General features: G+C 62.6%; 41 protein-coding genes and 2 pseudogenes (1 of these 43 running past the window's edge). 20 read left to right on the plus strand and 23 right to left on the minus strand.

The features are described 5' to 3' along the window. Positions 1-245, plus strand: a pseudogene (locus tag AC1DZQ_RS19255) (hypothetical protein); the annotation flags it as partial. 131 nt (positions 246-376) lie between these two features. Then, complete coding sequence (locus AC1DZQ_RS19260; RefSeq protein ID WP_476965005.1) at positions 377-1,183, plus strand: alpha/beta fold hydrolase; 807 nt, start codon at positions 377-379, stop codon at positions 1,181-1,183. 294 nt (positions 1,184-1,477) lie between these two features. Here AC1DZQ_RS19260 and AC1DZQ_RS19265 read toward each other — a convergent pair whose 3' ends face one another. Further along, the gene (locus AC1DZQ_RS19265; protein ID WP_476965006.1) at positions 1,478-3,277 is read right to left on the minus strand and encodes a glycoside hydrolase family 13 protein; all 1,800 of its coding nucleotides are present in this window, start codon (positions 3,275-3,277) and stop codon (positions 1,478-1,480) included. A gap of 150 nt (positions 3,278-3,427) precedes the next feature. Next, positions 3,428-4,699, minus strand: coding sequence for a mechanosensitive ion channel family protein (locus tag AC1DZQ_RS19270; RefSeq protein ID WP_476965007.1), 1,272 nt, complete (start codon positions 4,697-4,699; stop codon positions 3,428-3,430). Between the two features lie 221 nt (positions 4,700-4,920). Between AC1DZQ_RS19270 and AC1DZQ_RS19275 the strand changes: the two genes are divergently transcribed. Together AC1DZQ_RS19275 and AC1DZQ_RS19280 are read left to right on the plus strand one after the other, a co-directional pair. After that, complete coding sequence (locus AC1DZQ_RS19275; RefSeq protein ID WP_476965008.1) at positions 4,921-5,676, plus strand: hypothetical protein; 756 nt, start codon at positions 4,921-4,923, stop codon at positions 5,674-5,676. Between the two features lie 37 nt (positions 5,677-5,713). After that, positions 5,714-6,604, plus strand: a complete 891-nt coding sequence (locus AC1DZQ_RS19280; RefSeq protein ID WP_476965009.1) for a hypothetical protein — start codon at positions 5,714-5,716, stop codon at positions 6,602-6,604. Between the two features lie 5 nt (positions 6,605-6,609). Here the strand turns inward: AC1DZQ_RS19280 and AC1DZQ_RS19285 are convergent, their stop codons facing one another. Continuing rightward, entirely contained in the window at positions 6,610-6,879 is a 270-nt protein-coding gene (locus AC1DZQ_RS19285; RefSeq protein ID WP_476965010.1) for a YegP family protein, read from the minus strand. Between the two features lie 229 nt (positions 6,880-7,108). Between AC1DZQ_RS19285 and AC1DZQ_RS19290 the strand changes: the two genes are divergently transcribed. The 4 genes from AC1DZQ_RS19290 (at position 7,109) to AC1DZQ_RS19305 (ending at position 10,821) form a co-directional block, all read left to right on the plus strand. Then, positions 7,109-7,426 (plus strand): acylphosphatase, encoded by a 318-nt coding sequence (locus AC1DZQ_RS19290; RefSeq protein ID WP_476965011.1) that lies wholly within the window; start codon positions 7,109-7,111, stop codon positions 7,424-7,426. A gap of 97 nt (positions 7,427-7,523) precedes the next feature. Then, on the plus strand, positions 7,524-7,859 hold the full coding sequence (locus tag AC1DZQ_RS19295) for a cupin domain-containing protein (protein ID WP_377988253.1): 336 nt from the start codon (positions 7,524-7,526) through the stop codon (positions 7,857-7,859). A gap of 173 nt (positions 7,860-8,032) precedes the next feature. Next, a complete protein-coding gene (locus AC1DZQ_RS19300) occupies positions 8,033-9,391 on the plus strand; it encodes a diacylglycerol/lipid kinase family protein (protein ID WP_476965012.1) in 1,359 nt (452 codons plus the stop codon). A 50-nt stretch (positions 9,392-9,441) separates the two neighbouring features. Beyond that, the gene (locus AC1DZQ_RS19305; protein WP_476965013.1) at positions 9,442-10,821 is read left to right on the plus strand and encodes a right-handed parallel beta-helix repeat-containing protein; all 1,380 of its coding nucleotides are present in this window, start codon (positions 9,442-9,444) and stop codon (positions 10,819-10,821) included. Here AC1DZQ_RS19305 and AC1DZQ_RS19310 read toward each other — a convergent pair. The 4 genes from AC1DZQ_RS19310 to AC1DZQ_RS19325 form a co-directional block, all read right to left on the minus strand. After that, positions 10,743-12,212 (minus strand): glycosyltransferase family 2 protein, encoded by a 1,470-nt coding sequence (locus AC1DZQ_RS19310; protein ID WP_476965014.1) that lies wholly within the window; start codon positions 12,210-12,212, stop codon positions 10,743-10,745. The two genes, AC1DZQ_RS19305 and AC1DZQ_RS19310, sit on opposite strands and share 79 nt — an antisense overlap. Further along, positions 12,212-13,327, minus strand: a complete 1,116-nt coding sequence (locus tag AC1DZQ_RS19315; protein WP_476965015.1) for an NAD-dependent epimerase/dehydratase family protein — start codon at positions 13,325-13,327, stop codon at positions 12,212-12,214. The genes AC1DZQ_RS19310 and AC1DZQ_RS19315 overlap by 1 nt, the downstream gene beginning before the upstream one ends. Before the next feature lie 54 nt (positions 13,328-13,381). After that, a complete protein-coding gene (locus AC1DZQ_RS19320) occupies positions 13,382-14,701 on the minus strand; it encodes a UDP-glucose dehydrogenase family protein (RefSeq protein WP_476965016.1) in 1,320 nt (439 codons plus the stop codon). Positions 14,702-14,767: 66 nt separating this feature from the next. Next, a complete protein-coding gene (locus tag AC1DZQ_RS19325; RefSeq protein WP_476965017.1) occupies positions 14,768-15,796 on the minus strand; it encodes a UDP-glucuronic acid decarboxylase family protein in 1,029 nt (342 codons plus the stop codon). A gap of 491 nt (positions 15,797-16,287) precedes the next feature. Here AC1DZQ_RS19325 and AC1DZQ_RS19330 point away from each other — a divergent pair, with 491 nt between their 5' ends. Further along, the gene (locus AC1DZQ_RS19330; RefSeq protein WP_476965018.1) at positions 16,288-17,649 is read left to right on the plus strand and encodes an MFS transporter; all 1,362 of its coding nucleotides are present in this window, start codon (positions 16,288-16,290) and stop codon (positions 17,647-17,649) included. Here AC1DZQ_RS19330 and AC1DZQ_RS19335 read toward each other — a convergent pair. Further along, entirely contained in the window at positions 17,552-18,748 is a 1,197-nt protein-coding gene (locus tag AC1DZQ_RS19335; protein ID WP_476965019.1) for a sigma-70 family RNA polymerase sigma factor, read from the minus strand. The genes AC1DZQ_RS19330 and AC1DZQ_RS19335 overlap by 98 nt on opposite strands. Before the next feature lie 298 nt (positions 18,749-19,046). Between AC1DZQ_RS19335 and AC1DZQ_RS19340 the strand changes: the two genes are divergently transcribed. Both AC1DZQ_RS19340 and AC1DZQ_RS19345 read left to right on the plus strand, forming a co-directional pair. After that, complete coding sequence (locus tag AC1DZQ_RS19340) at positions 19,047-19,460, plus strand: ester cyclase (protein ID WP_476965020.1); 414 nt, start codon at positions 19,047-19,049, stop codon at positions 19,458-19,460. 300 nt (positions 19,461-19,760) lie between these two features. Further along, positions 19,761-20,180: an ester cyclase gene (locus tag AC1DZQ_RS19345; protein ID WP_476965021.1), complete on the plus strand. Its 420-nt coding sequence runs from the start codon at positions 19,761-19,763 to the stop codon at positions 20,178-20,180. Between the two features lie 138 nt (positions 20,181-20,318). Here the strand turns inward: AC1DZQ_RS19345 and AC1DZQ_RS19350 are convergent, their stop codons facing one another. After that, positions 20,319-20,816, minus strand: coding sequence for an SRPBCC family protein (locus AC1DZQ_RS19350; protein WP_476965022.1), 498 nt, complete (start codon positions 20,814-20,816; stop codon positions 20,319-20,321). A 374-nt stretch (positions 20,817-21,190) separates the two neighbouring features. Between AC1DZQ_RS19350 and AC1DZQ_RS19355 the strand changes: the two genes are divergently transcribed. Beyond that, positions 21,191-21,571: a VOC family protein gene (locus AC1DZQ_RS19355; RefSeq protein ID WP_476965023.1), complete on the plus strand. Its 381-nt coding sequence runs from the start codon at positions 21,191-21,193 to the stop codon at positions 21,569-21,571. A gap of 142 nt (positions 21,572-21,713) precedes the next feature. On the opposite strand, the gene AC1DZQ_RS19360 is transcribed toward AC1DZQ_RS19355, so the two are convergent. Continuing rightward, positions 21,714-22,796, minus strand: a complete 1,083-nt coding sequence (locus AC1DZQ_RS19360; protein ID WP_476965024.1) for a glycerophosphodiester phosphodiesterase family protein — start codon at positions 22,794-22,796, stop codon at positions 21,714-21,716. 133 nt (positions 22,797-22,929) lie between these two features. Between AC1DZQ_RS19360 and AC1DZQ_RS19365 the strand changes: the two are divergent. Continuing rightward, positions 22,930-23,067 (plus strand): annotated as a pseudogene (locus AC1DZQ_RS19365) (helix-turn-helix domain-containing protein); the annotation flags it as partial. 90 nt (positions 23,068-23,157) lie between these two features. On the opposite strand, the gene AC1DZQ_RS19370 reads toward AC1DZQ_RS19365, so the two are convergent. Both AC1DZQ_RS19370 and AC1DZQ_RS19375 read right to left on the minus strand, forming a co-directional pair. Next, positions 23,158-24,303 carry a flavin-containing monooxygenase gene (locus tag AC1DZQ_RS19370; protein ID WP_476965025.1) on the minus strand — a complete coding sequence of 382 codons (1,146 nt, stop codon included), beginning with the start codon at positions 24,301-24,303 and terminating at the stop codon, positions 23,158-23,160. A gap of 253 nt (positions 24,304-24,556) precedes the next feature. Next, complete coding sequence (locus AC1DZQ_RS19375; RefSeq protein WP_476965026.1) at positions 24,557-26,227, minus strand: helix-turn-helix transcriptional regulator; 1,671 nt, start codon at positions 26,225-26,227, stop codon at positions 24,557-24,559. A 462-nt stretch (positions 26,228-26,689) separates the two neighbouring features. On the opposite strand from AC1DZQ_RS19375, the gene AC1DZQ_RS19380 reads away from it, so the two are divergent. Further along, positions 26,690-27,340, plus strand: coding sequence for a DUF4352 domain-containing protein (locus AC1DZQ_RS19380; protein WP_476965027.1), 651 nt, complete (start codon positions 26,690-26,692; stop codon positions 27,338-27,340). A gap of 97 nt (positions 27,341-27,437) precedes the next feature. On the opposite strand, the gene AC1DZQ_RS19385 is transcribed toward AC1DZQ_RS19380, so the two are convergent. From AC1DZQ_RS19385 to AC1DZQ_RS19405, 5 genes are all read right to left on the minus strand, one after another. Continuing rightward, positions 27,438-29,060, minus strand: a complete 1,623-nt coding sequence (locus AC1DZQ_RS19385) for an alpha-amylase family glycosyl hydrolase (RefSeq protein WP_476965028.1) — start codon at positions 29,058-29,060, stop codon at positions 27,438-27,440. Next, positions 29,057-30,010 carry a carbohydrate ABC transporter permease gene (locus tag AC1DZQ_RS19390; RefSeq protein ID WP_476965029.1) on the minus strand — a complete coding sequence of 318 codons (954 nt, stop codon included), beginning with the start codon at positions 30,008-30,010 and terminating at the stop codon, positions 29,057-29,059. The genes AC1DZQ_RS19385 and AC1DZQ_RS19390 overlap by 4 nt, the downstream gene beginning before the upstream one ends. Continuing rightward, positions 30,007-31,080: a carbohydrate ABC transporter permease gene (locus AC1DZQ_RS19395; protein WP_476965030.1), complete on the minus strand. Its 1,074-nt coding sequence runs from the start codon at positions 31,078-31,080 to the stop codon at positions 30,007-30,009. Before AC1DZQ_RS19395 ends, AC1DZQ_RS19390 begins: the two co-directional genes overlap by 4 nt. Before the next feature lie 80 nt (positions 31,081-31,160). After that, complete coding sequence (locus AC1DZQ_RS19400) at positions 31,161-32,483, minus strand: ABC transporter substrate-binding protein (protein ID WP_476965031.1); 1,323 nt, start codon at positions 32,481-32,483, stop codon at positions 31,161-31,163. A gap of 139 nt (positions 32,484-32,622) precedes the next feature. Continuing rightward, positions 32,623-33,672: a LacI family DNA-binding transcriptional regulator gene (locus tag AC1DZQ_RS19405; RefSeq protein ID WP_476965032.1), complete on the minus strand. Its 1,050-nt coding sequence runs from the start codon at positions 33,670-33,672 to the stop codon at positions 32,623-32,625. Positions 33,673-34,058: 386 nt separating this feature from the next. Between AC1DZQ_RS19405 and AC1DZQ_RS19410 the strand changes: the two genes are divergently transcribed. Then, positions 34,059-35,153: a DUF262 domain-containing protein gene (locus AC1DZQ_RS19410; RefSeq protein ID WP_476965033.1), complete on the plus strand. Its 1,095-nt coding sequence runs from the start codon at positions 34,059-34,061 to the stop codon at positions 35,151-35,153. Between the two features lie 846 nt (positions 35,154-35,999). On the opposite strand, the gene AC1DZQ_RS19415 is transcribed toward AC1DZQ_RS19410, so the two are convergent. The 3 genes from AC1DZQ_RS19415 to AC1DZQ_RS19425 all read right to left on the minus strand — a co-directional run bounded on the left by AC1DZQ_RS19415 (position 36,000) and on the right by AC1DZQ_RS19425 (position 39,709). Then, positions 36,000-36,554, minus strand: coding sequence for a hypothetical protein (locus tag AC1DZQ_RS19415; protein WP_476965034.1), 555 nt, complete (start codon positions 36,552-36,554; stop codon positions 36,000-36,002). 145 nt (positions 36,555-36,699) lie between these two features. Further along, positions 36,700-37,971, minus strand: a complete 1,272-nt coding sequence (locus AC1DZQ_RS19420) for an MBL fold metallo-hydrolase (RefSeq protein WP_476965035.1) — start codon at positions 37,969-37,971, stop codon at positions 36,700-36,702. A gap of 1 nt (position 37,972) precedes the next feature. Further along, on the minus strand, positions 37,973-39,709 hold the full coding sequence (locus tag AC1DZQ_RS19425) for a hypothetical protein (protein ID WP_476965036.1): 1,737 nt from the start codon (positions 39,707-39,709) through the stop codon (positions 37,973-37,975). A gap of 327 nt (positions 39,710-40,036) precedes the next feature. Here AC1DZQ_RS19425 and AC1DZQ_RS19430 point away from each other — a divergent pair, with 327 nt between their 5' ends. Further along, on the plus strand, positions 40,037-43,192 hold the full coding sequence (locus AC1DZQ_RS19430) for a DEAD/DEAH box helicase (RefSeq protein ID WP_476965037.1): 3,156 nt from the start codon (positions 40,037-40,039) through the stop codon (positions 43,190-43,192). Between the two features lie 22 nt (positions 43,193-43,214). Here the strand turns inward: AC1DZQ_RS19430 and AC1DZQ_RS19435 are convergent, their stop codons facing one another. The 3 genes from AC1DZQ_RS19435 to AC1DZQ_RS19445 form a co-directional block, all read right to left on the minus strand. Beyond that, the gene (locus tag AC1DZQ_RS19435) at positions 43,215-45,110 is read right to left on the minus strand and encodes a helicase domain-containing protein (protein WP_476965038.1); all 1,896 of its coding nucleotides are present in this window, start codon (positions 45,108-45,110) and stop codon (positions 43,215-43,217) included. Between the two features lie 4 nt (positions 45,111-45,114). Further along, entirely contained in the window at positions 45,115-48,252 is a 3,138-nt protein-coding gene (locus tag AC1DZQ_RS19440; protein ID WP_476965039.1) for a helicase-related protein, read from the minus strand. A gap of 408 nt (positions 48,253-48,660) precedes the next feature. Beyond that, positions 48,661-49,206 carry a DUF6361 family protein gene (locus AC1DZQ_RS19445; protein WP_476965040.1) on the minus strand — a complete coding sequence of 182 codons (546 nt, stop codon included), beginning with the start codon at positions 49,204-49,206 and terminating at the stop codon, positions 48,661-48,663. Positions 49,207-50,022: 816 nt separating this feature from the next. Between AC1DZQ_RS19445 and AC1DZQ_RS19450 the strand changes: the two genes are divergently transcribed. The 4 genes in view from AC1DZQ_RS19450 to pglX are tightly spaced (at most 17 nt apart) and all read left to right on the plus strand, a layout consistent with a single transcriptional unit that may run on beyond the window. Beyond that, the gene (locus AC1DZQ_RS19450; RefSeq protein WP_476965041.1) at positions 50,023-50,661 is read left to right on the plus strand and encodes a DUF1819 family protein; all 639 of its coding nucleotides are present in this window, start codon (positions 50,023-50,025) and stop codon (positions 50,659-50,661) included. After that, positions 50,658-51,266, plus strand: a complete 609-nt coding sequence (locus AC1DZQ_RS19455) for a DUF1788 domain-containing protein (RefSeq protein ID WP_476965042.1) — start codon at positions 50,658-50,660, stop codon at positions 51,264-51,266. The genes AC1DZQ_RS19450 and AC1DZQ_RS19455 overlap by 4 nt, the downstream gene beginning before the upstream one ends. Continuing rightward, complete coding sequence (brxC, locus tag AC1DZQ_RS19460) at positions 51,263-54,790, plus strand: BREX system P-loop protein BrxC (protein ID WP_476965043.1); 3,528 nt, start codon at positions 51,263-51,265, stop codon at positions 54,788-54,790. The genes AC1DZQ_RS19455 and brxC overlap by 4 nt, the downstream gene beginning before the upstream one ends. A gap of 17 nt (positions 54,791-54,807) precedes the next feature. Continuing rightward, on the plus strand, positions 54,808-57,671 hold the 5' portion of the coding sequence (pglX, locus tag AC1DZQ_RS19465) for a BREX-1 system adenine-specific DNA-methyltransferase PglX (RefSeq protein ID WP_476965044.1). It continues 691 nt past the right edge of the window; only the first 2,864 of its 3,555 coding nucleotides appear in the window; it begins with the start codon at positions 54,808-54,810; its stop codon lies beyond the right edge, outside the window.

Below are 57,671 nucleotides of genomic sequence, written 5' to 3' on the forward strand. Positions count from 1 at the left end.
CTACAACACCCTACAACACCGAGCACCGCCATTCCGGGATCGGTTACTACACCCCGGAATCCGTTCACGAGGGCACCTGGCCCGAGTGCCGGGAACGACGCCAGAGGGCCCTGGACACCGCATGGGCAGCGAACCCCCACAGGCACCACCAGCGCCCCCGGGCACCCACCGTCCACACCGAAAGCTGGATCAACGACCCCAGGAAACGAACCCGCGAACTAGCGAATCCGTCTCAAAGAGGTTGACAGGTTCCGAATACGGGTGTCGCAGGGTCATTTGCGCGTCGCGGGCGGCTCTGCGCATCCTGAGCCTGCCAATCCTGAGACTGCCAATCATGAGCCTGCCCGGGGACCCCGGACCGACCTAGCATTGCCTCATGGAGACCGTCGAGGTTGCGGGCCTGCGAATCCGGTACCAGCGTGCGGGCCAGGGTCCGCCGCTGGTCCTGCTCCACGGCGCCTACGAAGACAGCCGCATCTGGCGGCGACAGTTCGAGGACCTGTCGGATGAATTCACCGTTTTCGCCTGGGATGCACCGGGGTGCGGCGGCTCGGACGATCCGCCACTGGACTTCACCGGAAAGGACTTGGGCGACGCCCTGGCAGGATTCCTGCGGAATGCGGTGCCAGGTGCACCGCACATCCTCGGGATGTCCATGGGCTCCGGCATTGCGCTTGAGTTCTACCGGGCGCACCCGTCAGTTCCCGCGTCGCTGCTGCTGGTTTCGGCGTATGCCGGCTGGGCGGGATCCCTGCCGCCTGAGGAAGTGGAGCGCCGCTACGCCCAGGTACTCGCCGAACTCGAGCAGCCGGCGGAGCAATTCATCCCCGTGTGGATGCCCACCCTGTTCACGGAACACGCTGATCCAGCGGCTGTGCAAGAAACCAGCGACATCATGGCCGACTTCCATCCGGGCGGCATGCGGGCACTCCTGAACGCCAACGCCCATGCCGACTATCGCGACGTCCTGCCCACCATCGTGGTGCCCACCCTGCTGCTGTACGGCACGGAGGACGTCCGCGCGCCGCGGAGCGTGGCCCACGAGATGAACCTGCGGATCCCGAGCTCGACGCTGGTGATGATTCCCGACGTCGGGCACATGGCGGCCGTCGAAGCGCCTGCTGCCTTCAACGCCGAGGTACGCCGGTTCCTGCACGGCCTGCCGCGGGGTGACGCCCGCTAGAATCGGGTCGGGTCCGGCCGCGGCGGCACCGGGCCAGGATCCGGTATCGGGAGGGGATTGGGCGGCGTCGGGAACGGCCCCGGTTCCGGTGACGGCGTGGGCGCGGGGCCGGGTACCGGCTCAGGTCCGGGAACCGGCGGTGGCGTGACCGGACCGGGCTCCGGCGGGAACGGGTCCCCGGGCTCGGGCGGCGGCGTAGTGGGGCCCGGATCCGGCGGAAACGGATCGGGTTCGGGGGTCGGCGGAATAGTCATGCCTGGCTTCCTTTCTCAGCTGGCGTTCCGGATACGGCAATCAGGCGCCGCTGCGCCGGCGCAAGACCCGCAGTTCCCAGGGCCGCAGGCGTATGGCGCCCGCGGCAAGGCCGGCCGGCGTCGCACCGGCGCCCGCGACAGCGCCGCCGTCGGACGGGTAGTTGCCCAAGACCAGCTCCGTGTCGCCCCAGGTCTCATCCCCGAGCTCCGCGTCGCGCTCCTCGCCGGAGAAGTTGCCGAGCACCAGCAGGGCTGAGCGCGGAACCGCCCGGGTGAAGGCGTAGACGTGCGGGTCATCGGGCAGCAGCATGGTGAAGTTCCCGTGTGAGACCACCGGCTCCGCGTGCCGCAGCGCTATCACCTTGCGGTAGAAGCTGTAGACCGAGTCCGGGTCATCGATCTGGGAGGCGGCGTTGATGTGATTGGCGTTCGGGTTCACCGCGATCCAGGGTGCCCCGGTGGTGAAACCGGCGTGCCGGGAGGCGTCCCACTGGACTGGGGTCCGGGCGTTGTCCCGGTTCAGCGGCGCGAGGGCGGCCAGGACCTCGGCGTCCGTGTGGCCGAGGTGCGTGGTGGCCTCGCGGTGGTGGTTGAGGACTTCGATGTCGCGGTAATCGCTGATCGCGCCGAACGTCATGTTGGTCATGCCGAGCTCTTCACCCTGGTAGACGTAGGGCGTGCCGCGGTGCAGGTGCAGGATGCCGGCGAGCATTTTGGCCGACAGCTCGCGGTATCGGGGGCTGTCATCGCCGAAGCGGGACACGGCGCGGGCCTGGTCGTGGTTGCCCCAGTACAGGCTGTTCCAGCCGGTCTCGGCCAAACCGTCCTGCCAGCGGCCCAGGGTCTGCTTCAGCTCGGTGAGCAGGAGTTTCTTGGGCCGCCATTTGTTGCCGTCCTCCTGGTCCAGGGCGACGTGTTCGAACTGGAACACCATGTCCACCTCGGCCCGCGCGGGGTCGGTGTACAGGATGGCGTCCTCCACCGTGACGCCGGGCATCTCGCCGACGGTGAGCAGTTCGCCGGTGCGGTTCGCGAAGACTTCCCGGTGCATCTCCTGCAGGAACTCGTGCATGCGGGGGCCGTCGATGTAGAACGGGGAGCCGTCGCCAAAGAGCTTGCCGTCCGCAACGGGCCCGTCCGGGAGCGAGGTGTCCTTGGAGATGAAATTGATGACATCCATCCGGAAGCCGTCCACGCCCCGGTCCAGCCACCAGTTCATCATCTCGTAGACCGCCGCACGGACCTCGGGGTTCTCCCAGTTCAGGTCCGGCTGCTTCTTCGAAAAGATGTGGAGGTAGTACTCCCCGGTGGCCTGATCGAACTCCCACGCGGGCCCGGAGAACGCCGAGCCCCAGTTGTTCGGCTCCGCGGCCGTGCGCCGCGGGGGGGCCCCGGCGTCGACGTCCCGCGGCTGCCGCCACCAGTACCAGTCGCGCTTCGGGTTGTCCTTCGAGGACCGGGACTCCACGAACCAGGGGTGCTCGTCCGAGGTGTGGTTGACCACCAGGTCCATCACCAGCTTCATGCCGCGGGCGTGCAGCCCGTCGGTCAGTTCCCGGAGCTCCTCGAGGGTGCCGAAAAGCGGATCCACGTTCCGGTAGTCGCTGATGTCATAGCCATTGTCGTCCTGCGGCGAGGTGTAGATCGGGGAGAGCCAGACGACGTCGACCCCCAGCCGCTGGAGGTAGTCCAGCCTGCTGATGATGCCGCCGAGGTCGCCGATGCCATCGCCGTTGGAGTCGGCAAAGCTGCGCGGATAGATCTGATAGACGACGGCGCGCTGGAACCAGTCGCCGGCAGTCGCCGTAGGTGTTTCCGCGGGGGCTTCTTCGACCGTCATGGGGGACTCCTCAGCTGGTCCTGCAGACAATGGGGCAGCGCGGCTGCTGTCCCGCCAACGTCTGATTATTGAACAGTTGGGCAGGGCTGGGAAGACCTGCCCGGTCCTGCTGTGCTGTCGAGCTGTTCAGGCGAAGCCGCTCGGCCTTGGCTAGTTTTGCGAGGCGATGGCGTTGTCGCGGTCCTCGAAGACGTCCTCGCCGGGACCGGAGAAGGCCTTGGAGCGCTGGATCGCCTCGATGGACCCGGTGAACAGCTGGGAGTCGTGGGGATCCGCGTGCCGGTGGTGCTCGGCCGTGGCCGCAGCCTTGCCCGGACGCCGCGAGCCCGTGCCGGCGTCGGACGCGGTGTTGGAAGAGGAAGCGGTGCCGGAAGTGGACGCCGCCAGCGCGGACGGCAGCGATTCCAGGCGCACGTGGGGGAGCGCCGTCGGGTGGAACTGCTGCAAGAACAGCACCAGTTCCTCGCGGATCAGGCAACGGAGGTCGAACAGTGAGGCGCTGTCCGCGGCGCTGACCAGGATGCGCACCCGGACAAAGCCGGCGGTGGCGTCCGTGATCTGCAGGATCCCCACGCGCTTGTCCCACAGCGGGGTCTCGGCCAGGACCTTCTTCAGTTCGCCGCGCATCTCCTCGACAGGCGCGCGCCAGTCGAGGTCGAACTCCACGGTTCCCATGACCTCGGACTGCCGCCGGGTCCAGTTCTCGAACGGGGTGGTGGTGAAGTAGGTGGAGGGCAGGATCAGCCGGCGGTCGTCCCAGATGTGGACCACCACGTAGGTCAGGGTGATCTCCTCGATCCGGCCCCATTCCTTCTGGACCACCACCACGTCGTCCACCCGGATCGCGTCCGTGAAGGCGAGCTGGATGCCGGCGAAGACATTGACCAGCGAGGTCTGCGCGGCGAGGCCGGCGACAATCGAGATCACGCCCGCGGAAGCAAGAAGCCCTGCGCCGAGCGCCTGGATCGCGGGGAACGTCAGCATCATGCTGCCCAGGGCCACCACCACGATCAGTGCGACGCCGATCCGCCGGGCCAGGATCACCTGGGTGCGCAGCCGCCGGGCGCGCCGGTTGTCCGCGACATCCACCCGGTACCGGGTCAGCACCATCGCCTCGATGATGAGCAGCATGGCGATGGCCAGCCAGGCCAGGGAGCCGATGAGCGCAATCAGCAGCAAATGGTCCAGGCCGTGGCGCCATTCGAGATCCCCGCCGCTCGTGGCCAGCGCGACCCGGACGGCGACCAGGCACAGCGACAGGCGCAACGGCAGCCGGGCCACGCGGGACGTCTCGCGCAGTTCGGGCTTGCTGCGGTTGAGCCGGAGCACAATCTTGCGCACCAGCCAGGACAGGACGAGTCCGGCAACCACGGCGAGGGCCATGGCCAGGAACGGCATTGCTTGGGTCAGGAACTCTTGCATTAGTTAAGCTCTAGCAAGCTTCCACGGGCAATTGAAATCGTCGGGATGTCAACGTGGGTCTCCTCACGCCGCAGCAGGAGGCGGCGGGCACGGAAGGTTCCGGCAGGATTCCGGCGCCGGCCGGCGCCGGGCCGGCAGCCACTTCGGGACTTTTGCCTCTTGCTTTTGCGGCCGGACGTTCGAGAATGGTCGAACCACTTGAATCCCAGGGGGAGGGTGACATGCGTCGACTCTCGGCGTTCGGCACGGCAGCAGCAGCCGGTTTCTTGGTTGCTGCACTGCTCGGCGCCTGCGGCGCGCCCGCGGGCCCGGGACCGTCGTCGCCGACGATGCCCTCCGTGCCCCCGCTGACGTCCGCGCCCGCCAGCAGCGGCGCCGGCGGTGTTCCGCCGACCGAGGCGCCATCGCTGCCGGGCACGCCTCCGCCGACGGCAGCGGACTGGCAGACCCTCAAGACGCCGGACGGACAGTTGGAGTTCGATCATCCTGCCGAGTGGACCGTCAAGGACCGGGGCGCCGAGGCCGCGCCCGGCGGTGTGTTCCTCGAGGTCCTCAACGCGGGCGGCAAGTCGCTGGCCACGTTGAAGACCAACGTGGCCACCGGGGCGGAATGCACGCAACGGATCCCCTACCAGGTGCTCGATCTGGTGCCCGTTCCGGCTTTGGTCCAGCAGGGCGTCACGCCGCACTTCATCTTTGAGCTGCGGCTGTACCCGGCAGAGAAGGACCCCACGAAGGCCAACGTCATGGCATACGGCATCAGTTCGGCACCCAAGCCGTCCGGGCCCGATGCCTGCCCGATCTTCCAGTTCTTCACCTGGCCGCCCAGCGGAGCGTCGTTCGGGGGCGTCTACAACCCCTTCGACACAACCCCGGGCAATGAGCCAAATGTCGATACCCCGGAGGCCTACCTGCAGACCTCCGAGTACCAGGACATCAAGAAGATGATCACCTCGCTGCGTCCGGCGGGGCAGTAGGGCGCCCGGGCTCATGGCGAGACGACGGCGGCTCACAGTGGGTACGTTTCCGGCTCCGTTTGTTTCGGCGCTGGTGCTCGCAGCCCTGCTGCTGGCCGGTTGCGGGTCCCCGGCGGCGCCCCCTGCGACATCCGGCACTGCGCCGGATGCAACGTCCGGAGGCCCGTCCGCGGGAGACGCCCAGCCGGGAAACACCCAGTCGGGAGACTCGTCGCAGGGAACGCAGGGAACAGCGCCGTCGGGGTCAGCGACGGAATCGGCACCGGGATCGGCTCCGGGGACCACCGCGGCGGCAACGTCACCGACGTCGGCGGCCCCGCCGTCGTCGTCCGGCTGGAAGACGTTCACGACGTCGGACGGGACGCTGAGTTTCGACTACCCCTCGGACTGGAGCATCAGTGACCCGGCGGGGGAGGCGCCGCTGGGCGGTGAGTTCGTTGACGTGGTGAACGCCGCCGGGAAGCAGATGGCCGCGCTGCGCACCAACATAGTCACGGGTGCCGAATGCGGCGATCAGCAGCCCTATATGCTCATCGATTCGGAGCCGATGCAGGCCCTCGTGGAACCCGGGGCGGCGGACCAGGCCGGGCCGCGCTACGTCTTCGAGGGCCGCGGGGACGTGACTGCGGCGGAGGCTTCGCCGCCCACGTACGCGTCGTATGGCATCACCATGATGCCGGAGGAGACCGGGACCACGTCGTGTCCGATGTTCCAGCTCTTCCTCTGGCCGCCCAGTGGCGCGCTGTTCGGCCAAGCATATGACCCGGCGAAAAACACGACGCCGGGGGAGCCGGGGCTGCCGTATCTGGAGAAGGCGAAGCTCTATGCCACCACGGCGGAGTACCAGGACGTTCGGAAGATGATCACGTCGCTTCGTCCGGCAGGAACGGGCGGGGGCACGGGCGCGGTGTCGGAACCTGCGAAGTAGCCGCGTCAGACAGCGGGCAGGTGCCGGTGGCGGTGGCGGTGGTTTGCCGGCGTCGGCGAGGCGTTCCTGCTGCCGCGCTGCCCGGTCCACGGGTTGCTGCGGACCTCCCGGATCAGCCCGGTGCCGGCGCACTCGCGGACGGCCATGATGCCGTTCGCCGCCTGGCGCGTGTTGTCGAAGGCTTTGGAAATTGCCAGCACGGTCCCGTCCGCGTCGAGCAGCCGGAACCGGACGTTGGATTCCGCGTCGGTGAAGATTTCGAATTGTCCAGCCATTGTCTTGTCCTTGTCTGGCAGTGGTGACCGCCGGTGGAGGGTAAGAGCACGTCGGTGTGCTGTTGCCGGGTTTCGACAAGCTGATCCAGTGCCGCAGACCAGCCTTTCGCGGACGTTGGCCGCTCGAAAGAGGCAAAGGTCCCTTGGTGTCTGGGCGGTGAGACTAGGCCGGGAAGACCAAACCCTGCATGACCAAACCCGGGGCGCTGGTGGGCGCTACATTGGGAGCATGACGGACAAACACCCTGGGCGATTTCCGGCGGATTCCGGCGAGCCCGTGCGGTTGAACGCGCGGGTGTCCGGTGTGGTCCAGGCCGTCGGCTTCAGGTACTGGACGGTCCGGAAGGCCGAGGAGCTCGGGCTCAGCGGCACGGTCCGGAACAACACTGACGGGTCCGTGGGCATTGTGGCCGAGGGGCCGCAGTTCGTGGTGCTGGAGCTGCGTCGCTGGCTGCGTTCGCCGGAGGCGCCCGGCCGGGTGGAGGACGTCGAAGAATCCGTCTCGGCCGCGACGGGGGAGTTCCGCGGATTCGACGTGGCGTACTAGGGATCCAGCCGTCGTGTGGCCATTCCGTGGCCCGTCGTGTGGCGGTCCGGGGCGAAGGACCCTCGGCAGCGCGGCCTGAGGCGAGTACGGTGTGGCCATGCAGAAAATATCGATCGATGCCCTGGCCAGGCAGCAGATCGCGGCTGCCCTCGCGGCAGGGAGCGGACGGGCCGCTGACACGGTGTTCGGCGGGCACGAGAAAGTCCTGCGCCAGACCGTCATGGCGTTCAGGGCAGGGACGCAGCTGAGCGAGCACCAGAACCCCGGCGAGGCCACCGTATTTGTGCTCCGCGGCTGTGTGCGCCTGCGGGCCGGCAACGAATCCTGGCAGGGCAAGACCGGCGATCTGCTGATCGTGCCCGCGGGGCTGCACAGTCTGGAGGCCGAGGAAGACTCGGCGATCCTGATGACGGTGGCCAAGATCAGGACCTGAACCGCCGGCCCGACTCTGTGTTGGCCACAGCCATTCGAGGCGAAGGAGAGGCCGAAAGTGAATTCCAGTGATGGCAGAGAGCCCAGGCCCCCGCGCTTCTTGCGTGCAGGGGAGCGGCGGGCGGGGGCCGGGATGATGGCCACCGTCGGGATAGCGCAGATCGGTGGCACGACATGACTGTCATGTCGTCCATCGAGGAGGTCCCGGCAACCCGGCGGTGGTGGGCGAGGGCGGCTTACGTCGCGGTCGTCTTGGCGGCGGCTGTCCCTTTGGTGTCTGCGGGTTTGGCAGGCACCATTGCGCTGGTCATGATCGATGTCGGCGCCGTGTTAGTGACTGTGGCTGCGATCTATTGGTTCCTCATCAGCCGCGGTTTCCTGCGCTGGTGTGCGCTGGCGCTCGCGGTGCTGGCCCCGCTGGTGCTACTGGTCCTACACATCCAGGCGGGCCTGCTGGGGGAGATGGTGCTCTCGCTTGGACTGCTGTTAGTTGCGGTGGTCTGTGCCCGCGCCGCCCTCCGGGAAAGGGGGGAGGGCAAGGCCATGGCCGAGTACCCGGCCCCCACCTGGCGGCATGCCTTCCTGGTGATGAATCCGCGCTCCGGCGGGGGCAAGGTGGTGAAGTTCGATCTCCAGCGGAAGGCGGAGGAACTCGGCGCCGAGGTGGCACTTCTTGAGGGTCCGGGACCGGTGGACGTTGACGCGTTGGCCCGGCAGGCGGTGGAGCGCGGGGCCGATCTGCTCGGCGTCGCCGGCGGTGATGGAACGCAGGCGCTGGTGGCCGGCATTGCGGCCGAGCACAACCTTCCTTTCCTAGTGATCAGCGCCGGCACCCGCAACCATTTCGCCCTGGATCTCGGATTGGACCGGGAGGACCCGACGGGCTGCCTGGACGCCCTCCGGGACGGGGTGGAGCTTCACGTCGACCTCGGCAAAATCAACGGCCGCACCTTCGTCAACAACGCATCCTTCGGGGTGTACGCCGAGGTGGTGCAGAGCCCGGCGTACCGGGACGACAAGGCCGGTACCGTGCTGGAGATGCTCCCGGACCTGATCAGGGGAGATAAGGGTGCACGGCTTCGAGCCCAGGCGGGCGACGTGACGGTGGACGGCCCGCAGGCGGTGCTGGTGAGTAATGGTCCGTACGGCAGCAACGACCTCGCAGGCTTGGGCCGCCGGACCCGGCTGGACCGCGGCGTTCTCGGCGCAGTGGCGATCTCGGCCGCCAGTACCCGTGAAGCGGTTGGACTGCTGCGGCGTGCCACGAAGCACGGCCTGATCCAACGCGCGGCCGCGGAGGTGGTGGTCGACGCCGACGTGCCCGAGATCCCCGTCGGTGTGGACGGCGAGGCCCTGCTGATGAGCACACCGGTGCGGTGCACTATCCAACCCCGGGCACTGCGGGTACTGGTTCCAAAGAACCGTCCAGGCGTTCCGCCGGCCCAGCCCTCCCTGGACCTGGTCCGGCTCCGTGAGTTGGCATGGGGGCGGCACCCGACTGCGCCTTCTGCGCCGGCGTCCGCCGGGGAGTAACAGCCCCGCGTCTGACGTGAGCCGAGAGCTATACTTCGAAGAATCCGAAGTTGGCGCTGTCGTTGCCGGTGAATTCCTGGAAGTGGGGCGAGCATGACGAGCGACCCAGCACGCAAGGGCTCCATCCCATCCGCCCTGCCGGCTGCATGGTGACGCGACGGACGTTCTTTTCCGTAGCAGGCGGGGCCATCGCGGCTACCGTCGGAGGGATCGTGGTGAAGAACCAGATGGATGGGCTGTCGCGGCAATCGCTTCTGCACTCGTTGGCCGGAACAGTCGGCGCCGCGCACGGACCTGGGATGGCCACCGAGGAGAAATTCCTCGAGCTGGTCCGCTGCGGCAGCCGTGTTCTCCATGTGTCGGGGCAGGGATCTGACAGTAACCCCGGAACGGAGCGGGCCCCGTTCCGGCAGATCAACACCGCCGTGCATCATGCCATCCCTGGTGACCTGATCCTGGTGGGGTCCGGCGTCTATGGCTATACGGAAGTGTCGGGGTTCCATGGCTCGCCAGAGGCATGGCTCGGGATCATGGCCCGCGATGATCAGGCCCGCGCTGTCATCTCCGTCCCTCCGCCTACGGACAACTTCCTCAACATCACCAACTCTTCCTACATTGGGCTTTATGGCTTCGAGGTCGCTGGTGACCAGAACAATTCGAATACCAACTGCTCTGGGATTTCCGTTCACGGAGGAAGCCACCACGTTGTCCTGTGGAATAACCACGTTCACGACTTTCCCGGGGGCGGAATCAACTGCTTCGACGCTGGCGGCTCCCACGATCTGATCGATATCAGCTACAACAAGATTCACGGAACGTCACGGCACAGTCCGGAGAACACATCCGGCATCAGCATCTACGCCTCTCAGGACCTCACCCAAGGGGAGCTGCTGCCTGGCGGGTACGGCTATCGCGTGGTGGGGAACTACATATTTGACGTTGAGTGTCTGGTCGAATTCCGGCGTGGTGGCTTTGACTATGTCACCGACGGCAACGGTATTTCCCTGGACTTGATCGAAAAAACGTACGGATACCGAAAGCCGATTCTCGTCGAAAACAACATCATCACTGGCTGTGGCGGGAGGGCTGTGCACGCTTTCGGAACCGTCAACACGGAAGTTGTGAGGAACACGGCCATCGGAAACATGCGCACCAGGAGCCCTGCCATTTCAGGAGGTGCTGAGATGAATGGAACGGTGGACGATTCCGTCCGGTTTGTGCGGAACGTTATCTGCCCGTTGAACACCCCGTCCAGCACTGATGCGGTGTCCAGATATGAGGACAATGTGGTCCTGGGCGGCACCGAATCGGTGCCGCCCGGAAATACCGATTTGCGGGACTGGGGGCTGAGCTACTTCGCCGGCCCCCTCACCCCGGCCGAGCTCATCGACGGCACCGACCCGACAGCCTTCAGGGCCGCGGATGCCTGAGGGCTGCTGTCGCCGACTCGCAGTAGTCCGTGGTTGGCGTCAATCTTCTCCGTGCGCTCCCAAACCAAGCCGGTGTCTCGAAGGAACATGGTGAACCCGATTGCGAGGGGAATGGACCACCACAGCCAGAACACCATCAGGAACAAGGGATTCACCCGCAGCAGGTACCGCAGGCGGTCCCGCTTCTCCGGCAGGACGGGCTGGGTCATCTTCCAGGCGCGGAATTGTCCGTAGCTGATGACCAGGACCGCCAAAACAATGTTTGTCAGGGACAGGACAATCAGGGGCCCGTCGATGAAGGGACTTGCCGACGTGAACGCGCCGACGATTGCCCATACGCCGATCACCAGGCCAACGGGGTTCAGTGATAGCGATAGGCAGGGGACGAAGTTCAGCCGGGCCCGGACCCGCTTGCTGAAGGGCATCCCCATCTGGACCAGTGGTCCCCCGAGAGACTGGAAGAACCCGGCCATCCACCGTTTCCTCTGGGTGATGCCTTGCAGGAAAGTGGCTGGCACTTCCTCGACCAGCGGGGATTCGACAACGCCCAGGCGGTAGCCGTTCGTCCACATCCGCATCCCAATCTCGGGATCCTCGATGGTGAGCCACGGATGGAAGCCGCCCACCTCCAGCAGATCTGCAACCCGGAAGAACAGCCCCTTGCCCAGCACGTAGTAGGGATGCTGTCCATCGGCTGTCATGTGCTTGTACATCGTTGAATCCCAGGCGATGTGGTCCATGGCGAAGAATGCTGAAGCCCAGGAACTCGTCAGGTTGCCGGTGATGTTCGTGAACTGGATGACGTCGTAGTCTTTGATTCCCTGCGCCGCGGTCTCGAAGTAGTCGACGGGAACGATGCTGTCAGCGTCGATGTAGGACAGCAGTGCTTCCGGATGGTTCCCGGCAACGTTGTACATGGCCCAAATCAGCTGTCTGGTTTTCTTGGGCGGCAGGGCGGTGTCTCCGGTCCGCTTGCCGGCATGCCACCAGTAGGCCTTGGGGTTGTTGTCCCAAGAGGAGAAGACAGCCCGCCAACTGTGATCGCTGGTCGGCGGGACGGCTTGGATCTCCAGAAAAGGGAATTCCTTTTGAAGCCGCTGCAGCGATGCAATCGTGCCGGCGTCGTCGTGATTGGGAATGGCAACCACTCTCAACAGTTTCCGCGGATACGGCGCGCGGGACATTCCTGTGAAGGTAGTCCGCATCGTCTCTTCGAGCTCGTTCAGCACTGGGTAGAACATGATGATGGGCGGTTTTGACCCTGTCCCGCCGTCCTTGCGGTGTGGCGGAATCAGGTTGACCTTCTGGGCAAGAAACCAGAGCGTGACCAGCAGGCTGAACAGGAAGAGCACCTGCACGACGGTGAAAACCGTGAGCATTGCCCCGTGCATCAGACGCTCAATCCACGACGTCGCAGCTCTGCGACCGCTTCATCCTGCTTGTCGACCGCAGTCTGGTCCCGCACCCAGTCGACGAGCTCCTTCACGCCCTGGGTCCGGAAACGGTACAGGGGTTCAAAATCAAGCAGTTCCCTGGCCTCGGACGGATCGGCCCAGCAGTGCCGGATGTCGCCGGAACGGAACTGTCCGGTCAACTCGGGCTTGATGTCGACTCCCAGGGCCTCGGCGAGCAGCTCGGCCACTTCCAGGATGCTGATCGGATCACCAATGCCGATATTGATGGCCTTGCCGCTGGCACGTGGGGCGGTCAACGCCGCGACGGTTGCCCGGGCGACGTCGGCGACGTGGATGAAATCCCTCATCTGCAGGCCGTCTTCATTTACCAACGGCCGCTGCCCGTTGAGGAGGCGGCCGCTGAAGATGGCAGCCACCCCGGTGTAGGGGTTCGAGAGTGCCTGCCTGGGGCCGTAGGCGTTGAAATACCGGACGGCCGTGACATCGATGCCGTAGGCCGGGCCGACCGCCAGGCACAGCAGCTCCTGGTCCATTTTGGAAATTGCGTAGACCGATGTGGGAAACAGCGGCTTGGTTTCGGCGGTGGGGACGGGCGTCAGTTGGCGGTTGCAGCCGGGGCACCTGAGCTCCCAGTCGTGGGCGCGCAACTGCTCTTCGGTCCGCAACCGCGGGGCCTGCAGACCATGCTCGCTGCACATGTACGATCCCTCGCCATAGATGGACATCGAGGAAGCAACAACAATTTTCGAAACCTGATGGGGTTCGTTGGCCAGGATGTCCAGCAGGACAGCCGTACCGCCGGTATTTGCCTGCACGTAGCGTGAAATTTCGTACATGGACTGCCCGACGCCGACTTCCGCCGCCAGGTGCACGATCTGATCCACGCCTTGAAGTGCGTCGATGAGCCGTGGACGGTCAGACATATCGGCCTGAATGAACCGGACGTTCGCCGGAACGAACTGGGGTCCCTTGTCTCCGTGCACTTGCTTGACGAGTTTGTCGAACACGACCACCTCGTGTCCCTGCGAGACGAGCAGTTCCACAACGTGGGAGCCGATGAAACCGGCTCCGCCAGTAACGAGTATGCGCATGATGATTCTCCTTGTTCGGTGAGTGGTGATTGTCTTGGGGGCGTTCGGTGCGCGTCAGCGGGACGGCCGGCCCATGGCCCGGACTGTCCATCCGGCCGAACGCCAATGGTCAATGTCCAGGGTGTTTCTGGCGTCAAGGATGCGGGGTGAGGTGACCAGGCCCAAGAGGCGGGCGGGGTCCAACTGCCGGTACTGCGACCACTCGGTGAGGTGGACAGTGAGTTCCGCACCCTCGAAGGCTTTGTCAGCTTCATGGGTGTAGTTCAGCATCGGAAAGACGGCACGGGCGTTGTCGACCGCTTCCGGGTCGTGAACCCGGACGTGGGCGCCTTGGGCTTGCAGGGCTTTGGCGACCTTCAATGCCTGGGAATCACGGACGTCGTCGCTGTTGGGTTTGAAGGCGGCACCCAGTACCGCGACGCGCTTGTTCATGAGCGTTCCGCCGAGCATGTCCCGGGCCAGGTCTACGGCGCTCGCCGGACGGCTGACGTTGATCCGATCTATGCTCTTGAGGAAATCGAGGCTTTCGCCCACCCCCAATTCCTCTGCGCGGGCCATGAAGGCACGGATGTCCTTGGGCAGGCAACCGCCGCCAAAGCCCACCCCAGGGGCGAGGAACCGGCTGCCGATCCGGGAATCGTGACCCAAAGCCGCCGCCAGAGGCATGATGTCAGCGCCGGCGGCCTCACAGATGTCGGCAATGGCGTTGATGAAGGAGATTTTGGTTGCGAGGAAGGCGTTGGCAGAGACCTTGACCAGTTCAGCGGTGGCGAGATCCGTGCAGATGAAGGGTGTCCCTGCCGCCAGCACCGGTGCGTACACTTCACGAAGGATTGTTTCGTCGTCGGCGGAGGTCACGCCGATAACCAGCCGATCCGGATGCAAGGTGTCGTCGACCGCGAACCCCTCCCGAAGGAACTCTGGGTTCCAGGCAACCTTTACCTGAGTCCCCGAGGGCGCCAACCGAGTGACCATGTCGGACAACCTGGCAGCCGTTCCCACCGGCACCGTGGACTTTCCGACGAGCAGGCACGGCCGTTTCAGATGGGGAGCAAGCCCTGCCACGACGGCGTCGACGAACTTCATGTCTGCGGCTGTGGAGTTGGGGGACTGCGGGGTTCCGACGCAAATGAAGTGAACGTCGCCAAAACCGGCGGCCTCCTCCAGAGACGTCGAAAACTTCAGTCTTCCCGCGGCGATGTTCTCCCGCAGCAAGTCCTGCAGGCCCGGTTCGTAGAAGGGCGTGACGCCGCGGGAGAGCTGGTCGATCTTGACGGGGTCAACGTCCACGCCCAGCACATCGTGACCGAACGAAGCCATTCCGGCGGCGTGTACTGCACCCAGGTAACCCGTTCCAATGACGGTAATGCGCATAGTGAAGCTCCTTCAGGCAGGGGTATTCAGCTACTGAATAGAAATGAAAGGTCCGCGAACGGCAGCTCAGGCTGTTTTGGCCAGCGCTTCGGAACGGACGATCGATGCGGGCCGGGCGCCTTCAAACTGGGCGCCGGCCACCGTCTCGGCGGCGGCACGCACCTCAAGGGGCTTCGATTCGAAGAAAGAGACCGTGCGGCGCAAGCCGACCCTTGTGGGGATCTGCGGCTTCCAGCCGAGGCGGCTGCCTGCGCGGCTGATGTCTGGCTGGCGGCGCGTGGGATCGTCAACGGGCAACCGATGGAATTCGATGAAGGACTTGGATCCGGTGATCTCCAGGATCATTTCGGCCAGTTCCAGAACGGTGTGCTCCGCAGGATTTCCAAGATTAATGGGTCCGGGTTCGTCGCTCTGGAGCATGGCCATGATTCCGCGGACCAGGTCATCCACATAGCAGAAACTGCGCGTTTGGCTGCCGTCTCCGTAAATAGTCAACGGTGCACCGTTGAGCGCCTGCGTGATGAAGCTGGACACCACCCGGCCGTCGCCTGGCCGCATGCGCGGCCCGAAGGTGTTGAAGATCCGAACGATGCCAACGTTTACACCGCAGCTGCGCGCATATGCCATGGAGATGGCCTCGGCGAAGCGTTTTGCTTCGTCGTATACGCTGCGCGGGCCGATGGAGTTGACGTTCCCCCAGTAATCTTCCGTTTGCGGGTGCACGGCCGGATCGCCGTACACTTCGCTGGTGGACGCCAGCACAAAGCGCGCGTCTTTTTTCAGGGCCAACCGCAAGGAATTTTCCGTCCCACGGCTTCCCACTGCGAGTGTCTCCAGCGGTAGCCGGTGGTAGTCGGGCGGTGAAGCCGGGCTGGCCAGGTGGGCGATTGCGTCCACGGGACCGTCAATCTCTATTCCCGTGCTTACGTCGGCATTGATAAACGTGAAGAGGGGATTGTCCTGGAACTGGTCGACGTTACTGAGTCTTCCGGTCGAAAGATCATCGACGCAAACAACCGTATTTCCGGATTTCAGCAGTGCTTCACACAAATGGGAACCCAGAAAACCGGCACCCCCAGTGACGATGACTCGCATGGTAGTTCCTAACCGCAAAACGGTTCAAATTGGTGAGTTTGACTCGATGTCGGTCAGAGTTTCTCTGGACGCGGCTGAACTATTTCTTTTGCCGCATGAAGTGAAACCCTTGCGCAATGCTGCTGGCACATGACATCGAAGCTGGACGTCATCGAGAAATGAGACCGGTCATCCCCAATGCATCGCGAGACCCGTTATTTCCCGCGATATCCCCAAATAATCTGACAAGTGAGAGCCTATGAACGGGATTACTCCCCAACACGAGTAGGCAGTACCCAAATTTAGGTATGGCAATCCGAGCAACTACGTGGTGACACCTGTACCGAGTACTCACATGGGCGCGGATGCAGCACTTGGAGCGGGTAGTTGGGTTCTCTATTTCGCGTATTTCGATGGCCCGCAACTGACGGCCTGACGTATTTAGAGGGACTTCACGGCGCCCAGCGTCCCGCAGTTGGCGGCCGTAGTCCGCCGTAGGACAGACTGTTGCCGTGAGCAACTCTCCTCGGACGGGCCTGGCCGTCGCCGGACTCAGTCTCGGCACGTCGCTGAACCCGTTGAATTCCTCGATGATCGCCGTCGCCCTCGTGGTGCTGCGCGAGGACTTCGGGCTCGACGTCGCCACGGTCACCTGGGTGATCACCGCGTTCTACCTCACCTCCGCGGCCGGCCAGCCGCTGATGGGCAGGCTCGCGGACCGCTTCGGCCCGCGGCGGCTGTTCCTGCTGGGCATGGGACTCGTGGCCGTGACCTGTGTGCTCGCTCCGTTTGCGCCGAACTTCGCGCTGCTGTGCGTGGCGCGGGCTTTCATGGCCCTCGGCACCGCGACGGCGTACCCGAGCGCCGTCGTCATGGTCGCGGCGCTGGCGCGGGAGGCGAACGTGAAGTCCACGCGACCGCTGGGCAGGATCCAGATGGCGAATACCTCGGCGGCCGCAGTCGGGCCCGTGGTGGGCGGTCTGCTGGTGAGCCTGGTGGGGTGGCAGGCGCTGTTCCTGATCAACGTCCCGCTCTCGCTGGTGGCGATCCTTGTGGTCCGGCGCTTTGCCCCGGCGGACGGTTTCCGGGAGCGCGGCCGGGTGTCGGAGCTGGTGCGGGACTCGGACCTACCCGGCATCGGGGCCTTCATCGGTGCCCTGGTGCTGGTGATGATGGCGTTGCTGAATGTGCTGCCCGCCTACCGGTGGTGGCTGCTTGGCGGCGGGCTGGTCCTCGCGGCGCTGTTCGCATGGCGGGAGCTCCGGTTCAGCCCGCCGTTCCTGGACCTGCGGCTGCTGGGCCGCAACCGCCCGCTCCTGCTGGTGTACCTGGGCTTCGCATTGTTCAACGGCGTCTACTACTTCGCGTTCTTCGGTCTGCCGCAGCTGCTGCAGACCGCCGGCGGATACAGTCCCGGCGTCGTGGGCGTCCTCATGCTGCCGCTGGCCGCGATCTCGGTGGTCGGGACGCCGTTCGCGGTCCGCGCGATCGACAGGTTCGGCGTGCGGCGGGTGCTGATCGCCGGCGTCGTGCTGCTCCTTTTGGCGTCGGCGGCGATGTGGCTGCTGTCGGTGTCCCTGGCCGTCCCGGTGGTGGTCGCGCTGACTGCCCTGCTGGGTGTGCCGTATTGCGTGGTCGCCATTTCCTCGAGCCAGGGCATGTACGTGTCCACCCGGCCGGAGGAGCGCGGGGTGGCCGCCGGGATCTTCCAGACCTGCCGCTACCTGGGCGCGATCACGGCCACCGTGCTGATCGGCATTTTCTACGGCAGCGGGGTCACCCAGGCGAACTGGGGGCTGATGGTATTCGTGATGCTGGGCCTGGGCGCGGTGGTGTTGATGGTGTCGCTGGCGTGGCGGGAGCGGCGGGCCTGACGTCGGGTGCCGGCGGCGCGAACTCCGACTCCGTCTCCCTGCCGGATGGGATCTCGCAGTCAAACTGATACTGCCGCAGGGCGTTGGACCGGGACGGGTGTTTGAGCTTCTCCATCGCTGTGACCTCGATCTGGCGTACGCGGTCGCGGGTCATGCCGAACGCTTTCGCGACGGCGTCCAAGGATTTCCCTGCGCCGCCCGTCACGCCGAAGCGCATCGCTATAACCCGAGCTTCCCGGGCCTCGAGTGTGCCGAGTACGGCATGTACCTGCGCCTTCATCTGTTGGTGGAAGAGTAGATCAGCCGCGTCGGGATCAGAGGGATCCAAGAGTTGTTCGGCCAGCGCTTCGGTCCCGCCGCTGCCGTCGGGCACTTGCCAGTCCAGCGAATAGATCGGCTTGTCCAAGGCCAGCAGATATTCGACGTTCTTGACCGAATTGTTCGTCAGCTGGCCAAGATCTTCATGACTGCAAAGGGTCCCTGTCATTGCGGCCGTCCGTTGTGCTGACCGGACTTTCTGCACCCGCTCGACGACGTCAACCGGGAGCCGGATAAGGCGTGCCTGATCAGCCAGTGCCCGGATGATGGCGTGCCGGATGCACCAAGAGGCGTAGGTGGAGAATCTGAATCCCTTGGTGAAGTCGAACCTGCAGATGGCCCTGTGGAGTCCCAGGTTCCCCTCCTGGATCAGGTCGAGAAGGTCGAGGCCCCGGTGGGTGTAGTGCTTGGCGATGGACACTACTAACCGGAGGTTGGCGTGGAGCAGCGAGTCGACGGCACGCTTGCCCAGAAGGACTATGGTTCGAAGCTCCGTTGTGTCCTGGCGGGGTGGCGATGTGCCATCCGCCAAGAGGTGTTCCGCGAGAAGCCCTGCCTCGATTTCTTGCGCCAGTTCAATTTCCTGCTCGGCGGTGAGCAAGTCGTATTGGCCCAGTCGGCGCAGGTAGTCCGCGACGACGTCGTCGGTGAATCCGCAGCTGGCTGACAGTAGTAGTTCCGGCCACCCAGGGTCATACGGCTCGAATGATTCAGGGACTGACGGAACTGCTGCAGGCGGGAAAGGTGTCCTGCCGATTGCCTCGTGGATCCGCTCAGCCATGTCATCCCCTGTCGGACGGTTCAAGCTTGTGAAGGCAGACTACGCGGCCGGTGTGACAAAAAGTTCGGAGGCAGGGGCGGACCTTGCAAAGGGCGATAGACGAGGCATCTTGACACTCTCAAACGCCGGGAATATCTTCGGCCTTAACGGGCCAGTTCGCCCGTTCCATCCTATTTGTCACAGTCTTCTCGGCACCCCGCGCGGCCCCTGCCCGGAATGGCTGGCGGCGTGGTTTTGCGGCCCGTCGAACAACGCGCTGGGGGATCCATCTCGGTCTCGCGCCTGCAAGGAGTCGGAAATGGCTGACGGGACTGGAATGATCAAGCGGTTTTACACAGAGGTGATTGGGGACGGAAACCTCTCCCTCATCGATGAACTGGTCAGTGACGACTTCGTTGATCACGACCCCCTGCCCGGACAATCGCCGGCCAAGGACGGGGTCGCGTACTTCGTCAACACGATGCGGGCGGCCTTCCCGGATCTCAAGGCCAAGACCACCGAACCGGCGTTGGTCGACGGAAACCTGGAGGCGCAATACGTGGTCCTGACCGGAACGCATCAGGGAGAGCTGATGGGCGTCGCGCCCACCGGGCGGAGCGTCGAATTCAGCGGCGTCGACATCATCCGCGTCGACGGCGGCAAAGTCGTCGAGCACTGGGGAGCCACCGACACCATGACCCTCATGCAGCAGATCGGCGCCGTACCGGAGTAAAGCCGCACCTAACGAAGCGGCGGCAAGGGGCCTGCCACGCGGAGGCCTCTTGCCGTCATGGTGTTTGGTGTGTCGCCGCGGGGGCGGGATCGGCGGCAGTCAGGGCATCTTGACACCCTCGAAGACCCGGAATATCTTCTGCCTTAACGAGGCTTTTTGCCCGATTCCCACTGGCATCTCCACAGTAATTCTCGGTGCCCCGCGCGGGCTTGCCGCCTGGCGACGGCGCCAGAAAGAGAGCCTCTTGGGGAATGGTCTGGGGGATGTAAATTTCGGTCTCTCGCCTACAAGGAGTCGGAAATGTCTGAAGGTGTTGGATTGATTGAGCGGTTTTACAAGGACGTCATTGAGAGCGGAAACCTCGCCCTCATTGATGAGTTGGCCGCGGACAGCTATGTGGATCACGAGGAGGCCCTCCCCGGGCAACCGCCCGGCAAGGACGGCGTTAAGTTCTTCGTGAACACGATGCGGACGGCTTTCCCGGACATCAAGGTCAAGGAGATCGAGCCCAAGGTGGTGGCCGGAAACCTGGAGGCGTGCCATGTGATTCTCACGGGTACGCATCGCGGGGAACTGGCCGGCATCCCGGCAACGGGCAAGAGCGTCGAGTTCGATTGCACTGACATCATCCGTGTCGAGGACGGCAAAGTGGCAGAGCACTGGGGCACCACGGACAACCTGAGCCTCATGCAGCAGATTGGCGCCGTAGCGGTTGCCTGAACTGAGGCGACCAACAACAGGGCCTACGCACGCAAGGGCCGACGCGCGCAGCAAAAATGGCTGTCCTCGTTCCCCACAGGGAAACGCGGACAGCCGTTCGACGTCGGCGGCGTTAGACACCGACGTCGGCGTCGTTCCTCAGGTGCGACTATCTAATGCCGCCTGCAATTTCTCGAACGACTCAGTCCAGCCGTTGCGGTGCAGGTCAATGCGTTCGTCCGTCAGGAACGGTCCCTGCGAGAGCACCAGGCGCGTGCCTTCGCCGGTACTCCCGAGTGAGAGGTCGACGACCGTCTCCCGGTCGTCCGGCGTCGGTTCCTCCCAGCGGAATGTGTACACCAGGCGCCACGGTGGATCGATCTCAAGGAACTCGCCTGAGAGGTGGAATGGTTCGCCGTCCGGTGGCGTCATGGCGAAGCGGTAGTGGCCGCCCGCCACGAGGTTGACTTCCGCCTCGGGGATGGTGAAGCCGTGTGGACCCCACCACTTCACCAGTTCGGTCGAGTCCGTCAGCATCCTGAAGACTTCTTCGGGGGGAGCACCGAGCGTGCACTCCAAGTTCAGGACCAGCCCGCCCGTCTCCTCGTTCCCAGTTGGCTTACTCCCTGTTTCCTCATTCCGGGTTTCCTCATTCATTGTTCAACTCTGGCATCCTGCGGACGGTGACGGAAGCGGGTCGGGCTGGCAGGCACCTGCCACGTCGGGAGCATCCGCGGCCTGCCTTCCGTCACGGCCTGGCAGGGCAGCGTTTTGTAGCCCTCCTGCTCGAACAGTGACCCTTCAGCCCGATGCCATGCAGCCCTGTTTCCGCAGGCCAAAATCGGTCCATAATGGCCCCATAAGCTTCGGGGACCCCTCACACCGGTGGGCGGCGCGGCGTCGAAGAGTCCCAGGTGGCTGCCCCCGCTCGGCGCAGGGGCGGTCACGGCCTCCGGACAGGTATTCCGGGGACCGAAACCGGGGGGAGCATCGCCATCGCTGCGGTCATCAACGCACTGAAGGGAATCATCATGCTCAAGGATTCAAACATCATCGCTGTCCTCCCCGCGAAGGACATCAACAGGGCGCAGGAGTACTACCGGGACAAGCTGGGAATCGAACCCTCTGAATCCATGGAGGAGGGCAGCGTCATGTACAGCTGCGGACAAGGAACCCGCTTCCTTGTCTATCAGACAGACAATGCCGGGACCGCGAAGAACACCCAGATTGGCTGGGAAACGGACGACCTCGAACGTGAGATGGAAGAACTGCGTGGCCGCGGCGTCGTTTTTGAAGACTACGATTTTCCCGGTCTGAAGACGGAGAACGGCATTGCCACCGCATCCTGGGGGAAGGCAGCCTGGTTCCTGGACAGCGAGGGGAACATCTTCAACATCTCGCAGCGCGCGTAGGCCGGAGTCTGGCACCGATCTACGACTCATGGCATCGCTGGGGGCAACGACGCCGGACGGAACCGGCTCCCGCCGTCAAGGCGGGGGCCGGTTTCAGGGTGGCTACCAGAGTCCAGAACGCGGGCCCCTGGAAATCAGTGCATCAGGCCTTGGGCTCGTACGCCTGGGGGAGCTTCAAGCCGCGTTCTTCCATAACCGTGCGCAGGCGGGTGGGGTAGTCGCTGATGATGCCGTCCACACCGAGGTCCATCAGCCGTGTCATGTCCGCCGTGGTGTTGACGGTCCACGGGATGACCGGCAGGCCCAACTCGTGGGCGTCGGCGATCATCTCGGGGGTGACGGAACTGAAAGCGGGGGAGATGACGTCGTAGCCCTGGGCGGCCGCCGCCTTGGCGAGGGATCCGCCATAGGTGTCGATGTCGATGCCGCCGAGGTTGGGGCTGGCGCCGGGCTTGCCGACCTCGAGCCAGGCGTCGCCGCTGGACAGGGCGACGAGGGGCAGCTGCGGGGCGATCTTCTTGGTCAGGTTCAGCGAGGACCAGTCGAATGACTGCACGGTGCTGCGCCCGGCCATGCCGGCGGTGTAGATCTCGGTGACCACGGCCTTGGTCAGGGCCACCATGCCCTCACCGCCGGACTTCCCGTCCTCCACCTTGGTCTCGATGTTGAAGCGGACCTTCTTGGCGTCGGCGTCGCGCACAAGCCCGAACACGTCTTTGAGCTCGGCGATCCGGTTGCCCTCGATGACGTCCTGCTCCGGGTACCCCTTTAGCTGGGTGAACCCGCAGTCCAGCGTCTTGATCTGCGCGAGCGACAGCTCGGCCACCCGGTCACCGACGTAAGGGAAGGCGGCGTCGCCCGGGGTCACCGGCGCAGTGTCGCGGCACTTGTCCGCCTGGATGGTGTCGTCATGCCAGACGATCACCTTGCCGTCCGAGGTCAGGTGGGTGTCCAGTTCCAGCGTGGTCACCCCGAGCTTCAGCGAGTTGGCGAAGGCGGCCAGGGATTCCTCGGTCCACTCGCCGCGGCCTCCGCGGTGCGCCTGCAGGTCAAAAGAGCCGTTGCTCTCGTTGGTCTTGACGCCGGCTGTTGCGTTTGCGGCAGCCGTTCCGGCAGCGTTCGACGACGGCGCGGAGCCGGCTTCGGGGTTGGAAGCGGCGACGGCGGGACTCGCCAGCGAGGCGATGAGCGCGGCGGCGGCCGCGGCAATCAGGGGTGTGCGCATGGTGATGGTTTCCTCCTGGGTGACGGTTACCGGCGTCGTGCCGGCGACCCGACCACCGTAGGGAGGTGAGATGGACTGTTGTGTGCGGGGAACTGGACCTTGGGTGAACACAAAGAGACGGGACCCAGCGAGGATGTTGGAGACGCCGATGGGCCGTGCAGAAACTGCCGCAAAAAACGGCCGGGCAAAGGCCGTCCGCTTCAGCACCCTGGAGGCAGTGTGCCGGGTCCTCAAGTGCCAGCCGGGTGAAATGCTGGAATTCGTCGAGGAAAGGACAGGTTATCTGCCACGGCGGGCGTCCTTGCAGGGGGTTATTGAAACCGACTTCGGCCTGGCCCGGCCAAGGACGTGTCCACGTGCGTTATGCCGCCAACCCGCTCGGGACCTTCACTGCGTGCTGCGGAGCCCGGGTGGCGGCGAGCCGCTTCGCCACGTACCTCGCGTCCCGGCAGACGCCGGGGAGGGTTTCCGATGCTGCTGCGAAGATGAAATCTTTCCCCAGCAGGTACAGGCCCGGCAGGGCATCCACTATCCCGCGGTGCTGCTGCTCCCGCCAGTCCGCGGGCAGCGCCGGGATGTCCAGCCACGGGTAGGCCTCGGTGAAGCCGGTGCACCAGATGACGTTTGCCACCGGAAGGCCCTGACCGTCGTCGAGAATTACTTCGCCGTCCTGGACTCCGGCGACCCGCGGTACCAGGTGGACTCCGGCTGCGCCGAGGTCCGCGAGCTTGGTGCGGATCAACGGCGTAGCCATGGCTGCCATCTTGGGCAGCGCTTTGCGCCCGACCGGCGTGTTGGTGTTCAGCACGTGCAGCCCGGCGAAGCGGACCACGGGGAGGAAGAAGCGGGCCGCGGTCCGGCCGTGCCGGAACGGGATCTCGGCACTCGGCTTGCCGGCCAGCCAGGTTTCATGCGTGCGGCTGGTCTCCAGGGCGATCTCCGCTCCGGAGTTGCCCACCCCCACCACCAGGACGTGACCGGGCTTGAGCTGGGCCGGGTTCTTGTAGCCGTGGGAGTGGAGCTGCACGACGTCGGACGGCAGTTCCGCCGCAAAGCCCGGCGTCTTGGACAGCTGGCAGGCACCGGTGGCGAGGACGACGTTTGCCGCCGTCCAGCGCTGCGCCCCGGCCGTGACATGGAACCGCTGCCCGTCGTGGCTCAGCCGGGTGACGGCCGTGTTGGGCCGGACCGGCAGGTGGAACCGGGAGGCGTAGTCCTCCAGATAGTCCGCCTGCTCGTCCTTGGTGGGGAAGGCGAGGCGGTCGCCGGGGAAGGGCCGGCCGGGCAGGGCGTCGTACTTGGCGGGGGTGAACAGACGCAGCGAGTCCCAGCGGCTCCGCCACGCGTCGCCAACCCGTGTGCCGGCGTCGAGAATGACAAAGTTCCGATGCTGCTGCGCCAGGTAGTAGCCCAGCGCCAGGCCGGACTGTCCGGCGCCGATGATGACGGTGTCGACGGCGGCAGTGCCGACGACGCCGCGGGTGTCAGTTGCTGGGGTGGTGTTCATGGTGGCGCCTCCTGGCTGATGCATGTGCAGTTGGGTGTTATGAACACTCCGGAAGCGCAGGTACCAGCGGGGCCTTGAGCAGCATGGGCAAGTAGCTCACCGCGAAGATGCCGGTGGAAACCATTCCTGCGAGAACTGAAACGTTCATGCCATTAACGATATTTTTCGCCGCGTCACGGCGAATCGGGCGAATCACCCATTTCCCACGGCCGGGGAAAAATCGGGAATGGGTAGTTTTATGCAGGGCGGGAGGTCAGACGAGTCCGTGCTGGTAGGCGTAGGCCGTGACCGCGGCCCGGGAGGTCAGGCCCAACTTGGCGAAGATATTGCTCAGGTGCCGGGCCACCGTTTTTTCGCTGATGAACAGCTCGGCAGCGATGTTTCGGTTGCTCAGTCCGGAGGAGACGAGCTGGACCACCTCGGTTTCGCGGGCGGTGAGCGGCCCGGCGTCGGCGGCGTGATGAGCGTCGTTCCCGGTGGTTGGCGCCGGGGCTATCCGGGCGTCCGGCGCAGCGGGCGCCGATTGCTCAAGCTCCGATAGCGCCGGCGCGGCGCCCAGCTCGGAGAATACTGCCCGGGCTGCCTCACGCTCCAGCTGGGCGGATTCCTCATCGCCGAGCGCGGTGTACAGCCTGGCCATGAGGGCGCGGCAGCGGGCCGCTTCGAACGGTGCATCGAGGCTGAGCCAGCGCGACCACGCGCGGCGAACCAGGATCAAGGCAGCCGCGGGGTCGCCTTCGTGGAACAGGACAGAGGCCTCCGACTGCTCGGCGAGGGCGTGCAGCATGGGCCTGTCGATCGAGGCGCACAGCGAGGCCAGCTCCTCCACGGCGGTCCGTGCTGTCAGAGCGTCGCCTGCTGCCACTTCGATCTCCACCCGGGCGGCGAGCATCCCGCGCCGGTAGTCGGGGGCGGCACCGTCCATGGCCTGCCGGAGCAGGGACTGGGCCTGGTCAGGCCTGCCTTGGGCCAGGCGCAGGAGCGCCAGCCCGGGCTGCGGCGGGAAACCGGTCTCCTGGGCGTGCAGGTAGGAGGCCTCGGCGGCGTCGAAGTCGCCCCGGAGCCGGTGGATTTCGCCCTGTTCGTAGAAGCCGCCGTAGGTGGCCATATGGTCGCCGTGGAAGGCGAGGTCCTGCGCGGTTTTGGCAGCGTCGATCGCCTCGGTCCAGGCGCCGTGCAGCCGGTACAGCTCGGCCCGGTGCATCTGGCACTGGCCGCTGAAGGCCACCACGTTCTGTTGCGAGTCGCACCACCTGTCCAGCGCCCGCGTCCACTCGTGGGCGCGGCGCAGGTCAAAGGCCAGATGGCAGGTTTCGATCATTGCGCAGTAGATGATCCCGGCGGGGATAGGGGAGATTTCCCCGACGGTGACGGCGACCATGGCTTCGTCAAGCAGGGCCAAGCCGCCGTCGAACTCGCCCAGCAAGATCTTTGCCTGCCCGAGGCCAAGCGTACCGAGGGCCGCCGAGTCAGCGTCGCCGCGTGCCCGTCCGAGGTCAGCGGCCCGGATGAAGGCTTCCGCGGCGGCGGCGCCGTCGCCTTGGTAGAGGGCGCCCAGCCCGGCGGGGATGGACAAAAGGCCCTCGCAGGGGCAGGGCTCGGGCAGGTCGTCGACGATCCGGTGGGCGCGGGCGAGCCAGCCGGCGCTGCGAGCCGGTTCGCCCAGCAGGATGAGGTTCATCCCGGTCCAGGCAGCGCAGCGGACGGCGGAGGGGTAGTCGCCGTCGGCGAGGTATTTCAGGTGCGCCCGGGCCAGGATGTCCACTCCCTCGGCGCCCCGGCCGGTGAGGATGACGGACGTGGCCAGCTGTTCCAGATCGCTGGCCGGAAGTTCGGCGTCGTGGTCGGCAGCGGTGTACTGCCCTACGGCGTCCGGCCAGCGCCGTTCGGCGTAGGCTTCCCGGCCGTGTGCGAGTGTAGACATCGCGCCTCCCGTTCCCGGCGGCGGGTCTGAGCCTGTGGGCGCTGCCCGGCCCGGCACTCGCGGAACCGGTGGTGGGCGGCGCGGCCCGTCATCTGCTTTTCAGGCTACCGCCGGGGTTAAGGGGCGGCAAGGTGCGGGGCCTAAGCGCTAACAGGCCCGGGCATTCGATCACGACGGCGGCGTCCGCCAGAGCCCGTCGATGATGCAGCTCGTAGCTGTCGAACACGTCAGGCGACATGGTTGCTGAATGGCCAAATTGACGTAATAATTCCCGGTCCCGGCGTCCCATAGGAGAACCTTCACCGGAAGTTCCCAGCCAATACTCATGTTTCCCGTCTATGTGGTTATAGTTCCTCGTGGGGGATTGATCTGTCTGGTATGGCACAGGGCTACATCTCAGTGACACCGCATGGCGGAGAAGCCGCCCAGGGAATCGGCCAAATAAGTAAGACAGGAACTGCCATGACAGAGAATCAAACTATTCCGGACGCCAAACGTGACGGCAAGGCTCAGGCCGCCGCGGACAAGGCATATCGCAAGGCATCGCGGCCTTGGTTCAAAAAGAAGCGCTTTCTTTTGCCTCTGATCCTTCTCGTGATTATCATCATTGCCTCGGTTTCCAACGGCGGAAAGAAAGACTCCTCTGCTGCCATCTCTCCTTCCACAGACGCTTCGGCCGCGGCGCCCGCGGCAGCGGCTGCGGCGCCGGCAACAGCGGCTTTCCCGGGCGCCAAGGACAGTGACGTTGTTGGAAAAGCCGGTGCCGCCCTCAAGGTCGGCGACGCCACTGTTACGTCTGCCCCAATCGCGAAGGGTGACGCAACATTTGGGAAGACCATTTGCACGGCAACGACAATGAGCAACGGGTCGAAGGAAACGATTTCCTTCAATGCGTTCGACTGGAAGCTCCAGACTCCTTCTGGCACTATCCTGAATCCTGGCTTCACAGGCAGCGATAACACGCTTAACTCCGGTGAGATCGCTCCGGGTGGTAAGGCCAGCGGTGACGTGTGCTTTGACAACAAGAAGGCCGAAGCAGGCAAGTTCGTCGTCCTCTACGAGCCGGTCTTTTCATTCTTCTCCGATCGGGCCGCTTGGACTAATTCCCTCTAACCATCATGACGGAAGGGCCCCCGAGTTCACTCGGGGGCCCTTTTTGGGAAAGTTCACCTCCCAAACAAGAATTAGAGAAATTGCTTGGGACGGAGCGTCAGTCCCGCAGCACCCAAGCCGCGTTGTTCGGCTGCAGCCAACCAGCCTCCTCGAGCGGTGCGGCGCTGAGCAGCACCGTCCCGGCCGGGAGTTTGGCCGATTCGGTTCCCATTGCGACGGCGACGAGGAAGTGCTCGTTGCGTTCGCAGATCAGCAGGTTCCCGGCGTCCACCCGCCAACTGCCGCCGTCGTCCGCGGTGAACACCTCGTTCTTCCACAACTGCCGGCGCAGCTCCAAAGCAGTTCGGGTCAGGTTCGGCGTGGAGTGCGGGTCCTGCTGCTGTCGGTCGATCGCGTGCGTTCCCCAGTCTTCAGGGATCGGTAGCCATGGCTCGCCTGCGGAGTCAGCAAGCGAGAAGCCGTGGTTCAGGCCAGTGTCTTCGGTCCAGGGCAGCGGCACACGGGCGCCGTCGCGGCAGACGCCGCCGCGGGCCCACATCGGATCCACCCGGGCCTCCACCGGGACGTCGACCTCAGGCAGACCGAGTTCCTGGCCCTGGTAGAGGTATGCGGCGCCGGGCAGTCCGAGCAAAGCCACCAGGGCAGCGCGGGCTCGGGCGCTGCCGGGCTCGCCGCCGCCGAAGCGCGTGACGGAGCGGACGATGTCGTGGTTTTCCAGTGCCCACGTCGGGGCGGCGCCGTGGAGCTGCCGGGCGGCCTCGAGCTCGTTGCCGACGGCGGCCCACGCCTCCGGCTCCCAGCCGAGTTTCACGAAGGCGAAGGCGAAGGCCTGCTGCATCTCGTCCGCGCGGGTGTAGCGGGCGGCGCGGGCCGGTTCCAGGTTGACCTCCCCCACCAGCAGGCGGTGCGGTTCATACTTTTCTGCGAGGGTGCGCCAGCGGCGGTAGACCTCGTGGACGTCCTCCTGGTCCGAGACCTGCGGGTTGGACCGCAGCCCGTCCACAACCCCGCCCGTGGAGGGCGAGTCCGGCAGCCCGTCGGCCTTGAACAGCGCGTGCGCGACGTCGATGCGCAGCCCGTCCACGCCCTTATCGAACCAGAAGCGCAGCACGCCGTCGAAGTAATCGCCGACGGCGGGGTTGCGCCAGTTCCAGTCCGGCTGCCCGGCCGAGAACAGGTGCAGGTACCAGTCCTTGTCCGTCTCGGACTCCGGGTTGGCGCGGCTCCAGGCCCGGCCGCCGAAAACGCTCTGCCAGTTGTTCGGCGGGACGTCGTCGCCGGAGCCTTCAACAAAGTGGAACATGCCCCGCTCCGGCGACCCGGGGCCGGCCGCGAGGGCCGCCTGGAACAGCGGGTGCTCCGAGGAGCAGTGGTTGGGGACGACGTCGAGCAGGATCCGCAGACCCAGCGCGTGGGACTGCTCCAGGAGCGACTCGAACTGTTCCATGGTGCCGAACAGCGGATCCACGCCGCAGTAGTCGGTGACGTCGTAGCCCTGGTCCACCTGCGGGGAGGGCTGGAACGGGGTCATCCAGATCCCGTCAACGCCGAGCGAGGCGATGTACGGCAGCCGGGCAATGAGGCCTGCGAGGTCGCCCACGCCGTCGCCGTCGCCATCGGCGAAGGAGCGCGGGTAGACCTCGTAGATGACGGCGGACTGCCACCAATCAGGGGCCTGCGCGATCGTGGTTTCCTCGAGCGAGCCGGGAGCAGGGCTCATTTGCTCGCGCCCGCGGTGAGGCCTTCGACGATCCGCCGCTGGAAGATCAGCACCATAATGACCAACGGTACGGTGACGATCACGCCGGCGGCCATCTGCTCGCCGAAGGGCGCCTGAAATTCGGTGGCGCCGGTGAACTTGGAGATCGCGACCGTGGCGGTCTGGATCTTGGGGTCGTTGATCATGGACAGCGCGATGATGAATTCGTTCCAGCTGTGGATGAAGGTCAGGATCGCGGTGGTGAAGACGCCCGGCGCGGCGAGCGGCAGCAGGACCCGGCGGAACGCCTGCCACTTGGTGCAGCCGTCGATCATGGCGGCTTCCTCGAGGTCGAACGGCAGGGCCTTCATGAACGTGGTGAGGTTCCAGACCGCCAGCGGGATCGCGAAGGACAGGCTCGGCACGATCATCGCCTGGTAGGTGTTGATCCAGCCGAGGTCCGTGAAGAGGCGCAGCAGCGGCACCACCACGGAGATGCCGGGGAACATCGACGTCGCGATGATGACGCCCAGGATCACCGACTTGAAGCGGAAGTTCAGCCGGGAGATCGCGTAGGCGGCGAAGACGCCGAGCAGCAGGGCGAACACCGTGGTGGTGCCGGCGACGATCAGGGAGTTCAGCAGCGCCTGGCCGAACATGGTGGAGCCGTCGAACACCTTGGCGTAGTTCTCCAGCGAGAACGGGGCCGGCAGGAGGGTGTTGTCGAAAATGTCGGCGGTGCGGCGCAGGCTGGAGACCAGCATCCAGTAGAACGGCGCCAGGCAGTAGGCGAAGATCAGCGCCAGGCCCAGGTACACCGAGTAGGAGCGCCACGTGCGCGGCGCTTTCGGCTTGCCTGTGTTCGATTTGTCAGAGCGGCCGACGGCGGCGGTTGCGTCGGGCGCGCTGGCACCGGAGGCGCCCGGAGCGCCGGAGTCTTTGGCGGCGTTGCGGAGGTCGGAGATGGTCATCGGGTGGCCTCGGCCTTCTTCTGTTCGGCGGTTGCCTGTTCAGCGTTCGCCCGCGTGCGGGTTGCCTTGATGCGGGACTTCTTCGAGATGAGTTTCAGTTCCTTGGCGCCGGTGACGTCGGCGCCGAGGACCTTCACGAACACGATCGCGACGACGGCGACGTACAGGAAGAGCATGATCGCGAACGCGGAGGCGGAGCCGTAGCGGAGCTGGTTGGACTCGTCCCAGGCGAGCATGGAGAGAGTTTCCACGGATTCCTTGCCCGGGCCGATCAGCACGAACGGGAGATCGAACATGCGCAGCGCGTCGAGCATCCGGAACAGCACGGCCACCAGCAGGGTGGGCTTGACCAGCGGGAGCGTGATGGAGCCGAGCTGGCGCCACCAGCCGGCGCCGTCGATCTTGGCCGCCTCGTAGACTTCGCCGGGGATGACCTGCATGCCGGCGAGGACCAGCAGGCCGATGAACGGGGCGGTCTTCCAGACCTCGGCGATGATGATGGCCGCGCGGGAGGCGTTGCCCTCGGCGGTCCAGAGGATTTCGCTGCCGAGCAGGGTGTTGGCGATGCCGTCGGACTGGAAGATCCAGCGCCACAGCAGGCCGGACACGGCGGTGGGCACGGCCCAGGGGACAAGGATGCTGGCGCGCAGGAAGGAGCGGCCGCGGAACGCGCGGTTCATGGCCAGGGCCAGGCAGAGGCCCAGGACGGTCTCGAGGAACACCGTGGTGACGGTGAAGAACGTGGTGTTGCCCAGCGCGTTGAGGAAGCGCCGGCCGGATTCGCCGACAAACACGTCCGCGTAGTTGGCCAGGCCCACGAAGGATTCGACGTCGGCCACGAAGCCGTCCGCGTCCAGCCCGGATTCGGCGCGGTAGAGGGACTGATGCACCGCGGCGAGCAGCGGGTACACAATCACCAGGGCCAGCACCAGGATGGTGGGGGAGAGCAGCAGCGCGGCCATGCGGCCTTCACCGGCGGTGCGGGTGCCGCGGTGGCCGCGTTTGCGCGGGCTGGCTGGTTGGGGCGTGCCGGTCTGCGCGCCGGCGGGCGGAGCGGTCGTCGTCGTCATTCTGGGAACCTCACTGGGGTTGCAGCTGCCGGGCCGGCCGGGGTGAACCGGCCGGCCATTGCGGTTGCTATGGGGCGGAGTTACTTGGCGGAGAGCTCGGTGAGCTTGGCCTGCATGTCGTTCAGGGCCGTGTCCGTGTCCTTCTTGCCGGTGATGGCCGCGTACGCCTCTTCCTGGATGGCCTTGGTGGTGGCGCCGTACTGGACCACTTTGGGGCGGGGCTGGGCGTTGTTCAGCGAGGTCAGCAGGGTGGGGAAGAACGGGCGCTTGGCAACGACGGCGGGGTCCGCGTAGAGGGAGGCATAGGCCGGGGCGCGGGAGGACAGAGCGAGACGCTTCTTGGCCTGCTCTTCGCTGGTGAAGAACTTGATGAACTCCAGGGCGGTGGCCTTGTTGGCGGTGAAGGGCGAGATGGCGAGGCTGCGGCCGCCGAGCGTGGAGACGCCGGGGCCGTCGGTGCCCGGGATGGAGGTGATGCCGAACTTGCCGGCCACCTTGCTGGAGCCGTCCGTGGCGCTCAGGGAGGCGTGCAGGAAGGGCCAGTTGCGCAGGAAGACGAGCTTGCCGTCCTGGAACGCGCGGCGGCCCTGCTCTTCGAGGTAGGTGATGGCGTCGGAGGGGAAGAGGCCTTCCTTGAAGCCGTCAACCAGCAGGTTCAGGCCCTCCTTGGCCTCGGGGGTGTTGACAGTGGGCTTGCCGTCAGCGTCCACCACGGTGCCGCCGGCGGAGGCCACGGCCTCGGAGAAGTTGACCGTGAGGGCCTCGTTCTTGTCGAACTGGCCGGCGTAGCAGGACATGCCCGCGGCCTGGGGGAGGGCCAGGATGGCCTTGCAGGCGGTCTTCATCTCGTCCCAGGTCTTGGGCGGGGCGGCGATGCCGGCGGCCTTGAGCAGGTCCGAGCGGAAGTAGAACAGCGCGCCGTCGGTGTAGTACGGGGCGCCGACCAGGGTGTCCCGGTAGGTGGCGGCGTTGACGGTGGCGGGGATCATCTTGTCCGTGGGGATCGCGTCCGCGGGCAGCGGCATGATCCACTTGTTGGCGGCGAATTCGGAGGTCCAGACGACATCGAGGTTCAGCACGCTGAAGGTATCCGACTTGATCTGGGCATTCTGGATCAGCTGCTGGCGCTGCTGGTCCGCGGAGTCCGGCAGTTCGATGAACGTGACCTTTTCCTCCGGGTGGGCGGCGTTCCATTCCTCGATGCTCTTGTTCGCTGCACCGGAGGCGTCGCGGTTGGAGACGTAGTTGATGGGGCCCTTGCCCTCGAAGGACGCGGCAGCGGCCTTCGGTGCGCTCTTTGCGTCCGTGGCGGTCCCGCCGCAGCCGGTGAGGGCGACGGCGGCGACAGTCAGGGATGCGGTGGTGGCGAGAAGAGTCTGCCAGGTGCGGCGGCGCTGCCTCATGTGTTGCTCCTTGTTTTCTTCGGTGGTGCGAGCTGGGTGGTGCGGGTGGTTTGGTGCATGCGGAATCGCGGCGGTGGTTGCCTGGTGGCGCGGGGAAGCGCCGGCTGTCGCCGTTGGGGGTGGTTTGTTGGGGTCTTGGCTAGCTGACTGGGACTTGCGCGCCGGCTTGTGCGCCGGGCGGGGCGGGGTTCGCCGGTGTTGAATTGGGCGGTGGTGAATTGACCGGCGCGGTGGAGCCGCGCTCGATCAGCCGGTGCGGCATGATCTTCGTCCCCAGGTCGCGGGAGCGGAGCAGCTTCTTCACGGCCATCCGTCCCATCTCCTCGAGCGGCTGGGCCATGGTGCTCAGCGGCGGGTTCACGTGCAGGGAGGTGGAGGTGTTGTCGAAGCCCAGGACGGAGACGTCCTCCGGCACCCGGAGTCCGCGCCGCTGCAGTTCATTGACGACGGCGGCGCCCATCTCGTCGCTCATCGCGAAGATCGCCGTCAGGCCGGGTTCCTGCTGCAGGAGCTCGTCCGCGCCGGCCGCGCCGCTTTCGTAGAAGAAGCTGCCCGTGGCGGTCACCGGGGTGCAGCCGGCTTCGGTCATGGCGCGGAGGTAACCGCGTTTCCGGGGCTGGGCGACGTAGACCGACGCCGGATCGCCGGTCAGGAGACCGATGCGCCGGTGGCCGAGCCGCAGCAGGTGACGGGTCGCGTCGTAGGCTGCCTGCTCGTCGTCGATGGCCACGCTGGGGGAGCCGGACTTGTCGCTGATGGCGACGGAGATGATGGGAACGTTGGGCCCCAGCAGCTGCCTCGTCTCCGGCGTGATCACCGCGGAGATGAGGATGACGCCGGCGGCCCGGTAGGTGCGCAGGGTCCGGAGGTAGCCGGCGATGTAGGCGGACTTGGCGCCGGTGCGGCCGAGCATCACGGCGTAGCCGCGTTCCTGAGCTTCTTCTTCCACGCCCTGCATGACCTGGGAGGCCAGGGCATCGGAAACCATGGGGGCGAGGAGACCGATCACGGAGGTCTGCCGGGTCTTGAGGCCGCGGGCGAGGTAGTCCGTTTCGTAGCTGAGGCTCTTGACCGCGGTTTCGACGCGTTCCCGGGTCTCGTCCGAGTAGCCGACCAGCCCGTTGACAACCCGGGAAACGGTGGCCGGAGAGACGCCGGCGTGCTTGGCGACATCGCGTATGGTGACCACTGTTCCTCCTCCCTGAGGGTGTCTGCTGGCTGATGTCAGCGTTACGTAATCGGTTTCGGAAAACGGTTTACGTAAACGGTTTCGTTGCGTGCAGGATCAACAGTAAGGGGTGGTTGTGGGATCGCGTTGCGTTTCGTAAACGGGAGATCAAAGACAAGGGCCTGGGCAGTATGGGTCTGCTCATTGGCGGGCCAGGAAGTCCGGTACGACGCCGAGATGAGCAGGCTGTCCCTTCTCGGTTCGCGGATGAGACCGAGGCCGTCGAACACGGCTGGACGGAAGTTGGACAGGCACTCGCACTGACCACCCGTCTAGCGGATCAAGTCGATGCGATCGCGAAGTTGCCGCGACACTTCCGATGGAAATGCAGCCGCTAGACTTGGCTCTTGATTGAACATATCCATCATCCGAGAGGAAAATCCTTGGCGGTTTCATCTGATCTGCAGCAATACACCGTGGCGGACTTTCTTGAATGGGAAGAGAAGAAACAGTTAAAGCTCAACCCCGAGTTTCAGCGCGGTAAGGTTTGGCCCCCGGCTGCCAGAACGTACCTTATCGACACAATCCTCCGACGCCTGCCAGTACCTAAGATTTACGTTCGCACTCGAGTCGATCTGCAAACTAAAAGATCATTCCGTGAAGTCGTCGATGGTCAGCAGCGGCTTCGTGCAATCCTGGATTTCGGTAACAACCGATTTGCGTTGGGATCTCGAGCCAAGGATTTCGCCGGTAAACGCTACAGTGATTTGTCCGAAGAAGAACAAGAACGTTTCCTGGGTTATCAGTTGTCTGTGGATCAGCTGATCAATGCTTCGGACGCTGATGTGCTTGAAGTATTTTCTCGGTTGAATTCATATACGGTCCCTGTCAATCCACCGGAGCTACGACACGCAAAGTATCAAGGTGAATTTAAGTGGTCCGTCCATGAGATGTCGAGCAAATGGACGACTCTGTGGGAAGAGTTTCGCATCGTTGGGGCACGAGATGCAGTACGGCTATTATCGGATTCCTTGATGGCCGAGCTGTACGGCGTAGTACTCGAAGGAGTGAAAGATGGAGGGCAACCCAAGGTCACTGCACTTTACGAACGCGTCGATAAGGACTACGAGCGGGGCTCTGCGGAGCATGTCGTGGATTCAACGTTGGAGTATATCGTCAGCAACTTGTCCGAAGTCTTGGACCAGACAGCAATCTCGAACGCTCCGCATTTCCTAATGCTGTTTGCGGCTACCGCTCATAGTCTCTTCGGAATACCGCAGGGAGAGCTGCAGGGAATTCCGGAGGCCGGAAAGCCCGCGTCGCGCGACGAGATAGTTTTGCGGCTGTTCCAAATCGGGGAGCTCCTGGAAACCGATGAGCCGCCTGCGGCAGCGTCGGCCTTCTGGAAGGCATCGACATCCAGCACACAGCGGATTAGTAGCCGGCGCGTGAGATTTCCCGTCTATCTGTCCGCAATCCAGGGGAAGTCGCTTGGCTGGTGAACCTGGGCGCGCGCTATTGGCGTTTTAGTAGGAAGGCCGCGTCCATCGCTGAAGCTTTTCAGCACGCGACCTTGCCACTAACGGACCCAGGCTGCGAAGTGCCCCACGCATTGGCAAGGGAGAACGCGCTGATTCAGCTGCAGGATCAATGGAGTTCATTCTGTCGCGACCTAATTGTCGCTTCCTGGCAGGGTGGAGTCACGACGCTCGGTGGGACTGTGATTTCGAAACGTCAGGGCTCCAATTCAGCCTCAGCGGCGATGGTAGCCCTAAGGTCCACGTACACAGGCAGGTCCAAAAAATCACGGTACTGGGAGCCGAAATGGTTTGATCCAGCTGAGACTATCGAGGCGGCAGGTCGCTTGAAGATTCCGAACCTTGCAAGCGTCTCAGGTGGGATCGGGATATCACCGGCTCCTCTGGGCGAGTTGCGTGCTGCCCGGAATTACTTCGCCCACCGAGGGCAGGAATCAACACAGCGACTGGCGAGCTACATTTCAGGACCAATCACCGATACCGCTGCGCACGCCCACGTAACTCGCTTGACGCTGGGAGGAGTGCCGGCGTTCGTGAGGTGGGCTGCGGAGATGGATTCGATGGCGCGCGCCTCTGCCATCTAGTGCCCGTCCTGGGCCATCCACCACGTTTGGGCGTCACCACCCCGGCCCGCTCCCATGGCCACCTTAATCCGACGGCCATCCACAACAGGGAGTACTTAGGAGATAAAATCCCTTTTGACCTTCAACCTGCTTGCGGAGGGGAGCGGGAGAGTCTGCGCAAAGGTACTCTCTCGCGATTTCGCTGCCTTCGCTAGGTCCTGTCCTAGTCGGAGCGCTGTCAAGCTGGCTAGAGAACAACTCGCCACAGATCGGCGCCCTCTTCCACGACGCCTTTTGCCTTCATTGATGCCAGCAGGACCCTTGCGGCTTCCTGTTCGGACGGAGGGTATGACTCTAGAATCTGACCCAGACGAAGCCCAGTCTTGTAGATGGAACTTGGGGCACAGAGCCGCTGAAACTTCCGAACGAGCTCCAACTCGGACTCACTGAGTCGCATAACTTTTTCGAGTAGTTGTGAACCCAATCCAACAGCCGCGCCTATCTCGATACTTTGACTGGCGATTGTAGTGGCCAAAAACGCGTATACGGCCGCGCGAGTGGTCGATATCCCCTTGACTTGGATAAAAAGCTTTGATCGCTCGAGGACCAGGCCGAACATTCCTGGGGGAAGCTTTTGAGGAGAAACGACTTTAACAATTTCGGCGCGATGGGCCGTCGATGCGACTGCCGACCGGAACAATACTGCCACGACATGCTGGATCTCCGCAGGCGTTTCTGGCGCTAAGCCCAGACTGCTGAACCAAGAACGGGTGTCTACACCCTCTATGATCAAATCATTCACAATATGCTTTCCTAAGTAGTTCTATGAGACAGCGACATCAGCACGACCGGCTTGATTGGTTATTAGTCATCAAGATAAATGCAGTCTCTCCCGAAACCGAGAAGAATCATTTATAGACGTTATTTGAGAAGTGGCCCACTGTCCACTAATCGATGGGGAAGCAAACTTCGGTCCAAAGGTTATTAGCATCCCGTTTCACTCGTTCTGAATCAGTCGCGACTTCAGAGTCCGCTCGAATCACTTCGTGCTTATGATCCTCTAGAGCGTCCATAAGTTCGCGCTTCGGAATGGCATCTTTCCAACGTTTGACGAAGCCCCACGGAAGCATTGCCGTGGCACCTTTGGCCCAGATGTCTTCGACAAAGTGCTTTGATGTGCCATTATGAGAGCCGTGATGGCCAATTTTATATAGAGATATATCGTTCAGGAACGTTCGCGATTCGGGATCATCCAACACGTGTTCCCACGCTCCGTGTTGAGAGTCACCGGGAAATAGTAACTTTGTCATCCCAACTTGCAATACGAAGAACAGGCTTGTGTTGTTTATTGAACGCTCAAGCATGGAAGCCGCCCTAAGAATGCTTTCTTCGTTGATCATTTTCTTATTTGATATTGATTTCCGTGCCGCGCGAAGTTCAGACGTCATGGACAGCGAAGGAACGTGATACTGCGGATTGAACAGGGCAGTTTCACTCCCAGCTTGTCGAGATTCAGATTCGCGAAGTCCGTCTAGCCGCAGCCATCCTACGCGTTTGGGAGGGTTCATCGATTTGATCCGCTCTGGATCGCGCGATGGACCTAGTATGCGTATGGTTCCCCAGCCGTCGCCAACGGGCAAGACATTGTTTCTCTCGTCCAAGGATGGGAGAAAGCGAATTGTCGGGTGAATGCCTTTGAACCCCTTGCCGTTGCGTCCCAAGAGTCGGTCTGCGGCCATCGCATTTCGACTGGAGTTAAGAGCAAAGTCTTGAGCGCACCGCATATCATGTGGCCAAGCGCCTGGCTGCATATTCTTCGTAATTCCATTAATCATTCTGAGCAAAATGTTTGCAGTCTCTTCTTGCGACTGACGAAGTTTCTGGGCGCTTGGATCCGAGTCATCCTCAATGAATGGTAGCCACACTTCACCCACGGAGACGTTCTCCCATGCGGCCAAAGCAAATCCTGATATGTGGTCCTCATGATGATGAGTTGCCACGACGACATCCACATGTGGATGAATTTTACCCTCGTCCGTTAAGTCGAATATGAGAGTATCCACTACGGCGGAAATTGAGTTTGTTCGACCTTGGCGGTGTGTGCCGCAGTCGACAATCATTCTCCAAACACCTTCAGCGCGCCGGACTGTGACTAGAAAACAGTCTCCGAATCCGACATTGTACATTCGCACGGCTACAGTAGCTTCGGAAGCTTGCATATTAATTCTTGCCCTCGGCTGCGTCTAGATGCATTTCGGAGAAGTTCACGAGTCCAGGAGTGGCGCCAATCGTCCAAGGTGTCATGTCATCACTGTCTTGTACCCTGCTATACCAAGTCCGGATATCGTCTAGCCGTTGTTCGGCGGCATGTTTTTGTTCGGCTGACATGGAGGCGAGCTTAGGGTCTGTCGCAGATTCTGGTGACATGGGGAGAGGCTTGGAAATTACGTGTTCGACGCGCCCATCAACAGCGGCGATGATAGTTGTTCCAGCGCGGAAGATAGGGCGCTCATCCTCTTTGAGCAGCGAGTTTTCGAAGTCCCTACGTCGTTGTACTAACTGGATGACTATCTCGGGGCGCGCCAGATGGTCGGCCGATTGTCGGAAAGCAACGTGGATGCCGTCCAACGATATTTGCAGAGCAGGATCAAATCCAAGTTCAAGAGCGTTAGCCCTTGCCCAGTAACGCAAGCTACCTGCAAGGTTTCTATCGCGTCTGCGTCGACTCCCCAGCGGGCTCCCGAAGGGGCCGGCCTCACCGGCTGAATCCAGGTCCATTGTCGCGGAAAGTATCAGGCCCGGCAGGTCGATTCCGTTGGCGGTGTTCAAATTAAGTGGACTCTCGGGGGAAGGCCACATGAGTGATTCATCGGTGAGCGATGCCACGCTACGTGGAACTATTCCTCGCCGCCTAAATGCCTCCACGAGGTTGCCACGAAGCCGAAGGTCGTCATCTGGAAACACGGACCTGTCAGCAGTCACTATGGCTCGCACCACATCACCAAAATTGACGTCGACAGTGGGAAGGTAGTCGAAGGCTCGCACCACAATCCCCAGAATACGATCTGCCGTCTTTACTGCAACATCCGCGATCCGATTCACGAGATCTGGATTTAAACTCCCGGCGGGCAGTACACCCGATCCGCCGGACGCGATCCTGAGGAGGTCAGCGATGCCAGATTGATAGCTCTCCAGGTATGCGTCGAAAATCGCCAAGACGAATATTTCCCCGCGCTCATGTGGTTCAAGCGACGCGCGGAACGACTTGGGTGCGCCGGCCTCGTCCACTGCCGATCTAAGTGAACCGCCACGTCCTGAAGAGACACCAAACTCGCGGGCAAGGTCGAGGAGACCTGCATTTTTTCGCAGGTCTCCAGCGGTTGCGGCAACCGCTTCACGTACAACATCTTGATGAATGAAGTGCTGAAAGAGCGCGACGAGATCCGCAAAAGCTTCATGCCATGCGGCTACGTCAGGATTACTCGATTCAATGAAACGCTGTCTTAGTCTGTGAACAATTGCATGCGTAACCTCATGTGCGATTATGTCGTTTGACAAGCATGTGAACATCATCTGGTTGGGGATGTTTTCCCCCGGGTTTTCTTCATGCGCTCGGTAGTATCCGAACAAGATTGCCCGGCGCTGCGAATCAAAATACGCGTTCTGACCCTCAAATGCGTGTGGCACCAATCGAAGCGTCTGCTGATACCGCCACCGGAAACGTCGACCAATAAATCGTTCGAAGCGCTCAATGACGCTCATAGCAACGGCATACACGACTTGTTGATGCGATCGAGGATCTCCCTGCGACGGGCGTAACCCATCCTGTGAGATCAACCATGGATCGTTCAAATCTACTGGGGCATACCATTCGTTCCTGACTTCATCAAAATCGACGACGTGCACAAGCTTGCCATAAGGGCCGGGCTTCAAACCCGTCTCAAAGGGGATGTCCACATGGAGAAATCGACCGGAGAGTCGAGTTGACATGGGGTCGAACGCGAATGTCCGTAGGCGGCGCCGCTGTGGAGGTGGAATCGGCGGACCGAATCTCGGGATGTCAGAGGAGTTCGGAGCCATGCGTCAGAGCCTATCGCTTAGTAAACCTTCGAGTTACCGACACTCCGAAAGCACAAGCCGTGGCACGACATTAAAATAAGCCGATTGTCTCGAAGCTGGATCTCAACAGAGACCGAGCCGCGTCGAAGCCCTCGATGGGGCGGGAATTCCAGTTCGTCGCGTGCCTCACGTAGCATTTCGTTTTATATCCCCTACCCTGGCGCAGTGACTAATTTCATCGGGGGAGGGGCAGCTGGTCAGTTGCCCGAGGGGTTGTATGAACTACTCAACACCGACAGGCTCGGCCACCTGTTGAACAACGGGTCCGAGCTGCGACCGACCTTCGCAGACGTTGGTGACGATGACGCCCCGGACATCCTCTCCAGCCACGTCGCCAACGCCGTCCGCCAAGCCCTGGCCGCAGCCAAACCCAGCGAACGCGTGGCCCTCGCCAACAAACTCCTCCAGGAACTGCACCACACAGACCGCATCGCCGAGGGCCCCACCCAGCTCCAATCACTCCACCGCCCGGACACTCTCAAACGCCGCAGCTTGCGCCGGCCCACAACTAAGCTGAGTGACTCCGCACTGCTCACCAACAGCAAGGACGATCCGAACCTTGCCGCGGAGCTCCGGACCGAGATTGAGTCCGCCAACACGGTGGACCTGCTCTGCGCCTTCGTCCGCTGGACAGGTCTCCGCCTGCTCCATCCGGCGCTTGAGGAGCTCAAAGAGCGCGGTGCCAAACTCCGGGTCATCACCACCACGTACATGGGTGCCACGGAACGCCGTGCTATCGACGAGCTCGTGACCCGCTACGGGGCCGAGGTGAAGATCAGCTATGAAACCCAGGCCACCCGTCTCCACGCCAAGGCCTGGCTGTTCCGCCGCAACTCCGGCTTCGACACTGCCTACGTCGGCAGCTCGAACCTCAGCCAGGCTGCCCTGCTGGAGGGCCTGGAATGGAACGTCCGGCTCAGCTCGGTCGGCACGCCGGCACTGCTGAACAAGTTCGAGGTTACGTTCGACAGCTACTGGGCGCAGCGCGCCTTCCAGAGCTACGATCCGGAGCGCGACGGCGAAATGCTGGACGCCGCGCTGGAACGCAATGGCGGCCGGCGGACGGCAATCCCTGGGGCAGCCACCGGACTCGAGGTCCAGCCGTTCCTCCACCAGGAGGAGATGCTCGAAGACCTGGAGGCGGAGCGGCTCAAGGGCTTCAACCACAACCTCGTCGTAGCGGCCACCGGCACCGGAAAGACCGTCATCGCGGCCCTGGACTACAAACGCCTGTGTGAAGCGGCCGGCCGTGATTTGAAGCTGCTCTTCGTCGCCCACCGTCAGGAAATCTTGAAACAGGCCATGCGGACCTACCGTGACGTCATGCAGGACGGCGCCTTCGGCGAACTCTATGTCGGGGAACACAAACCCCGGCAGTGGAAGCACATCTTCGCCTCCGTCCAGTCACTGTCATCCCTCGGCATTGAACAGCTGGCACCGGACTTCTTCGACGTCGTTGTGATCGATGAATTCCACCACGCCATGGCGCCCACATACCGCCGGCTGCTGGACCACCTGCAGCCGCAGCAGCTCCTGGGGTTGACCGCGACGCCGGAACGAGGCGACGGCGTCGACGTCGCCCAGCAGTTCTTCGACGGCCGCACCGCCAGCGAACTGCGCCTGTGGGATGCCCTGGACGCCGATCTGCTGGTGCCGTTCCACTACTTCGGCGTTTCGGACGACGTCGACCTCAGCCAGTTGGAGTGGAAGCGCGGCAACTACGACACGGCGCAGCTGAACACCCTCTACACCGGCAACGACGCCCGCGCCGCCAAGGTGATCCGCGAACTCCGCGATAAGGTCACCAGCACGGAACAGATGCGGGCCATCGGCTTCTGCGTCTCGGTCCAGCACGCCCGCTACATGGCCGAGGTCTTCAACCGCGCCGGCATCGCCTCCGTTGCGGTCGACGGTAGTACCGACGACGCCGACCGCGAGACGGCGCTGGAGCGGCTCCGCGCACGGGAGATCAATTGCATTTTCGCCGTCGACCTCTTCAACGAAGGCCTGGACCTGCCGCAGGTGGACACCATCCTGATGCTCCGGCCCACGCAGAGCGCCACAATCTTCCTCCAGCAGCTGGGGCGCGGGCTGCGCCGTGCCGAGGGCAAGGCGGTGCTGACGGTGATGGACTTCATCGGCCAGCAGCGCCGGGAGTTCCGCTTCGATCTGCGCTACCGGGCACTGACCGGCTATGGGCGCAAGGAGCTGGAAAAGGCTTTCGAGGACGAGTTCCCGTACCTGCCGTCGGGCTCGCAGATCGTGCTGGACCGCGTGGCGCAGAAGGTGGTACTGGACAACATCAAGGCGCAGCTGCGGTTCAACCGAGCGCAGTTGGTCCGGGACATCGCCTCGTACGCGGAGACCGAGCTCGAGGCCTACCTGGAGCGGTCCGGGAACGACGTGAAGTCGATCTACCGTTCGACCAAGGATTCCTGGACCGGCTACCTCCGCCAGGCCGGTTTGATCGACGGGTTCTCTCCGGTCGAGGCTGTCCTCAGTGGGAAGATCCAGGAACTGTCCGACGCCGACGAGAAGAAGCTCCTCGGCCGCATGGCTGCCCTGATCCATGTGGACGATCCGGAACGCGCCGAGGCCTACTCAATGCTGGTCGGCGCCGACGCGCCCCGCTACGCGGAGCTCGGCATGCGGGAACAGACGTTCGCCCGCATGCTGTTCTATACGCTCTGGGACGACGGCGGCGGCTTCCAGTCGTACGACGACGGCCTAGACTATCTGCGCGGCTACCAGTTTGTCTGCAACGAGATCCGCCAGCTTGTGAAGCTCGGAGTGGCGGCGTCGAAGCACGCTGCCAAGGGCCTCGGCGCGGGGCTGCAGCACGTTCCGCTTCTGTCGCATGCCACCTACCGCCGGGAAGAGATCCTGGCGGCGCTGCAGTATGGTTCGCTGGAACTTGGCAAGAACGTCCAGCACCGCGAGGGCGTGGCCTGGTGCCCTGCGACGTCCACGGACGCCTTCTTTGTCACGCTCAACAAGGACGACAAGAAGCACTCCGCCACGACTATGTACAAGGACTACGCCATCAGCCCAGAGCTCTTCCACTGGGAGTCGCAGAACGCGACTTCACCGGGTAGCCCGACGGGCAAGCGTTATCTGGACAGGGCTTCGCACGGCTCGAAGATTCTGGTCTTCACCCGGGACACGTCAGAGGACGAGACGGGACTGACCGTTCCGTACACCTGCCTCGGCCAGGTGGACTATGTCCAGCACACGGGCGAGAGACCGATCGCCATAACCTGGAAGCTGCACCGGCCGATGCCGGCGGATGTGTTTGCGACGGCGGCTGCGGTGGCGCAGTAGGGCGCTGATCCTCAGGATACATTCAACGCGCGAACGGATTCTCCAAGGTAATTTGCTGGGCTTCCCTTGCCAGAGCTGCCGGAAGGGGACGGGCGTGGACTACAACGAGCTCCAGGTTGGCCCTAGTCAGCGATGTGTATAGCCGTCCGTCGGACCCGGAGTTGGCGCGGAAAGTGGCCGGCTCGACGACCACGACTGCGTCAAACTCAAGGCCGCGAGCTTCTTCTGGGGTGAGAAAGGAGTATCTGAGAAGATCTCTGTCCGCCCAAGTCCATCTATCTTCTGGCGACCATCCTGAGATGCGGGCTTCCTGGACCACCTTTTCAATGTGAGGGGTGATAACTGCCACCGTCCCTTCGGGTCGGTCTGCAGCCAGCCTCTGGCACTCCGCCAGTGCAATGGATTCGACGGTTCGCCCAATAGCGGAAGCATTGATAATTCTCGGGGGAATCCCTCGACCGAGAGGAGAGGCCCTTCGGAGGCCTGCCGATTTTGGAAGGAGTGCCGCTGCGAAGTCTGCGATAGCTTGAGAGGTCCGAAAGCCGTCGTTGATTACGCGCTCGTCCCATCGAGTCTCAGTGATACGAGATGTGACGTCCGACCAAGATTTCACCTGCTGCGAATGACGTTGTTGCATGTCGCCCACCAAAGTCCAGCTGCCGATGTTCATTTCTTCAAGTAGACGCCATTCAAAGAGGCTCAGGTCCTGGGCTTCGTCAACGATGACATGCTCAAAAAGATCTCCAGGTTCGAGAAGGATGCGTACATAGGCGAGTAGGGGCCACATGAGGGGGTCTTTGCGGGCACCTTTGAACGTCGAGGGTAGTCCGCCGGCCCATTCTGCGATTTCCGCGGATTCTTCGTTGAGGTGCAGCCCTGTCACGAACTCCTCGTAGAAAGCGGCAAGTGCCTCCAGCCCTTTCTTCCCGCTTTTGCGTGAGTTGAGGGCAGCAACCCGGACGAGAGTATCGACTCCTTCTGGAACCCGAGCCGCATCTACAGGGCGGGGACGGATAGACCCGAGTTCGAATCCTAGGACTTCAAGGATTAGGCCGTGGACGGAGCCGATGAGAATGTTTTTCCCTCCGATTCCGAGGTCGCTGGCGGCCGTTGAGACGTGCGCTTCCCAAGCCGGCGTAGGCCCAAGAAGTAGGATGCGCCCCAGTGCGTCCCTGCGGTCGCCGTGTACAAGCCAGGCAGCGCGGTGGGTTGCGATAATGGTCTTTCCCGTCCCGGCATGCCCCTGAACGACGAGCGATTTGTCCATCGCGTAGGTGACTAGATCGTATTGTTCCGGTTGAAGTGTCGCCAGAACGGAAGAAAGTCCGAGCGAACGGGGAGCGGCCAGCGTCTCACGGAGAAGATCTTCCATCGTCGTCGGTGGCGGGTCGGCTGCCACATAGGGAACAGCCCCTGGAGCCGAGGTAGTCGGCCCCTCCGGCGTCGAGTCGGGTGCAGCCTTAGCCTTAGCGCCCGCCAGCCACTTCGAACCGCCTGACGGCCTCGGGACAGGCGGTTTCTCGTCGGCCCGCTCCCGTGGGAAGGCTTCGCTCTCCGGCCGACCGACCCACAAGTCGGCGTAGTTGGCCAGCTTGCGCACTTTCTGAATAAAGCGACGCTGGACACGAACTTTATTTGACTGCCAGGTCTTAAGATTTCTGAAGAAGACTTCGGCGGCAGGCGCCGTCCAACTGATGACGTACAGATCATCAACCGCGACATGCATAGGGCCGATGTAATAGTTATTCACCTGACCGGGTTCGTCGCCTTCGAGAGAGATGCGGCCGGTGAGCGGGCTGAAGTCCGTCCTCTTACGCTCGCGGATTCCTGCAGTTCGCGGCATCTCCCGCCTGTCCACCGCTTCGAGGTATAGGTCGTTCATTGCGTTCTCGAACGCGAGAACTTGCTTCTTGTCCACCTTGTTAGATCACTTCCAGCTGCAGTAGAGCAAAGTTTTCCAGATCAAGACTCGAGTGAGCGCTCTGAGAAATGCGCGCTAAAGCATCATTTCGGCGCTCCTCGGCCCGCCGAAGTTGGCCCTCAAACATGTGGATGGTCTGGGCGGTGGACTGGGCTATTCGTTCGCGAATGGACTTCTGGTGGTTTTTGAATACTTCTTCGGCGCGGACCCTTCGCTCGAGAATGAGGGCGTCGTTCTCCGCCTGTCGGCGTTCTTGCTCGGCATGCCGACGGATTTCGAGATCAGTCAGCAGCTGCTCGCAGAATATGTCGGCGTTTTGATGGGCAGCCACGCTGGATGGAGCTGTAAGGGTGCCTTCGGCCACATTGGTCATTAGTAGGCCACCCAGTTCGGCGGAGGCGTGCTCGCCCGTTTCCAGATCGATGGCTTCTACCCATAGTTCGCTCGTCGAACGTAGCCCGGTCCAACCGGCTGCTGCCAGGGCCAGTAGGTAGGTTCCCGGCCGGCATGTGGAGTCGGCCGCGGCGCGCAGAACGGCAAATCGGGGGACGTGATGGGGCGCAAAGTCATGTGCTGCCACTCGGACCAACGGGTGATGGCCGTTGAGGAGGGAACCGCCTTCCATTCGGGCTTCCTCGGCGTCCAAGGACATGAGGAGCGGAGCCTTGGCTCGCCCCGCCCTTTCGACGCGCGAAACTTCGGCTGATGTCAGGCCTTCACTTCTCCGCCATTCCACAATTTTGAAGAGCATTTCTTGGCTCAGATCCACCCGCATCTTTTTACTCTTGATGTCCACCTTGACCGAACCCCCGCGGAGGCGTGCCCAGTCCGCAATGAGGTGGGCAAGCTCGAACTGGCCTAGGTATCGGCCGCGGCTGATCCTCTCCTCGACGGATTTGATGCCAAACTGGTCCTCCGCCTGAAGCTTGGCGGACGACTCCTCGAGCTCGGCTGCGTCGGCCTTGGTCTGTTCTACAGCAGCAATAGCCTCATTAATCCTTCGCTCCTGTTCTTCGGCGCTCAGCCGGAAGTCCACAACGATGTCCGCTAAATTTTCGAACTTCTCGGCCAGGATCGGTTCCAGTTCGCCGATTGAATGTTCAAAGACTCCGACGCGATCCATGAGTTTGTCTAGAATCCGCGATTCAATCGTCCCAGGCGTTGAAAAGTTGAGAATGAAAATTTTGTCCGACTTCTGCCCGATGCGGTCAAGACGCCCAATACGCTGCTCGACTTCCATAGGATTCCATGGGAGGTCGTAGTTGACGATTAGCGAGCAGAACTCGAAGTCGAGGCCTTCGCTGGCGACTCTAGTAGCAACCACGATGTCGAATTCACCCGCCCGGAAGCGCCTCATAATCGATTCGCGCTCTTCCGGCGCTACTCCTCCGTGGAGCACCGCCACACGGTGAGTCTGGGATAGCCGGGTATAGAGGTAGCTAAGGGTCTTCCGTGAGAACGTGAAGACTAGAGCGGACCGTCCTTCCATTCCGGGACTCTTGAGTGCCCTGAGGAACGCGTCGAACTTTGTGTCCACTTGCCCGAGCTTGCGCGCGAGCGACTGGACGTTGGCCGGTGGTACCTCAGCCGCAAGTAGGCTGCTTCCCTTACGTGGCGATGGCGGACCGTCGCCGTCGCTCGTTTCGTCAGCTTCAAGTCGGAGGACCTGTCGCGCAGCCGCAGCAAGGCATGAACTGGCAAGGCGAAGTGGCATCTGGAGAGCGAAGCCCGTGGGAAGGTTTCGCTCCAGCGCAATTTGCCTAAGCCAGTCGACGTAGGCGTCGTAAAAGGCCTTCTCCCCGTCGGTCCACTCGACTTCCGCGTTCATTGCCTCGCGAACAGCGCGGACTGTATTGACCTCCGACTTTCGGGTCCGCGTGATGGCCGACGACAGGCCATGGAGCTGGTTGCAAGCATCGCGGATTACTGGTGCTGATGCCACAGCATATTCGTCGGTGGCGAGTAGCTCTTCGAGCCTCTTGTAAGCAGCACGCTCTCGAAGAGCGCGTCCCATGCGGGAGCCAGCAATCTCGCCAAGCCATTCCCTTCGCTGCTCGTTAGAAATCCTGGGGTTAGTTGCACTCTTGCGTAATGCTTGGAGCGCTTCGTGGTGGTCTATTCGCAGTTCGAGGTCGGCTTTCGTCTCGACTTCGCCCGGCATGATGAGACGCATCATTGACAGCAGATCGCTATTGCCGAGATTTAGCGGGGTTGCGCTGAGCAGCACCAGTGAACCAGACACATCTCGGAGGAAAAGACCGAGCCTCAGGCTAGCTGTGCCCTGATTACGCATCTGGTGCGCCTCGTCAATGATGCATAGGTCCAATGCGAAGTTGAGCTCCTCCATCTGCTGGAGAGCGTCAAATGTCCGAAACGTTTGGATGGAAACAACAGCAGCAAAGTTCTGGGGCAGAGTCCCTGCTTCAAGCCTTTCAACTACCCTGCGGAGGTCTGCTGTTGAGTAGTGTTCCAGCTCGAAGCCGAAGCGCTCGCTCATCTCACGTTGCCATTTGGGCACGAGTGCCGCAGGGCAGACCACTACGACTCGATTCGCTTGCCCTCGCGCCGCCATCTCCGTCCAGAGGAGCCCGGCTTCGATGGTTTTGCCCAATCCAACCTCGTCAGCAATTAGCATCCTCTCCATCGCGGAATCCAGATACTTCAGGACAGGCTTGAACTGAAACGGGTTGATGATGGTCTTCGTTACCCCATACGAGAAGATTGCGTCTGTGACGCCCCGGTTGAGCTTGGCTCTGGTCACCATGGCGGAAAACGACTCAGGCGACGCGGGTTTCTCAAGCAACCAGGATTGGGTGGCAGCGACCTCCGGAATTGGTTCGAGTTCTGACTCGGAAACCGTCACAATTCGACCGTCTTGGCGAATCACGTAAGACCAGTTAGAGCCCGTCAGCTGTCGTCGCATGATGACTACGTCTAGGCCGGTGCTGCGTGAAACCGCTCCGCCCGAGGCAGGTAACCTGGGCGCTTCAACGTGCACGGCTTCGTCCCACCAGGACTCGAGCCAGTCCATTCCAACAACACCGAGGGAATTTTCATCCGCTTCCGAGAGGGTGACTTGTTCGGCGGGCAGGGGCGTACGACCTGGGACAGCCTGCCCGTCAATGACTAGGGCATCCATTTCGCCATCTACTTTGGCCCAGTAGATCCCAGGGCGGAGTGGAATCTCATGGTCGGGGCTGTGCAAGATCCGATACTCGTGGTCTACATTCAAGTCCCTCGGTTGAGGGGCCACGAACAGAATTCTGCCGGCCCTTCCATCATCGAGTATTCCAAGATCGGAAACCTGAGGATGATATCCGCAGCTGTTGTCAGTGGCCACGCGAACCGCTTCCGGTCGTAGCCTCGATGGTTGTTGTGCACATCAAGTAAATCCCCCATTTCGACAATGTCGCGCGCCAATAGGCAGGCGGCAAAGATAGATGAATTCTAGGGCTAAGTCGCCCTGGTGTTGTCGGAAGGGCGGGCGTGTTGAACTAACAATGAGATTGCGGGTCGGCCGAAAGCGGTGCTCGAGGGCCGTTTACTATCAAGGCCGCAAATTTAGCGGCTTGATCTCAGTCCCGTCCTTGATCAGACCCAGCAGATCATCCTGTCGGGCCTGGCCCAGCGTCCGCCGGTATTTCGCGAGCCCTGCAAGCATGTGCTTCGTTCTGGGCACGTCTCGGCTCACGGATGGTCCAGCAGCCGCCGTTCGATTTTGTGCGCTCCCTTGGGCAGGCTCGGATACCAGATGCACGTTTTGACCTGCGGTCCTGCCGACGAAGCTCTCCACGCCGAGTTCCTTGAACCGCCCGATCAGCTGCCGCTCTGATTCCTCGTCCCGCCTCCGGAGGTGTTCCGGCCCCCTGGTACAGCCGTGCGCTGTTTGGTAGGCCCACGGGACGAGGAGCATGTAGCGCGCCCCGAAGTGCAGGACTGAGGTGCCGGGGAATAAGCTGGTGCTGATCACATCCCAGAGCCGGCCCATGCCGAGGTCATGGGTGGTCTCCGGCGTGCCTAACAGCTTCACGAGCTCGCCCATCTCCGAGATTTCCTCAGTCGATGCGTCCAGCCAGGAGATGAGAGAGGTCATGGTGCCGAGGACTCGCTTCTGTGCTGGTGCCGTACCAATGCAATGGTGGCACTCCGCAAGTACGTTTCGTCCCCTGGCAGCACCCCATGTCGTCCGGTTCGAACAGCCACGAAGTATGGATAGTCTCTAGCAATTCAATAGCGAATCTTGAGACGTGCACTTGCAGCAATGGCATGTGGATTATCTTTCGTGACTGCCTTCTCACGAAGGTCGGCCGCCAATCACTCGGCGCGATCATGGAAGCTGGGCGCTTGCCAAGTCCTGCAGAGCCGTCTCCATCCAACGCGTGAACCTCTGGGCTGGCGAGTAGATTTGCCGAGGTTGCTCTGCACACCTCGGTCACTACAAAATCGGCGTGACTTCATGGCTTTACGCCCAGCCGGTTCCTCGGCCCCGCCGTCCACACGCATGCGCGCTTGGGCCAACATCCAGGTCCGGCTCGTTCGCATGGACTGCGAGGCCGATAAGCCGGTCTTAGCAGAGCCTGTCCGGTATCATCGGGAGTCGTGGCCCGCCGGGCCGAATGGGGGGAAGACCAAGGTGGCTCATCCGTGCCTGTCTGCTGAAGACATCGTTGCCCACCTAAGGGGGAACCAGGGACACCGGCTACACCTGGATCGCCGAAAAGGCATGCGCGCACGCAAGAACGTATGCCCCGAAGGTTTCAAGCTGGCGAGGTGGCGCGAAGTGACGAAGCGGCCCGTTTCCGAAGCCACTCCGCCGGTGTAGGCATCGAAGCAGCCTGTGCCGCCACCAACGTTTGTCGGTGGCGTGCTATATCCTGATCCACTGCCCAAGAAACCGAAGGGAGGCTCCTTGTCTGCGACCAATGACCAACGAGCGCGTTACGCATTGTCGTTCACCAGCGGCGGCCTCTTGGCACGTGAGGGCGAAGTGGTTGCCGGGGTATATCTGGAAACGCGTGACTGGACCGCGACCCGCGCTCGAGTCATTGAGACGAACCTGCTGCAAGCCCGCACGTCATCGTCGAGTTCCCGCATCACCCGCGAGACCATCCAGCGGATAGCTGTGCTCAGCGACAGCGAGCTCGAACTTCTCGCTCAGGCGAGCCACACCGAGCTACGGCATCTTATGTGGGCTGCGGCCTGCCGACGTTATGACTTCATCGGAGACTTCGCTGAAGAGGTCCTTCGCGAGCGCTTCCTGCTGATGACTCCCACGCTGAGTATTGATGACTTCGAGCGTTTCCTGACCGGCAAAAGCCTGTGGCATCCCGAACTCGATGAGCTGAAACCCTCAACCACCCAGAAGCTCCGCCAGACCCTGTTCCGGATGCTTCGCGAGGCGGGACTTCGTACTCCTGACGGAGGCATCGTCCCTACAGTTCTCTCCGCACGTGTTTCCGAGGTCCTGGGTCGTCGGGCTCCGAGTGACCTTCGGTTCTTTCCGACCACGACGCCGATCACGCAGTCAACGAACGAGGTGCAGCGATGAGAACAAGCCAGCGAGACCTCGTCGACGATGAGAAGCGCGTTTACGACGTGCTGCGCAGCGAGCGATTTCTGAAGATGGAAGGCCTGTCCAAGGAGATCCCGTTTTTCATCTATCACTTCCCTCCGTCTTGGGCGCTGGAGGTCGAAGACATGCGCGACCGTGTGCGGACGAAACTCCAAACTGACGACGGCCTCAGCGTCGTGGAGATCAACCTTTACGACATGGCCATCGACCTGCTCAAGGAACGCGGTGTCTGGGAGCGTGTACTTGACCTGGAACCGACGATGGTCAAATCGGAGTTCCGCGAGGTGCTGCAGGGCATGCTCGACCCACACGATCACCTCGCCCCCGCCATCCGGGCACGGCTCGATCCTCAGCCGAGCGACATGGTCTTCCTCACCGGCGTCGGCGAGGTATTTCCCTTCATCCGCGCCCATACCGTGCTGGAGAACCTGCAAAGCGTCGTAGTCGGCTGCCCGATGCTCGCTTGGTTTCCGGGCACCTATGAATTCACACGGACGGCCGGACATCAGCTTCGCGCGCTGAACCTCAGCGCGAGCGACAGCTACTATCGGGCCAAAGACATTTTGGAGCAAGAAGCATGAGCAACAGCGCGATCAATGAGATCTTCGCCAAACCGATCGACCGGGCAATTGAGGGCGTCATCAAGGCAGATGACACCTCGCACCTTGCCACCGAAGTTGAGGAGTACGTCCTCACGAACGAGGCGTCCAAAGGCGTCGAACATGTGCTGGAGGCCTACACCGACTACACGAACGCGAACGGCGTATGGATCTCTGGCTTCTTCGGTTCCGGTAAGTCGCACCTGCTGAAGATGCTCGCCCACCTGCTCGGCGACGTCGATGGCCTTGACTACCCGCGCGCCCGGGTCTCGGAACACTTCCGGGCCAAGGCCGACGGCGAGTTCCTTCCGGCTCTGATTGAGAAGGCGGACGGGATCAAGGCAAGGAGCCTGCTGTTCAATATCGACCAGAAGGCTACCTTGATCTCCAAGGACCAGAACGACGCTTTGCTCAAGGTGTTCGTGAAGGTCTTTGACGAGTCCCGCGGGTACTACGGCAATCAGGGCCATATTGCCCGCTTCGAACGCGATCTCGACTCCCGCGGCCAGTACGCGGCATTCAAAGACGTTTTCGAACGCCTGGCAGGGATTCCCTGGTTGCAAGGGCGCGAACAGTCGGCTCTGGAGTCCGGAAACATCGACAAGGCCTTCGCCGAGGTCAATGGCTCCGAGAGCCCCGGCATCATCCGGCAGTACAGTGCCAGCTATTCAGTCTCAATCGAGGACTTCGCTGACGAAGTCGCCGCCTGGCTGGGTCAGCAGCCCGAACGATACCGGCTGAACTTCTTCGTTGATGAGGTCGGCCAGTTTATCGGGACCAACACCCAGCTGATGCTAAACCTCCAGACCATCGCCGAGTCACTGGCCACCAAGTGCAAGGGCCGCGCGTGGATCTTCGTCACCTCGCAGGAGGATATGGAGAAGGTCGGTGGGGACCGCACCAAGCAGCAGGCCAATGACTTCTCCAAGATCCAGGCCCGTTTCAAGAACCGGCTCAAGCTCACCAGCCAGGACGTCGAAGAGGTCATCCGCAAGCGCCTGCTCGCCAAGACTGATACCGCGGCTCGTGACGTCGCCGCGATTTATGGCACCGAGCACGCGAACTTCAAGACCTTGTTCGATTTTGTGGAGGGACGCCATTACTCGAACTACCGGGACGAGTCCCATTTCGTGGGTACCTACCCGTTCGTGAGCTACCAGTTCCCGCTGTTCCAGGCGGCGATCGAAGGCATCAGCGACCACAGCATCTTCGAAGGCCGCAACAGCTCCGTCGGTGAGCGTTCGATGCTCGGCGTCGTCCAGCAGGTCGCGACCGCCCTGGCGGGTAAGCCCTTGGGGACGTTGGCTTCTTTCGATCAGATGTTCGAGGGCATCCGAGCCTCGCTGAAGTCCGCCAACCAGCGGGCCATCAACGACGCCGAGCGCAGTCCTTCGCTGCCGCCGCTGGCAGTGAGGCTGCTCAAGGCCTTGTTCCTGGTCAAGTACGTGGAAACGTTCAAAGCCACTGCCCGGAACCTCACCGTGCTGGTCTATGACCGCTTCGGTGCGGATCTTGCCCAGCTGGGCAAAGACGTCAACTCTGCCTTGAATGCGCTGGAGGCGCAGACATACGTCCAACGCAACGGGGACCTGTACGACTACCTGACCAATGAAGAGCAGAAGATCGAACAAGAGATCAAAAGCGTCGACATCGACAGCTCCGATGTCTCCGGAAAGCTCAACAAGCTGCTTGCCGAGTCCGTGGTCAAGATGACCAAAACGGCCTACAAGAACGGGCAGAACTTTCCCTTCGGCCACAAGCTCGACGGCACCTCGTACGGCAAGCAGCACGAACTGTCTTTGCACTTCACCAGCCCAGAGACTGAGTTCAGCCTCGAACAGATCAAGTCGCACAGCGCCGGGCTCGATGAGTTGCGCGTCGTTCTCCCGCCCGAAACCGCCCGTATCCTGGCCGACCTCCGCCTGCTGCTGAAGACGGATAAGTACATCAAGCGTGCCCAGGGAGCGAGCCGCACGGCCATCGAGCAGACGATCCTGCAAGCGAAGGCGACTCAGAATGCGGAGCGTGAAAGGGAAATCGTCGAGCGCCTGCGTACCGCGGTTGGCAATTCACGGCTGATTTACAACGCGGCCGAGCTTGAAGTCGCGTCCGTTGATGCCCAGACCCGCATCAACGAGGGCTTCCAGCGGGTTATCGCGGCGACCTACGCGAACCTCGGCATGCTGGGCGGCAAGGCCTTCGCGGAACAGAGCCTCGGCGGACTGGTGAATCCCCCTGAAGGTGTCCTGTTCGAGCAGACCGCCAGCATCCTCGATGTCCCGGGCACGGATGTTCTCAGTCACTTGGAGATGCGCCGCAAGAGTCATGAGCAGGTCACCATGCGCCAGCTCATCGACCGCTACTCGGCGAAACCGTACGGATGGGATCAGTGGTCGATCGCTGCAGTGATCGCCTATCTGGCCGGGCAGTCGAAGATCGAGATCCAGCTCAATGGCAAAGTCCTGCACCGCACGGAAATCACCGGCGCGTTGAAGAACACGCAGAGCTACTCGGCCATGGTTGTGACGCCGCAGCGTGTGTTCGACCCCAAAGTCGTGAACGCGTTCCGTAAGTTCGTCGTCGAATTCACCGACGACGGCGGAATCACCAAGGATCCTCGGGAACTCGCACGCGACGGCAAAGAACGACTACAGGGCAAGCTCGCCGAGCTCAAGACTCTCCGCACGGCTTCTCCCTTTACGTTCGTAGCTCAGCTGGATGAGCCAATCCAGATGCTTGCCGAACTATGCGACCGCAAGCCGGACTGGTTCATCACTGAATTCCATGACGCCGACGATCTCCTCGACGCCAAAGAGCACGTGATCGACCCGATCAAGGCATTTCTCAAGGGCAGCCAGCGCAGCATCTTCGAAATCGCCTTGGCGTTCACCCAGGCCAACCAGTCGAACATCGCTTACCTGCCGGCGGGTGCTGTCGATTTGGTCCTGCACGCCCTGGAGGACGTGCACATCTTCCGCGGCATGAAGACGCAGCAGCTCGGGCAGGCAGTAAACGAGCTGGAACAGCAGCTGCAGAATCTGATCGACACGGAGAGGGCAGACGCTGCTCAAAAGATCAACGACTATTGGCGTCAGGTGCCGGGAAGCCGAGCCTACGCAGAAGCGTCGGAGAGCGCCCAAGAATCGGTGACGCGCCGGGCGCAGTCGGTTCTCGACCAGCTGCAGCACGAGACGCAGATCCCTGCCATCAGGAACCTGGCAACCCAGTTCACCGACACGATCTACCCGGTCATGCTCGACGAACTTGAGGCCGCCAAGTCCGCCCCGGTTCCGGACGTTTCGCCGGGTAAGCAGCAGAGCCGTGACGAAACATCGGCACCTGAACTTGCGCCAGCGCCAGCTAAACAGACGGTCTCCATTAAGAAGCTCGCACTGCCGGATACAGGCCAGGTCCTCAAGACCCAAGACGACGTCGACGCGTACCTGGACAAGCTCCGTGCGGTCCTGCTCGCCGCCATCAACGACAACAAGCGCATCACGCTCTAAGGCAAAAGAGAACCCTTATGGATACAAAACCACTGGAGCGCTTCGCGGCCGAAGCTCGCCGTGAGCTCCTAACCGCCGTTGAAGCGCAGACATCTGCCGTTCTTGCAGCTGGCTCGGTGGCACGCAGTGAGCGCGCTGAGACGGTGAAGCGCCTCGAAGCCGAGATCGCGAAGCACGGTCGGAAGCATGTCATCGACAAGGTCGCCTACACCTGGTTCAATCGCCTCATTGCCTTGCGCTACATGGATGTTCACGGATACACCAGCGCCGGAGTCGTCTCACCCGCACAAGGCCACGAGCACGGCCAACCTGAGATTCTCGCTGATGCCAAGAGCGGTCACCTCGATACCGAAGTCATCACCACGCCCCGCGTTCAAGAAGCGATCATGGGGCTGCTCGACGGCACACGCCGCAGCACGGATGCTGAAGGGGAGGCCTACGCACTGCTCCTGACCGAATTCTGCCGCCACTGGAACAAGGCCATGCCTTTCATGTTCGAGCGGGAGGGTGACTACACAGAGCTGCTTGTCCCAGCCGGACTCCTTGCTGACGGTGGAATCCTGTCTCGTGCCCGGAGCGTGCTGACCAAGGATGTCTGCGAAGATGTCGAAGTCATCGGCTGGCTGTACCAGTTCTATGTTTCAGAGCGCAAAGACGAGGTCTTTGCCGGGTTCAAGCAGAACAAGAAGGCCGGAGCGGGCGAAATCCCTGCAGCCACCCAGCTCTTCACCCCGCATTGGATCGTCCGGTACTTGGTTGAGAACTCAATCGGACGCTTGTGGATGCTCAACCGCCCCGAGTCGCGCATCGTCGACCGGATGGACTACTACATCGCCCCAGTCGACGAAGGGATCGACTTCCTCAAGATCAGCGGACCTGAAGACCTGACGGTGATCGACCCGGCATGTGGCTCGGGCCACATGCTCACCTACGCCTTCGACCTGCTCTACTCGATCTACGAGGAAGAGGGGTACGCGCCGTCCGATATCCCGAGCCTAATTCTCAGGAACAACCTGTACGGCACCGAGATCGACCCCCGCGCTGGCTCGCTCGCGGCGTTCGCGCTCGTAATGAAGGCACGAGCAAAAGATCGTCGCTTCTTCACCCGGGGGGCTGAGCCGAAAATTTGCGTCATTGAGCCGATCTCGTTCGCTCCCGACGAGTTGGATTTCCTTCTCACCAAGAGTGGTGATCGCCTGGCCGAAGAGGCGTTCTGGAACCAATTCCGTGACGCCGACACGCTGGGGGCGCTGATACAGCCGGATCCCGATGCGACGAAGCACGCTTCGGTGGTTCTGTCGACGCTCGACGACGGGCTTCTCCACGGGCAGACCCTCGAGCGTGCACGTCAGGCCGTTCGTCAGGCGGAGGCACTGAGCCGGAAGTACTCCGTAGTCACGGCAAACCCGCCCTATATGGGTGGCAAGAACATGGACGCGCAACTCGCGGAGTTTGTGAAGTCTGAGTTCCCCGACGGAAAGCAAGACCTCTACGGATGCTTTGTCCTGCGCTCCATGAACATGTCGCGCGCAGGGGGATTTGTTGCAAAGGTCATTGGCGACACTTGGATGTCAATCGTCAGCTTCAAGGGTTTCCGGGAAGGCATCCTCGCCAGTCATTCGTTCGACAGTTTCGTGCACCTTCGAGATGTCTCTAACCATCCCGATATTTTTGGCGCGAATGCCGCATTCGTTCTCTCTATGACTAACGCTCCAGGGAAACGTGTGCCGTTTGTTCGGTTGACTCAGCTGAGCGAGGAAGAGAAACGGCTCCGGCTGATAGAAGCCATCAGTGAACCCACGTGTGATTGGCGCTTTGCGGCGTCTTCTGAAGACTTCGCGAGGGTACCTGGTTCGCCGATCGCCTACTGGCTCTCGGATGCCATGCGTGCCGCTTTCGCGAAGGGTCTGCCTCTGCACAAAGTCGCTGAGCCGAGGCAAGGGCTTGCGACTGCGGACAACAATCGCTTCCTCCGTTCCTGGTGGGAAGTTGAGGGCCGCCGGGCTGCATTCGATTGTGCTAACCGCGATGATGCGGAGGCCTCCGGTGCCCGGTGGTTCCCTTACAACAAGGGAGGAGAATTCCGGAAGTGGTGGGGAAACCACGAACATGTCGTGAACTGGGAAAATGACGGCGCCGAGCTGTTCGGGTTGCGGCCAAAGTCAGTTGTTCGGAGCCCCCAAACATACTTCCTTCCGTCATTGTCGTGGTCGAAGATCAGCTCGGGAGAACCTGCGTTTCGCATGTACCCACCAGGATTCGTCTATGACGTCGCGGGCACGTCAATATTCGCGGCGGATGCTGAACTTCGGCATGAGCTTGCCGCGTTTGCCAATTCATCAGTCGCTCTCGGAATGCTGGAGGCAATTGCACCCACTCTCAACTATGAGGTCGGCCAGATTGCTCAGCTTCCCGTCGTTTCATTGAACGGGACGGGCGCATACGATCGCGCTCGTCAGGCCGTTAAGCTCAGTCGGCAGGACTGGAACGAATTCGAGACGTCATGGGACTTCACGATGCCCTCGATCCTTAGTGCAGACGGTAGCTCAATCGCAGATCGCTATGTGGAGGTTTCAAAAGAGTGGGTACAGGCTGCCGAACAGCTACGTGAACTGGAATCGAAGAACAATGCGGCCATTGCGGAGGCCTACGATGTGTCGCATATTGTGACTGCTGAAGTCGCACTCGAACGGGTGTCACTCGCACGTAACGTCCAGTTCCGATACGGCCCCGGCAAGTCCGCCATGGAATACGAGGCACTGGAACGGGCAGATCTTGCCGCGGAGCTGGTTTCGTACGCGGTTGGCTGCATGTTCGGTCGTTACAGTCTCGACCAGCCGGGATTGATCCTCGCCGATCAGGGTGCGGCGCTTCAGGACTA

Source organism: Arthrobacter sp. P1_C12_2 (genome assembly GCF_056406415.1).

Excerpts from the sequence above, each read along its gene's own strand:
- AC1DZQ_RS19440 (WP_476965039.1), bottom strand. The coding sequence starts at position 48,252 with ATGGATGCCCTAGTCATTGACGGGCAGGCTGTCCCAGGTCGTACGCCC.
- AC1DZQ_RS19290 (WP_476965011.1), top strand. The coding sequence starts at position 7,109 with ATGACGGACAAACACCCTGGGCGATTTCCGGCGGATTCCGGCGAGCCC.
- AC1DZQ_RS19315 (WP_476965015.1), bottom strand. The coding sequence starts at position 13,327 with ATGCGCATACTCGTTACTGGCGGAGCCGGTTTCATCGGCTCCCACGTT.
- AC1DZQ_RS19360 (WP_476965024.1), bottom strand. The coding sequence starts at position 22,796 with ATGCGCACACCCCTGATTGCCGCGGCCGCCGCCGCGCTCATCGCCTCG.
- AC1DZQ_RS19390 (WP_476965029.1), bottom strand. The coding sequence starts at position 30,010 with ATGACCATCTCCGACCTCCGCAACGCCGCCAAAGACTCCGGCGCTCCG.
- AC1DZQ_RS19340 (WP_476965020.1), top strand. The coding sequence starts at position 19,047 with ATGGCTGACGGGACTGGAATGATCAAGCGGTTTTACACAGAGGTGATT.
- AC1DZQ_RS19335 (WP_476965019.1), bottom strand. The coding sequence starts at position 18,748 with ATGGCTGAGCGGATCCACGAGGCAATCGGCAGGACACCTTTCCCGCCT.
- AC1DZQ_RS19370 (WP_476965025.1), bottom strand. The coding sequence starts at position 24,303 with ATGAACACCACCCCAGCAACTGACACCCGCGGCGTCGTCGGCACTGCC.
- AC1DZQ_RS19420 (WP_476965035.1), bottom strand. The coding sequence starts at position 37,971 with ATGCAAGCTTCCGAAGCTACTGTAGCCGTGCGAATGTACAATGTCGGA.
- AC1DZQ_RS19400 (WP_476965031.1), bottom strand. The coding sequence starts at position 32,483 with ATGAGGCAGCGCCGCCGCACCTGGCAGACTCTTCTCGCCACCACCGCA.
- AC1DZQ_RS19380 (WP_476965027.1), top strand. The coding sequence starts at position 26,690 with ATGACAGAGAATCAAACTATTCCGGACGCCAAACGTGACGGCAAGGCT.
- AC1DZQ_RS19385 (WP_476965028.1), bottom strand. The coding sequence starts at position 29,060 with ATGAGCCCTGCTCCCGGCTCGCTCGAGGAAACCACGATCGCGCAGGCC.
- AC1DZQ_RS19445 (WP_476965040.1), bottom strand. The coding sequence starts at position 49,206 with ATGACCTCTCTCATCTCCTGGCTGGACGCATCGACTGAGGAAATCTCG.
- AC1DZQ_RS19275 (WP_476965008.1), top strand. The coding sequence starts at position 4,921 with ATGCGTCGACTCTCGGCGTTCGGCACGGCAGCAGCAGCCGGTTTCTTG.
- AC1DZQ_RS19375 (WP_476965026.1), bottom strand. The coding sequence starts at position 26,227 with ATGTCTACACTCGCACACGGCCGGGAAGCCTACGCCGAACGGCGCTGG.
- AC1DZQ_RS19300 (WP_476965012.1), top strand. The coding sequence starts at position 8,033 with ATGACTGTCATGTCGTCCATCGAGGAGGTCCCGGCAACCCGGCGGTGG.
- brxC (WP_476965043.1), top strand. The coding sequence starts at position 51,263 with ATGAGCAACAGCGCGATCAATGAGATCTTCGCCAAACCGATCGACCGG.
- AC1DZQ_RS19395 (WP_476965030.1), bottom strand. The coding sequence starts at position 31,080 with ATGACGACGACGACCGCTCCGCCCGCCGGCGCGCAGACCGGCACGCCC.
- AC1DZQ_RS19350 (WP_476965022.1), bottom strand. The coding sequence starts at position 20,816 with ATGAATGAGGAAACCCGGAATGAGGAAACAGGGAGTAAGCCAACTGGG.
- AC1DZQ_RS19260 (WP_476965005.1), top strand. The coding sequence starts at position 377 with ATGGAGACCGTCGAGGTTGCGGGCCTGCGAATCCGGTACCAGCGTGCG.
- AC1DZQ_RS19295 (WP_377988253.1), top strand. The coding sequence starts at position 7,524 with ATGCAGAAAATATCGATCGATGCCCTGGCCAGGCAGCAGATCGCGGCT.
- AC1DZQ_RS19265 (WP_476965006.1), bottom strand. The coding sequence starts at position 3,277 with ATGACGGTCGAAGAAGCCCCCGCGGAAACACCTACGGCGACTGCCGGC.
- AC1DZQ_RS19310 (WP_476965014.1), bottom strand. The coding sequence starts at position 12,212 with ATGCACGGGGCAATGCTCACGGTTTTCACCGTCGTGCAGGTGCTCTTC.
- AC1DZQ_RS19320 (WP_476965016.1), bottom strand. The coding sequence starts at position 14,701 with ATGCGCATTACCGTCATTGGAACGGGTTACCTGGGTGCAGTACACGCC.
- AC1DZQ_RS19355 (WP_476965023.1), top strand. The coding sequence starts at position 21,191 with ATGCTCAAGGATTCAAACATCATCGCTGTCCTCCCCGCGAAGGACATC.
- AC1DZQ_RS19455 (WP_476965042.1), top strand. The coding sequence starts at position 50,658 with ATGAGAACAAGCCAGCGAGACCTCGTCGACGATGAGAAGCGCGTTTAC.
- AC1DZQ_RS19325 (WP_476965017.1), bottom strand. The coding sequence starts at position 15,796 with ATGCGAGTCATCGTCACTGGGGGTGCCGGTTTTCTGGGTTCCCATTTG.
- AC1DZQ_RS19270 (WP_476965007.1), bottom strand. The coding sequence starts at position 4,699 with ATGCAAGAGTTCCTGACCCAAGCAATGCCGTTCCTGGCCATGGCCCTC.
- AC1DZQ_RS19285 (WP_476965010.1), bottom strand. The coding sequence starts at position 6,879 with ATGGCTGGACAATTCGAAATCTTCACCGACGCGGAATCCAACGTCCGG.
- AC1DZQ_RS19345 (WP_476965021.1), top strand. The coding sequence starts at position 19,761 with ATGTCTGAAGGTGTTGGATTGATTGAGCGGTTTTACAAGGACGTCATT.